This window comes from Flavihumibacter sp. UBA7668, from assembly GCF_002483205.1.
Lineage (GTDB): Bacteria > Bacteroidota > Bacteroidia > Chitinophagales > Chitinophagaceae > Flavihumibacter.
Window position 1 is genome coordinate 115343 of record NZ_DLHM01000007.1, and the last position, 57671, is coordinate 173013.

At 43.1% G+C, this 57671-nt stretch carries 54 protein-coding genes and 1 riboswitch (1 of these 55 cut by a window edge); of the genes, 23 read left to right on the plus strand and 31 right to left on the minus strand.

Features of this window, described 5'->3' with window-relative positions; genetic code table 11:
• Positions 1-90: 90 nt before the first annotated feature.
• Positions 91-396: a hypothetical protein gene (locus B2746_RS18260; protein ID WP_290797060.1), complete on the plus strand. Its 306-nt coding sequence runs from the start codon at positions 91-93 to the stop codon at positions 394-396.
• 92 nt (positions 397-488) lie between these two features.
• Here B2746_RS18260 and B2746_RS18265 read toward each other — a convergent pair whose 3' ends face one another.
• A complete protein-coding gene (locus tag B2746_RS18265) occupies positions 489-1283 on the minus strand; it encodes a M57 family metalloprotease (protein ID WP_290797063.1) in 795 nt (264 codons plus the stop codon).
• Positions 1284-1410: 127 nt separating this feature from the next.
• Here B2746_RS18265 and B2746_RS18270 point away from each other — a divergent pair, with 127 nt between their 5' ends.
• From B2746_RS18270 to B2746_RS18285, 4 genes are all read left to right on the plus strand, one after another.
• Positions 1411-4221: a S8 family serine peptidase gene (locus tag B2746_RS18270; RefSeq protein ID WP_290797066.1), complete on the plus strand. Its 2811-nt coding sequence runs from the start codon at positions 1411-1413 to the stop codon at positions 4219-4221.
• A gap of 237 nt (positions 4222-4458) precedes the next feature.
• Positions 4459-5580, plus strand: a complete 1122-nt coding sequence (locus B2746_RS18275; RefSeq protein WP_290797069.1) for an AAA family ATPase — start codon at positions 4459-4461, stop codon at positions 5578-5580.
• 5 nt (positions 5581-5585) lie between these two features.
• Positions 5586-6788: an RtcB family protein gene (locus tag B2746_RS18280; RefSeq protein ID WP_290797071.1), complete on the plus strand. Its 1203-nt coding sequence runs from the start codon at positions 5586-5588 to the stop codon at positions 6786-6788.
• A 2-nt stretch (positions 6789-6790) separates the two neighbouring features.
• Positions 6791-7687 (plus strand): aldo/keto reductase, encoded by an 897-nt coding sequence (locus tag B2746_RS18285; protein ID WP_290797074.1) that lies wholly within the window; start codon positions 6791-6793, stop codon positions 7685-7687.
• 10 nt (positions 7688-7697) lie between these two features.
• Here B2746_RS18285 and B2746_RS18290 read toward each other — a convergent pair whose 3' ends face one another.
• Positions 7698-8084: an SRPBCC domain-containing protein gene (locus B2746_RS18290; protein ID WP_290797078.1), complete on the minus strand. Its 387-nt coding sequence runs from the start codon at positions 8082-8084 to the stop codon at positions 7698-7700.
• A 26-nt stretch (positions 8085-8110) separates the two neighbouring features.
• Positions 8111-8587, minus strand: a complete 477-nt coding sequence (locus B2746_RS18295; RefSeq protein ID WP_290797081.1) for a hypothetical protein — start codon at positions 8585-8587, stop codon at positions 8111-8113.
• A gap of 65 nt (positions 8588-8652) precedes the next feature.
• Here B2746_RS18295 and B2746_RS18300 point away from each other — a divergent pair, with 65 nt between their 5' ends.
• The 3 genes from B2746_RS18300 (at position 8653) to B2746_RS18310 (ending at position 10914) form a co-directional block, all read left to right on the plus strand.
• Positions 8653-9975 (plus strand): DEAD/DEAH box helicase, encoded by a 1323-nt coding sequence (locus tag B2746_RS18300; RefSeq protein ID WP_290797085.1) that lies wholly within the window; start codon positions 8653-8655, stop codon positions 9973-9975.
• A gap of 283 nt (positions 9976-10258) precedes the next feature.
• Positions 10259-10450, plus strand: coding sequence for a hypothetical protein (locus B2746_RS18305; RefSeq protein WP_290797088.1), 192 nt, complete (start codon positions 10259-10261; stop codon positions 10448-10450).
• Positions 10451-10470: 20 nt separating this feature from the next.
• The gene (locus B2746_RS18310) at positions 10471-10914 is read left to right on the plus strand and encodes a hypothetical protein (protein WP_290797094.1); all 444 of its coding nucleotides are present in this window, start codon (positions 10471-10473) and stop codon (positions 10912-10914) included.
• Between the two features lie 34 nt (positions 10915-10948).
• Here B2746_RS18310 and B2746_RS18315 read toward each other — a convergent pair whose 3' ends face one another.
• The 4 genes from B2746_RS18315 to B2746_RS18330 all read right to left on the minus strand — a co-directional run bounded on the left by B2746_RS18315 (position 10949) and on the right by B2746_RS18330 (position 15055).
• Positions 10949-11077 (minus strand): hypothetical protein, encoded by a 129-nt coding sequence (locus B2746_RS18315; RefSeq protein ID WP_290797097.1) that lies wholly within the window; start codon positions 11075-11077, stop codon positions 10949-10951.
• A gap of 71 nt (positions 11078-11148) precedes the next feature.
• Positions 11149-13503 (minus strand): ribonucleoside-diphosphate reductase subunit alpha, encoded by a 2355-nt coding sequence (locus tag B2746_RS18320; protein WP_290797100.1) that lies wholly within the window; start codon positions 13501-13503, stop codon positions 11149-11151.
• A 21-nt stretch (positions 13504-13524) separates the two neighbouring features.
• Positions 13525-14490, minus strand: a complete 966-nt coding sequence (locus B2746_RS18325) for a ribonucleoside-diphosphate reductase small subunit (protein ID WP_290797105.1) — start codon at positions 14488-14490, stop codon at positions 13525-13527.
• A 121-nt stretch (positions 14491-14611) separates the two neighbouring features.
• Positions 14612-14749, minus strand: a riboswitch (cobalamin riboswitch).
• Between the two features lie 78 nt (positions 14750-14827).
• On the minus strand, positions 14828-15055 hold the full coding sequence (locus B2746_RS18330; protein ID WP_290797108.1) for a hypothetical protein: 228 nt from the start codon (positions 15053-15055) through the stop codon (positions 14828-14830).
• Between the two features lie 250 nt (positions 15056-15305).
• Here B2746_RS18330 and B2746_RS18335 point away from each other — a divergent pair, with 250 nt between their 5' ends.
• Both B2746_RS18335 and B2746_RS18340 read left to right on the plus strand, forming a co-directional pair.
• Positions 15306-16595 carry a DUF5690 family protein gene (locus tag B2746_RS18335; RefSeq protein WP_290797111.1) on the plus strand — a complete coding sequence of 430 codons (1290 nt, stop codon included), beginning with the start codon at positions 15306-15308 and terminating at the stop codon, positions 16593-16595.
• A 2-nt stretch (positions 16596-16597) separates the two neighbouring features.
• Positions 16598-17755 (plus strand): TIGR03364 family FAD-dependent oxidoreductase, encoded by a 1158-nt coding sequence (locus B2746_RS18340; protein WP_290797113.1) that lies wholly within the window; start codon positions 16598-16600, stop codon positions 17753-17755.
• Here B2746_RS18340 and B2746_RS18345 read toward each other — a convergent pair.
• From B2746_RS18345 to B2746_RS18370, 6 genes are all read right to left on the minus strand, one after another.
• On the minus strand, positions 17748-18326 hold the full coding sequence (locus tag B2746_RS18345) for a phosphonate degradation HD-domain oxygenase (protein WP_290797116.1): 579 nt from the start codon (positions 18324-18326) through the stop codon (positions 17748-17750). The two genes, B2746_RS18340 and B2746_RS18345, sit on opposite strands and share 8 nt — an antisense overlap.
• A gap of 135 nt (positions 18327-18461) precedes the next feature.
• A complete protein-coding gene (locus B2746_RS18350; RefSeq protein ID WP_290797119.1) occupies positions 18462-19988 on the minus strand; it encodes a SusD/RagB family nutrient-binding outer membrane lipoprotein in 1527 nt (508 codons plus the stop codon).
• 25 nt (positions 19989-20013) lie between these two features.
• Positions 20014-23304 carry a SusC/RagA family TonB-linked outer membrane protein gene (locus B2746_RS18355; protein ID WP_290797122.1) on the minus strand — a complete coding sequence of 1097 codons (3291 nt, stop codon included), beginning with the start codon at positions 23302-23304 and terminating at the stop codon, positions 20014-20016.
• Positions 23305-23491: 187 nt separating this feature from the next.
• Positions 23492-24061 carry a helix-turn-helix domain-containing protein gene (locus tag B2746_RS18360; protein WP_290797125.1) on the minus strand — a complete coding sequence of 190 codons (570 nt, stop codon included), beginning with the start codon at positions 24059-24061 and terminating at the stop codon, positions 23492-23494.
• 35 nt (positions 24062-24096) lie between these two features.
• Positions 24097-26262 carry a xanthine dehydrogenase family protein molybdopterin-binding subunit gene (locus B2746_RS18365; RefSeq protein ID WP_290797128.1) on the minus strand — a complete coding sequence of 722 codons (2166 nt, stop codon included), beginning with the start codon at positions 26260-26262 and terminating at the stop codon, positions 24097-24099.
• A gap of 21 nt (positions 26263-26283) precedes the next feature.
• Positions 26284-26757 carry a (2Fe-2S)-binding protein gene (locus B2746_RS18370; RefSeq protein WP_290797131.1) on the minus strand — a complete coding sequence of 158 codons (474 nt, stop codon included), beginning with the start codon at positions 26755-26757 and terminating at the stop codon, positions 26284-26286.
• A gap of 133 nt (positions 26758-26890) precedes the next feature.
• On the opposite strand from B2746_RS18370, the gene B2746_RS18375 reads away from it, so the two are divergent.
• Together B2746_RS18375 and B2746_RS18380 are read left to right on the plus strand one after the other, a co-directional pair.
• Entirely contained in the window at positions 26891-27481 is a 591-nt protein-coding gene (locus B2746_RS18375; protein WP_290797134.1) for a peptidylprolyl isomerase, read from the plus strand.
• Between the two features lie 9 nt (positions 27482-27490).
• Positions 27491-28294, plus strand: a complete 804-nt coding sequence (locus B2746_RS18380) for an ion transporter (protein ID WP_290797137.1) — start codon at positions 27491-27493, stop codon at positions 28292-28294.
• 5 nt (positions 28295-28299) lie between these two features.
• Here B2746_RS18380 and B2746_RS18385 read toward each other — a convergent pair whose 3' ends face one another.
• From B2746_RS18385 to B2746_RS18425, 9 genes are all read right to left on the minus strand, one after another.
• Entirely contained in the window at positions 28300-28989 is a 690-nt protein-coding gene (locus tag B2746_RS18385; RefSeq protein ID WP_290797139.1) for an NUDIX hydrolase, read from the minus strand.
• 14 nt (positions 28990-29003) lie between these two features.
• Positions 29004-30689, minus strand: a complete 1686-nt coding sequence (locus B2746_RS18390; protein WP_290797142.1) for a sodium/sugar symporter — start codon at positions 30687-30689, stop codon at positions 29004-29006.
• A 23-nt stretch (positions 30690-30712) separates the two neighbouring features.
• Complete coding sequence (gene araA, locus B2746_RS18395) at positions 30713-32206, minus strand: L-arabinose isomerase (RefSeq protein ID WP_290797144.1); 1494 nt, start codon at positions 32204-32206, stop codon at positions 30713-30715.
• Positions 32207-32293: 87 nt separating this feature from the next.
• Positions 32294-32998, minus strand: a complete 705-nt coding sequence (locus tag B2746_RS18400) for an L-ribulose-5-phosphate 4-epimerase (RefSeq protein ID WP_290797147.1) — start codon at positions 32996-32998, stop codon at positions 32294-32296.
• A gap of 24 nt (positions 32999-33022) precedes the next feature.
• Complete coding sequence (locus tag B2746_RS18405; RefSeq protein ID WP_290797150.1) at positions 33023-34666, minus strand: ribulokinase; 1644 nt, start codon at positions 34664-34666, stop codon at positions 33023-33025.
• A 93-nt stretch (positions 34667-34759) separates the two neighbouring features.
• A complete protein-coding gene (locus B2746_RS18410; protein ID WP_290797152.1) occupies positions 34760-35416 on the minus strand; it encodes an HAD family hydrolase in 657 nt (218 codons plus the stop codon).
• Positions 35417-35421: 5 nt separating this feature from the next.
• Positions 35422-36558 (minus strand): aldose epimerase family protein, encoded by a 1137-nt coding sequence (locus B2746_RS18415; RefSeq protein WP_290797154.1) that lies wholly within the window; start codon positions 36556-36558, stop codon positions 35422-35424.
• Positions 36559-36593: 35 nt separating this feature from the next.
• A complete protein-coding gene (locus tag B2746_RS18420; RefSeq protein ID WP_290797156.1) occupies positions 36594-38561 on the minus strand; it encodes an alpha-L-arabinofuranosidase C-terminal domain-containing protein in 1968 nt (655 codons plus the stop codon).
• Between the two features lie 13 nt (positions 38562-38574).
• Complete coding sequence (locus tag B2746_RS18425) at positions 38575-40137, minus strand: alpha-N-arabinofuranosidase (RefSeq protein WP_290797158.1); 1563 nt, start codon at positions 40135-40137, stop codon at positions 38575-38577.
• A gap of 432 nt (positions 40138-40569) precedes the next feature.
• On the opposite strand from B2746_RS18425, the gene xseA reads away from it, so the two are divergent.
• Both xseA and xseB read left to right on the plus strand, forming a co-directional pair.
• Positions 40570-41961: an exodeoxyribonuclease VII large subunit gene (gene xseA, locus B2746_RS18430; RefSeq protein WP_290797161.1), complete on the plus strand. Its 1392-nt coding sequence runs from the start codon at positions 40570-40572 to the stop codon at positions 41959-41961.
• A complete protein-coding gene (gene xseB, locus B2746_RS18435) occupies positions 41939-42133 on the plus strand; it encodes an exodeoxyribonuclease VII small subunit (RefSeq protein ID WP_290797163.1) in 195 nt (64 codons plus the stop codon). The genes xseA and xseB overlap by 23 nt, the downstream gene beginning before the upstream one ends.
• Positions 42134-42153: 20 nt before the next feature.
• Here the strand turns inward: xseB and B2746_RS18440 are convergent, their stop codons facing one another.
• Positions 42154-42489, minus strand: a complete 336-nt coding sequence (locus B2746_RS18440) for an L-rhamnose mutarotase (RefSeq protein WP_290797166.1) — start codon at positions 42487-42489, stop codon at positions 42154-42156.
• 44 nt (positions 42490-42533) lie between these two features.
• Between B2746_RS18440 and B2746_RS18445 the strand changes: the two genes are divergently transcribed.
• Genes B2746_RS18445 through B2746_RS18455 form a run of 3 tightly spaced genes read left to right on the plus strand, consistent with a single transcriptional unit; the run spans position 42534 to position 45185 of the window.
• A complete protein-coding gene (locus B2746_RS18445) occupies positions 42534-42974 on the plus strand; it encodes a RidA family protein (protein ID WP_290797169.1) in 441 nt (146 codons plus the stop codon).
• 24 nt (positions 42975-42998) lie between these two features.
• The gene (locus B2746_RS18450) at positions 42999-44582 is read left to right on the plus strand and encodes an N-acyl-D-amino-acid deacylase family protein (RefSeq protein ID WP_290797172.1); all 1584 of its coding nucleotides are present in this window, start codon (positions 42999-43001) and stop codon (positions 44580-44582) included.
• A gap of 3 nt (positions 44583-44585) precedes the next feature.
• Positions 44586-45185, plus strand: coding sequence for an alpha-ketoglutarate-dependent dioxygenase AlkB family protein (locus B2746_RS18455; protein ID WP_290797174.1), 600 nt, complete (start codon positions 44586-44588; stop codon positions 45183-45185).
• Here the strand turns inward: B2746_RS18455 and B2746_RS18460 are convergent.
• On the minus strand, positions 45182-45613 hold the full coding sequence (locus tag B2746_RS18460; RefSeq protein ID WP_290797177.1) for a VOC family protein: 432 nt from the start codon (positions 45611-45613) through the stop codon (positions 45182-45184). The two genes, B2746_RS18455 and B2746_RS18460, sit on opposite strands and share 4 nt — an antisense overlap.
• Positions 45614-45710: 97 nt before the next feature.
• Between B2746_RS18460 and B2746_RS18465 the strand changes: the two genes are divergently transcribed.
• Positions 45711-46697, plus strand: coding sequence for a GlxA family transcriptional regulator (locus B2746_RS18465; RefSeq protein ID WP_290797181.1), 987 nt, complete (start codon positions 45711-45713; stop codon positions 46695-46697).
• Here B2746_RS18465 and B2746_RS18470 read toward each other — a convergent pair whose 3' ends face one another.
• The 4 genes from B2746_RS18470 to B2746_RS18485 all read right to left on the minus strand — a co-directional run bounded on the left by B2746_RS18470 (position 46698) and on the right by B2746_RS18485 (position 52151).
• Positions 46698-49187 carry an alpha-L-rhamnosidase C-terminal domain-containing protein gene (locus B2746_RS18470; RefSeq protein ID WP_290797183.1) on the minus strand — a complete coding sequence of 830 codons (2490 nt, stop codon included), beginning with the start codon at positions 49185-49187 and terminating at the stop codon, positions 46698-46700.
• 65 nt (positions 49188-49252) lie between these two features.
• Positions 49253-50506: a C4-dicarboxylate transporter DctA gene (gene dctA / locus B2746_RS18475; RefSeq protein WP_290797186.1), complete on the minus strand. Its 1254-nt coding sequence runs from the start codon at positions 50504-50506 to the stop codon at positions 49253-49255.
• Between the two features lie 9 nt (positions 50507-50515).
• Positions 50516-51643 carry an ATP-binding protein gene (locus B2746_RS18480; RefSeq protein ID WP_290797189.1) on the minus strand — a complete coding sequence of 376 codons (1128 nt, stop codon included), beginning with the start codon at positions 51641-51643 and terminating at the stop codon, positions 50516-50518.
• Between the two features lie 97 nt (positions 51644-51740).
• The gene (locus tag B2746_RS18485; protein WP_290797192.1) at positions 51741-52151 is read right to left on the minus strand and encodes a hypothetical protein; all 411 of its coding nucleotides are present in this window, start codon (positions 52149-52151) and stop codon (positions 51741-51743) included.
• 117 nt (positions 52152-52268) lie between these two features.
• On the opposite strand from B2746_RS18485, the gene B2746_RS18490 reads away from it, so the two are divergent.
• The 3 genes from B2746_RS18490 (at position 52269) to B2746_RS18500 (ending at position 54013) form a co-directional block, all read left to right on the plus strand.
• Entirely contained in the window at positions 52269-52760 is a 492-nt protein-coding gene (locus B2746_RS18490; RefSeq protein ID WP_290797196.1) for an RNA polymerase sigma factor, read from the plus strand.
• Positions 52750-53364, plus strand: coding sequence for a hypothetical protein (locus B2746_RS18495; RefSeq protein WP_290797199.1), 615 nt, complete (start codon positions 52750-52752; stop codon positions 53362-53364). Before B2746_RS18490 ends, B2746_RS18495 begins: the two co-directional genes overlap by 11 nt.
• Positions 53365-53455: 91 nt before the next feature.
• Positions 53456-54013, plus strand: coding sequence for a ferritin-like domain-containing protein (locus B2746_RS18500; RefSeq protein WP_290797202.1), 558 nt, complete (start codon positions 53456-53458; stop codon positions 54011-54013).
• A gap of 77 nt (positions 54014-54090) precedes the next feature.
• On the opposite strand, the gene B2746_RS18505 is transcribed toward B2746_RS18500, so the two are convergent.
• The 3 genes from B2746_RS18505 to B2746_RS18515 all read right to left on the minus strand — a co-directional run bounded on the left by B2746_RS18505 (position 54091) and on the right by B2746_RS18515 (position 56326).
• Positions 54091-54483 carry a hypothetical protein gene (locus B2746_RS18505; protein ID WP_290797204.1) on the minus strand — a complete coding sequence of 131 codons (393 nt, stop codon included), beginning with the start codon at positions 54481-54483 and terminating at the stop codon, positions 54091-54093.
• 108 nt (positions 54484-54591) lie between these two features.
• On the minus strand, positions 54592-55314 hold the full coding sequence (locus B2746_RS18510) for a LytR/AlgR family response regulator transcription factor (RefSeq protein ID WP_290797207.1): 723 nt from the start codon (positions 55312-55314) through the stop codon (positions 54592-54594).
• Positions 55301-56326: a sensor histidine kinase gene (locus B2746_RS18515; RefSeq protein ID WP_290797210.1), complete on the minus strand. Its 1026-nt coding sequence runs from the start codon at positions 56324-56326 to the stop codon at positions 55301-55303. The genes B2746_RS18510 and B2746_RS18515 overlap by 14 nt, the downstream gene beginning before the upstream one ends.
• Before the next feature lie 246 nt (positions 56327-56572).
• Here B2746_RS18515 and B2746_RS18520 point away from each other — a divergent pair, with 246 nt between their 5' ends.
• Together B2746_RS18520 and B2746_RS18525 are read left to right on the plus strand one after the other, a co-directional pair.
• Positions 56573-56968, plus strand: a complete 396-nt coding sequence (locus tag B2746_RS18520; protein WP_290797213.1) for a DoxX family protein — start codon at positions 56573-56575, stop codon at positions 56966-56968.
• Between the two features lie 48 nt (positions 56969-57016).
• Positions 57017-57671, plus strand: the 5' portion of a protein-coding gene (locus tag B2746_RS18525; RefSeq protein ID WP_290797215.1) for an iron-containing alcohol dehydrogenase. It continues 512 nt past the right edge of the window; only the first 655 of its 1167 coding nucleotides appear in the window; the start codon lies at positions 57017-57019; its stop codon lies beyond the right edge, outside the window.

Sequence of the window (57671 nt, forward strand, 5' to 3'; positions counted from 1 at the left end):
ACTATTTACTCCTCTCTGCTTTTCAGAACCTGATTCAATGGTTCTGACCAAACTTGTACCCCTAATTCGTAAACATATAAATCATCTAGTATGAAAAAGAATATTTTAACTCTTTTAATAGCCGCTTTTACGTTAACCGTAAGCACCAGTATTGCTCAGGATAAAAAACCTGTAAAAACCGCATCAAAAGGCTTTTATTCAATGAAAAATAAGGCTGCACAGTTACCAGCCAATCAGCAAGCAGTTACGGAAACAGCCATCAGCCGGAAAGCTCCAACAGTTACAAAAGGATATTATTCCATTGGCCGTAACAACGAAAAATTACCGGCTCCAACAACCGTAATTGCAATTGGTGATATTTCACCGGTAAGAAAAGGTTATTACAGTATCCAATAAGTTCAAAAAGGGTTAAGTGCTATCCATATACAGGCTAAAAATAAAGGCCGTTCGCGAAAAACGAACGGCCTTTTTCAGGAAAGAGTGGAGTGTTAGTATAAGTAAGCAAGTGCGGTTTTATCGTTATTGTTAAAGGGCCGGTTCTGACCGCTGCCAATACAGGCCAGCATCCATGAATTGGGATCGGGACCTGTTGGTGTACCAGGAATATGAATGGCCCCAACGGTAGAAGCACCTTCATTCGCCGTTCCACCTCCGCAACTATAAGAACGGTCCATATAATCGGTATGACGGAAACCAATACAATGCCCGATTTCATGAGCCAGAATGCTGGCTACCGTTGCCAAAGGCTGGTTCCCGATCTGACGGGTTGCTACCAATACCTGTCCATATGGATTGCCATTACTTGTTGGGAAACCTGCGGAAGCCAGGTACCGGGCATTTTTTGGTGCCGCTTTAATTGCGATACTCGCTCCGGAACTAACCCGCTGAAAACTTAATTGCAGATTTTGTGCATTAAAGCGGGCAATCGCTTCATCTGTTGCGGCAACATAAGAACTGGGTAATTTGGAATCTACAGAAATACTGATCACCCTCGGTAATCCCGTAACCAGATTGGTGGTTCGGTACTGTTCAGATTCTCCCACCCTCAAAATGGTTCCATTATGCGACCGGGTCAGCTCGCCTTCAGGAAGGAAGATATCCCCCTCTACAATAAATCCTCCCTCCGTCGCCATCATGTTTTGCGTTGAAAAACCAAGGGCTTTTACACTGTTAATAACATCATTGGTGATTGGATCAACCTGGTCAGGTGCATCCGTTTTCTGGCAGGAACTTAGGCCTACCGCCAGCAGAATTGCAGCTGCTGCATAGAATTTGTTCAACATAGGTGTGTGCTTTTTAGGACTATTAAAATAATGTTAAATAACTAGATAAGTTAAAGAATATTTGCAGCATGGTTGCAGCTGGTTTGGCCAGTCAGGTTTTTCCTATTTTAGACAGACCAAACAGCTTATGAGAAAAAAATGCTGCTTTCTATTTACAGTTGGATTGAGCTGCGTCATGTCGGTTCAGGCACAAAAACAACCTGTCCGCTTACCCGAGCCGGAAACTTTTCTCCAAAAAGTTGGGGATTCCGACAGTACTACCAGGCACTTTTTTTTACTGGAAGCTGATCAGGTGCCATTGGAACTAAACGTCCATCGAAAAATATCTCCAGGCCAGTACATCGTTTCTTATCGGGAAAATCACAACCCTGGTAATTTTCTGCAGTTGAAATTACGACCTGCCAATACCTTGTGGAAATTATCGCCAGATTTATTGGTACGCTATAAAAGCTCCACGCCATCCTCCGCAGAAATGAACCTGATCATTCAAAGTTTTGGAAACAGCACACTCAGTGCATTGGAGAATAAAGGCCAAATCCGAATCCTCGCACAGCACTTAAACAGCAACACGTATCTTATAACTGCGCCAACATCACTGCTATCCATATTAATGGAAGATACTTCCATCCATTATATCGGAAATAAAACTCGGCCTGAAGTTGAACGTGAATTAACCGGCTTTGATCTAAGTGCCAATAAAGTGAACGCCGCCCATTCCTGGTTCCCTCAACTAAAAGGAACAGATCTGGTGATCTCTATAAAAGAAAACAAACCCGATACTGCTGATATTGATTTTGCAGGACGATACCTTAGCTCCTCCAACGCCTCCCCACTGATAGAAACACATGCAACCAATATGGCTACCATTGCAGCCGGTGCAGGAAACACCTTCTTTACTGGTACCGGTGTGGCAAGAGGGGCTGGCATCCGTTCATCCAATTTTGCCAGCTTATTGCCGGATGAAAACCAATTGCTTAAAGACCAGGGGGTCAGTGTCCAAAATCATTCCTATGGTGTTGGAATTGAAAATTATTATGGTGCAGATGCTGCAGCTTACGATCAGCAAATGAATGAAGACACAAGCTTATTACATGTTTTCTCAGCTGGTAACAGAGGCCCCGAAACAAGTAACACCGGTCCCTATGCCGGTATAACGGGATGGGCTAACCTGACTGGTAGTTTCAAAATGAGTAAAAACAGTCTGGTTGCAGGAGCAATGGACTCCACCGGAAATATAGTATCGATAAGCTCAAGAGGGCCTGCACATGATGGACGCATCAAACCCGAATTAATCGCTTATGGTGAAGATGGCACATCAGGTGCCGCTGCCCTGGTATCCGGATCAGCAATCCTGCTTCAGGAACTTTACCGGAAACAAACCGGCAACCCTGCTCCTTCTTCCCTATTAAGAGCAGTTCTTTGCAATAGTGCAGATGAAACCGGATTAAAGGGCCCTGATTTTGAATCGGGATTTGGTGTATTGAATCTGCCCAAATCGATTGAAACAATTCAACAAAATAAGTTTGAAATTGGACGTATCAACTCTAATGCAAGGATTCAATTTCCATTGGTTGTAAAAGAAAACATGCATCAACTTAAAATCACCCTTGCGTGGAATGATCCGGCTGCATTAAGCAATAGTTTTCCCACATTGCAAAACGATTTGGATTTGAACATCCTGGATCCACTTGGGAACCGGATTTTACCCTGGGTCTTAAACCACCAACCCGATGCGCTTTCTACTGAATCAACTGCAATACGAGGAAAAGACAGTCTAAATAATATTGAACAGATTACATTGGATAATCCGATAGCAGGCAATTATACAATTGAAATAAATGCCGGACAATTAACAGCAGGCACACAAAATTTTTCGATTGCAATTCAGCAGGACACAATAGATGCCTTCCGATTTACTTATCCCCTTAAAAATGATGTATTAAAGCCCGCCTCCGCCAATCTCATCCGATGGGAATCAACTGATACAACAACCGGCAGCCTGTATTATCGTATACCCGGAAAGGAATGGGAATTAATTGAGTCCGACATTGATTTAAGGATCCCCTATTTCCGTTGGTTAGTGCCACCCTCGTTACCTCAATTGCAATTCCGTATGCAAAGAAACAAGAGCGAAGAAATTTCCGATACAATCGCCGCATCAATTGAAACCAGACTCTTTACAGGATTCAATTGTCCCGACTCCTTTCTTCTTTATTGGAATCCGGTACCCTCCGCCAATTCCTATCAGGTATATCGATTAGGCTCCTCCTATCTCGAGCCTTTTATCAATACGGCTGACACTGCTTTAATCCAGTCAAAAAAAGACAATCCATTTACACATTTTACGGTGGCGCCTGTTTTTGAATCGAATCTGGAAGGCAGAAAAGCATATGCCTTTGCCTACAAGAATCAATTGATTGATTGTTATATTCAGAATTTTCTCGCTGATGCAGCAGGACCGGAATTAGCCAAATTACAAGTAGAATTAGGCAGTACCTACCAGGTAGCTTCCCTTCGTTTTGAACGACAGCTGAATAACGGTGTAATAGTATTGGAAAATATAACAGCAATCAATAGTCGTACATACGAATTGACAACACCCGCATCCGATGGATTAAATCTCTACCGTGCAGTTATCCAACTTCGAAACGGACAGGAATATACAACCCGATGGGAAGCTGTATACCAGTTTACCAATAATAGCTACTTTTTATTCCCTTCTCCTGTACGACAAGGTATGCCTTTGACACTCCTGTCAAAAGATCCGGATGAAACGATTTTACTGATTTCAGATATGGCTGGCCGAACTTTAATAAAAACAATTGTAAACGAAACCGTTCAAGCTATTCCAACCAGTCAATTATCCACCGGTATCTATATCTATTCCATTTATCAGAATAAGCAGCGGGTAAAAACAGGACGTATCATAATTCAATAAAAATTATTCTCAACTATTTTGAAATACAAAAAATTATCACATCTTTGCATTCTCAATTTTAAAAAACAACAAAATGCCCCGCTTTAACAAACATAGTAATCAACCTGCTGGAAGCCTTACTGGCTGTGTATTTCAGCGCGGGGTATTGTTTGTTCAGAATAGTTAACAAGAACATTTAACATACATTAACCCCGCTTATCCAGGCGGGGTTTTTTATTTCCCAACAATCAATTTTTTATGAACACGTATATGCTTTCTGCCATCAGGCAGCTACAGGAATTCTTATATAATCTACTGAACAATCCCGAAAAAATAACAGGGTCCGATTTGTTCTATGGCAACTATGCAGATGTAAAAGAACTCTACGTAAAAAAATTCAGGCGGTTGCCTTCCGTGAAATTTATCAATCATATTGATCCGGAAAAAGCCTATGAATTCTTTCAAAATAAGAATGCCGGAAAAATACGCCGCACGTATCGACGAGCGTATTATAACTGGCAGGAAAACAAACAGGAATTCAGTATTTCAATTATTGAGTTATCCGGACAATTCCTTATTGAATTGGGGAAGGAGTATGCCGAATTTCTTTTCCATCAACGGGATACTGAAAGAGCCGATCAACTGGTGGAGGCACTGCTTGCATTCCGAACAGAAAAAGAAGAAGGCGAGCATCAGATCAACATCATTAACCAGACAACCCAGGGACTGGAGTTAAAAGAACTGACCATCAAGCCAAGTGAACTGGATGTTGAGCGATATTACAATGATGATTTCATGGAAGTGGATGCATTGATTCGGGAGCGTCTTAAAAAAGAACAGGACAAGGGCATCGTATTATTGCATGGCTTACCGGGAACGGGCAAAACAACCTATCTGCGGTACCTGATTGGACAGGTAAAAAAGAAAGTCTTGTTTTTATCCCCTTCTGTTGCAGGCAATCTGATGAATCCGGATTTTATAGATCTGCTAATCGAAAATCCCAATTCCATCCTGGTGATTGAGGATGCAGAGAATATAATTCTGGACCGAACCTATCGATCGAATCATTCAGTCAGCAATCTGCTGAACATAAGTGATGGTTTACTCAGCGACTGCCTCAATGTACAAATCATCTGCACTTTCAATAGTGCATTGAACCTGGTGGACAAAGCCTTACTCAGAAAAGGCAGACTGATAGCCCAGTATGAATTTGGAAAATTGTCTGTAGAAAAGGCAAAACAACTGGCCATTGATCTTAACCTGGATGTTTCTGTTGAAGCACCCATGACACTGGCCGAATTAACGAACCCTGCCACTACAAATTACGAGACCCCTAAAACAGAAATTATCGGGTTCCGAAGAGTAGTAGCAAACAATTAAAAGCAATGGAAAATAATTCACCATTTGAACGATCTCAAAATACACAGGGAATTCCGTTCAATATTTATGGCCGAAAACATATTGAAGAATCGGCCCTTCACCAAATGTACCAGGCTGCGCGTCTTCCGGTTAGTGTGGCAGGCGCTTTAATGCCCGATGCGCACAGCGGGTATGGATTACCGATAGGTGGTGTGCTAGCTACCAGAAATGCAGTGATTCCATATGGCGTAGGCGTGGATATCGGTTGCCGCATGGCGCTTAGTATTTTCGATATCAACGCGAAAGAACTCAATCAGAAAATAGGTTTTTTTGAACGCATACTGGAAGAGCAAACTCTGTTTGGCAGCAGTAAACAATTTGATCGCTCTCCAGATCATGAAGTGATGGATAACCGGCTGTTTTTTGAGCTGCCGCTGCTGAAGCACCTGCATACCCGTGCCTGGAAACAGCTGGGCTCTTCCGGAAGTGGCAATCACTTTGTTGAATTCGGCATTGTTCAGATCAATGAAACCGATCCCGTACTGGGAATGCCACCCGGAGAATGGCTGGGTGTTTTATCCCACTCAGGTTCCAGGGCATTAGGGGCCAATATCGCGCAGCATTTTACCAAAATTGCGATATCGACCCGCCGGATCAATGATAACACCAAACACCTGTCCTGGCTTTATCTCGAAGAGGAAGCCGGTGCCGCTTATTGGGCAGCTATGAACCTGGCGGGCGATTATTCCGCTGCCTGTCATGAAGTAATCCATAAAAAAATTGCCAAACAGTTGGGCAGAAAACCGGTGGTCTCGGTCCAAAACCACCACAATTTTGCCTGGAAAGAGCAATTGAATGGAGAGGAGCTGATTGTTCATCGGAAAGGAGCCACTCCTGCTGGCAAGGGAGTTCTCGGTATTATTCCGGGTTCCATGACAGCGAAAGGCTATATTATAAAGGGACAGGGTGTAGCAACTGCCATCCATTCAGCGTCGCATGGTGCTGGCAGGGCCATGAGCAGATCGGTTGCCAACCAGTCGATCACCCGGTCTTCCATGAAGCTCCTGCTGAAACAAGCCAAAGTAACTTTGATTGGCGGCGGCATTGACGAGGCACCGCAGGCATACAAAGACCTGGAAGAAGTAATGGCCTGTCAGACGGATCTTGTTTCAATTTTAGGTAGTTTTCAACCCAGAATTGTGCGCATGGACGGACATAAAATTGTATAATCATGGAATATCAATTTTTTGGAAAGACAACGGATAAAATCAGCCGGATTGGATTTGGGTGTATGTCGCTCAAAGCCGGACAGTCAACCGCCGCTTCAATAATTGATGCCGCCCTGGATGGTGGCATCAATTATTTTGATACAGCAGACCTTTATGAACAGGGTGCTAATGAAGAAATGATCGGAACCCTGCTGGCACCGCATCGAAACAGGGTGTTCATTGCTACCAAGGTCGGCAACCAATGGCGAAAGGATGGAAGCGGTTGGGATTGGAACCCCCGTAAGGATTATATTCTCCAGGCAGTAGACGCATCACTAAAGCGATTAAAAACGGATACTATAGACCTCTACCAGTTACATGGTGGAACAATAGCAGACCCAATTGATGAAACTATTGAAGCCTTTGAAACATTGAAAGCTGCTGGCAAAATCAGGTACTACGGAATTTCGTCCATTCGTCCGAATGTGATTCGGGAATATGTTTCAAAAAGCAACATTTCCAGTGTAATGATGCAATACAGTTTGCTGGACCGCCGCCCAGAGGAAGAGTGCCTTCCCTTATTGGAAAACCATTCCATCACTGTATTGGCAAGAGGTACACTGGCCAGTGGATTACTACTTGATAAAACTCCAAAAGACTACCTGGGACATTCCATTGCAGATATCCGCGAGATCCGCACGAAATTGGGTGAAATTGCTAAGCAATATCAGGTACACCCCGCTACGGTTGCCATTCGTTTTGCTTTGCATAATGCTGCAGTTGGAGCTGCGGTTGTTGGCATCCGTACTATGGAACAATTAGCCGAAGCAATTCAGGCCATTCAGGAGCAGGTTCCGGAAGAAACATTGATTCAATTGTCCAAATACACAAACGCAGGGTTTTATTCAGATCACCGGTAATTAAAGCTGCTTACTCTCCTGAATAAAACTCCAGCAATGAACCGACATATACATCATCCCATCCCTCTGCAATTTCTTCAAAAGCTTCATCGGGAATATTGCTTTGGCGCACTTCCAGTGATGTACCCTGTTTATGTTCATGGAATTTAATGGTTACAATGGAAGCTGCTTCCTGCTCATCGCCAAAATACCATTCCTGCACAATCTTTTTACCTTTCTCAAATTCAAGGTTTTTGCCTACAATACTATCATCCCATAAAGAGAATTCAGAACCCGGCTCTTCCGACATAATTGCTTTTTCGCCTGTCCATAATTCAATAGTAGCCGGATTGATTAGTGCATTGTATAGTTGTTCAGGTTCAACCGGAATAGTGTAGTATTTTTTAAAGTCCTTCATGCAGTAAAAATAAAGAACCTGCCGCATCAGGCCGCCAGTTTATTCCAAAGGCGCTGGTATTCATATTGAAGATCTTCGTGCAGGGATTCAATCAGTTTTTTGGCTTTTTTCAACTGGCCAAGGTATAGATTCATCAAAACCGGAGTTTTGGAAACTGGCAGGCCGGAATCCTTTAAAAGGCGCAGGTAATGCAATAAGAGTTCCACTTCAGCCGCCTTATCCGTCATGTACCTTGCCTGTTTATTAATGTTCCGAAGAATTTTACGCAGGGTCTTTTTCGCAAAATAGACATGCGATACATTCATGCCGGCAAATTCGGTATCCATCTCATTTTTTAACTCTCCTACATACCGGCTGGTATCATCCGATTCAAATAACAGATAACTAAGCAGTTCCTTGTTTTCCTTCTTGAATTTAGCCAGCCGGAGGGTTGTTTCCAGGAGTTTACCCGGGGGAAGGTTTTGCAAAGCCTCTTTGATTTCGTGTACTGTCGCCGCTTTCATCCTGATTTTACTGCTTAGTTTGGGGCAATTTACCCCCTTCCAACAAACTAAAGTAGCTTTGCGACATGTCTACACCTTTTTATTCGCTTGAAAATATTCTTGCTGCCCTTAAGATCAAATCGCTCAATGCTATGCAGGAAGCCTCCATAGCAGCCAATCAGGAGCATGAAAATATTATCCTCTTGTCCGCTACGGGTTCCGGTAAAACCCTTGCCTTCCTGCTGCCCATCCTGAACCAGATCGATCCGCAGGCCAAAGGAACCCAGGTGCTGATTATTGCCCCTTCCCGGGAGCTGGCCCTTCAGATAGAGGATGTGACCAAAAAAATGGGAACCGGACTGAAAATAACAGCCTGTTATGGCGGACATAAGCGCGAAATCGAAGAGAATAACCTGCTGGAAGCACCCACCATCATTGTTGGCACCCCGGGTCGTTTGGGTGATCATATAAGAAGAGAAAATATCAATACGGCCACCATTCATACCCTCGTGCTGGATGAATTTGATAAATCGGTGGAGTTTGGTTTTGAGGAAGAAATGTCTTTTGTGGTAGGCAGCATTCCGGCATTAAAAAAACGCATCCTGGTTTCTGCAACAGAAGCCATGGAATTGCCCCGTTTTTTAAAGATGGCCAAACCGCATACCCTCAACTTTCTGACGGGGGAGCCTTCTGAAGCGCTTGCGTTGAAACTGGTCAAAGCGCAGGAGGCAGATAAACTGGAATCGCTGTTCCGCCTGATTTGCGCTTTGGGTAATCGATCTACGATTGTTTTTCTTAATCACCGCGATGCCGTGCAACGTACCAGTGAATACCTGAAAGACAAGGGGCTGATGAACGTATTTTACCATGGTGCCCTGGAACAGCCTGAACGGGATGCCGCTTTATGCAAATTCAGAAACGGTACTTCCAATATATTGGTAACAACAGATCTGGCTTCACGCGGATTGGATATACCCAATATTCGCTACATCATCCACTACCATTTACCCTTAAGTGAAGAATCCTTTATTCACCGGAATGGTCGTACCGCACGGATGGAAGCCAGCGGAACTGCTATTTTACTGATGGGTCCGGGTGAATCCATCCCCGACTATATTGACCCTGCTACCGAATGGATGGAGCTGCCAACTACTGTGGAAGTTCCGGAAAAACCACAATGGGTGACCCTTCATATTGCCGGCGGCAAAAAGAATAAAATCAATAAAATTGATATTGTTGGATTCCTTGCCCAGCAGGGCGAACTAAAAAAAGAAGATATCGGCCTGATTGAAGTGAAAGATTATTTTTCATTTGTAGCAATCAGAAAATCCAAAATGAGCCGCACCCTGCCCCTGATTGAAAAACAAAAAATTAAAGGACAGCGGGTTAAGATTGAAATTGCGAAATAGGGGTACTCATTCCGTAAAATCCTTCTTATTGCATTTAACAGTTTTAATATACGAATAACTTCTTTCTGCATTTGTCCAGAAGTCCATTTGTCGCCTACAGCTTCAGTGCAATAAATGCACCTTTTCGTCCTCGTTATCAATCAATAATAACTATTTATAACAGGTCCAGCTGAATTGCGTTCGCAGACCAAGCATCAGTTTATTTAAGAAATCTGATAAATAGAATTAAGGCTAAAATTAATCAAGAAAAAACTACCCATATTAACGAACTCATTTTCTAACTATGAACTATTTTAAACTTGGCTACTCCATTCAGAAAAAAGAGATTGGCACATTTCCACAAGTAAGCGAAGGTGAACTCTCCGTGGATACGGAAGATCCCATGTTCATTGACAGATTTATTCACAAAAAAGCACCAACTGATGTGGTAGTTCCAACACTTAAATTAAATGCTCGTGCAAAAAAAAAGATTTGATATCTGCAAGTTTCCACGGTATGGCATTAAATCAATTAGTTAGTGCTCAAACATCTGATATTTTATTTTCCGGAAATACAGTTGGAATACAAAGCTTTGCAACCAGGCTGATTACAAAGAGTGACGAATATGTTTATCATATTATCCACCCCTATGAACCCGCATGGGATATAGTAGACGTTAATAAATCTGAGTTAATCCTTCAGGATATCCCTTTCGGAACAACCGATGAACGAGTGTACCTCCCTACAATAGAAGCATTGATTGACGAGAGTGAAAAACTGAAGTATTTGCCCGAACCCAAAAAGATAGTTTTTAGAAAAATCGAATTAAAACCATCTGTGCTTGATTTTTTTTATCTGCGATTTATCGAAAACAGAGGGCTAACTTTTTTTGTTTCTGAACAAATAAGGGATAAAATGGTTGCAGCCGGGCTAACCGGATTTTCGATTACAGATGTCTGAGGTTTTCGGTATCATAGTAGTACTAATCTCCAATTTACCATTCATTCTCCATTGATCCTCCATTGATCTTCCATTCACGGATCGTTCTAAAACGGTAGATGAATGGTATATGAATGGTAAATAAACGATAAGTAAGACCAGGAAACCACAGGGATGGAGCCATAAAAAACGGCCCGAACTAGTCGGGCCGTTGCTTTGTTGGGTTGGTTTTTCGAGTGTCCGGTACTAATCAACTTATGAGCCGCAACTGATGCAGCCATCCTGCATCGTGCACACCGCACCCTCCTCAATAACTGTCTGTTCTACCACCGGTGTCATATTTTCGCCACCCTGCTTCTCTACAGTAAACTGAACCGCCTGTGCGGCAGCCTGCGTACGCAGGTAATACATACCGGTTTTTAAGCCTTTTTTCCAGCCATAAAAATGCATGGAAGTCAGTTTGGACGCAGTTGGATTGCTTACAAATAAATTCAGGCTCTGACTCTGGCAGATATAAGCCCCGCGATCTGCCGCCATATCAATCAGGGTTCGTTGTTTGATTTCCCAAACCGTTTTATACAGCTCGCGGATCTCTTCCGGAATGCTGGTAATCTGCTGAATGGATCCATTAGCTGCAATGATCCGGTTCTTCATCTCATTATCCCACAAACCAAGTGCTACCAGATCCTTTAACAGGTGTTTATTTACAATTACAAACTCACCACTCAATACCCGGCGACTGTAAATATTAGAGGTATAGGGCTCAAAACACTCATTGTTTCCGAGGATTTGAGACGTGGAAGCGGTTGGCATGGGAGCAACCAGCAAAGAATTGCGCACACCAAATTCCATTACTTCATTTCTCAGTGTCTCCCAGTCGTGTCTGCCAGACGGTTCTACCTTCCATAAGTCGAACTGGAATTTACCTTTCGATAAGGGCGATCCTGCAAAGGTTTCATAGGCACCCTGGGATTTTGCCAGGTCCTTACTTGCCGTCATGGCAGCGAAATAAATGGTCTCGAAAATATTCCGGTTAAGGATGCCTGCCAGCTCAGATTCAAAGGGTAAACGCAGGAGGATGAATACATCCGCCAAACCCTGTACACCCAATCCAATGGGACGATGACGAAGGTTGGAACGCTCCGCTTCTTCAACCGGATAATAGTTAACATCGATTACCTTATTCAGGTTGAGGGTCACCTGATAGGTAACTTCATATAATTTCTCGAAATCAAATTTGCCTTCGTTTACAAATCTTGGTAATGCAAGGGAAGCCAGGTTACATACCGCTACCTCATTGGCATCGGTATATTCCATGATCTCCGTACACAGGTTGGAACTCTTAATGGTACCCAGGTTTTGCTGATTGGATTTGCCATTCGCTGCATCCTTATACAACAGATAAGGGGTTCCAGTTTCAATTTGTGCATCCAATACCGCAAACCAAAGCTCCTGCGCCTTGATTGTTTTACGACCCCGGCCCTCTTTCTCATAGCGTTCATACAGAGCCACAAATTCATCTCCAAAACAATCCTGCAAACCAGGAGCTTCATTTGGACAGAACAGGGTCCAGTCGCCGTTGTCTTCCACTCTTTTCATGAAAAGATCCGGAATCCATAAGGCATAAAACAAATCGCGGGCTCTTAGTTCTTCCTTACCATGGTTTTTCCGAAGATCCAGAAAACCGAATACATCTGCATGCCAGGGTTCCAGATAGATAGCGAATGCTCCTTTTCTTTTTCCTCCACCCTGATCTACATAACGGGCAGTATCGTTGAAGACCCGTAACATGGGAATAATTCCATTGCTGGTTCCGTTGGTACCGCCAATATAACTACCGGTAGCACGAATATTATGAATAGCCAGGCCAATTCCACCGGCACTCTGTGAAATTTTAGCTGTTTGTTTTAAGGTATCATAGATGCCGTCGATACTGTCATCTTTCATGGTCAGTAGGAAGCAGCTTGATAATTGTGGCTTTGGTGTACCGGCATTAAACAAGGTAGGCGTTGCATGTGTAAACCAGCGCTCGCTCATCAGGTGATAGGTTTTAATCACCTGCTCCATATCGCCCTTATGAATCCCGATTGCCACCCGCATATATAAATGCTGCGGACGCTCGGCAATCTTACCATTGATGCGCAACAGATAGGATTTCTCCAGGGTTTTGAATCCGAAATAATCGAATCCGAAATCGCGATCATAAATTATGGTACTATCCAGCAACTCAGCATTTTCGTCAATTACAGCCATTACATCATCAGCAATCAATGGCAGAATTTTTCCGGTTGCTGCATCTTTATAGTTATACAGTGCACGCATGGTGTCACTGAAGGATTTCTTCGTGTTTTTGTGAAGGTTACTCACCGCAATCCGGGAAGCAAGCAGGGCGTAATCCGGGTGGCGGGTGGTAAGCGAAGCAGCCGTTTCAGCAGCCAGACTATCCAGCTCGGTGGTACTAACACCATCATAAATTCCTTCAATCGTTTTTTTCGCGATATCGTGCACATCCACCAGCGAACTCAGTCCATAGGAGAGTTTTTGAATTCTGGCAGTGATTTTATCAAACTTTACCGATTCTTTCCGGCCATTTCTTTTTATAACAAACATGGTTAAACGCTTTAATCAATTTTAAAAATCTTCATCCAGGGAGAAGGTTTGTCCGGCTGATCCGCCCATTACACCCGATTTCTGGTAATCGCCCACTCTTTTTTCAAAGAAATTGGTTTTACCCTGCAGGGAAATCATCTCCATAAAATCAAAGGGATTGGCCGTATTGAACATTTTAGGATAGCCCAGTTCTGCCAGCCAGCGGTCTGCAACAAATTCAATGTACTGCTGCATCAGGCGCGAATTCATCCCAATAAGGTCAACCGGCAGGGCATCGGTAATAAATTCCTTCTCAATTTTAACCGCATCTCCGATAATGGCATAGACTTCTTCCTGGCTTAGTTTCTCAGAAAGCATGCTGTACAAAAGACAGGCAAATTCGCAGTGCAGGCCTTCATCGCGACTGATCAGTTCATTGCTGAAGGTGAGTCCGGGCATAAGTCCGCGTTTTTTCAACCAGAATATGGAGCAGAAACTACCACTGAAGAAAATACCTTCCACTGCAGCGAAAGCTACCAGGCGCTCGGCAAAGTTTCCGCTTTCAATCCAGCGAAGGGCCCATTCAGCTTTCTTGGTAACTGCAGGAACCGTATCGATGGCATGAAAGAGGCGGTCTTTTTCAGCCGGATCTTTCACATAGGTATCAATCAGCAGGGCATAGGTTTCGGAATGGATATTTTCCATCATTATCTGGAACCCATAAAAGCAACGGGCTTCCGGCAATTGCACTTCACTCATGAAGTTGACTGCCAGGTTTTCATTTACGATACCATCACTGGCGGCGAAAAAAGCCAGTACATGAGAAATAAAGTGACGCTCTCCGTCGTTTAAGTTAGACCAGTCGGCCAGGTCAGCACTCAGATCAATCTCCTCTGCTGTCCAAAAGCTGGCTTCGTGCTTTTTATACATTTCCCAGATCTGGGGGTATTTTATCGGCAGGATCACAAACCGATCCTTGTTTTCCTTCAGCAACACTTCGTTTTGCATGGTAGTATATTTAGATAGACGTATCAGTTTTCCGCGGTGCAAGGGCTGATACATCCAGGGCCTGCTTTAAAAAGCATTCCCGATGCGTGTTGCCAATGCTGGTACCTTACGCGGGAAGGTCCAAACAATACAGTTTACGGCAGGTATCTGGCTTTTCGCCCGAGGCGAATTACAGTTGCCCGTCAGCCCGCGATTTACACGCGGTTCCCTATTAAGCAGCAAAAGCTGGCTTTTACTGCACCGAAAATGTACTGGAAAGAACTGGACACGAAAGTAGGCCCTGTGTACTAAGATGGGACTGAATGTTTTTCACAGGGTGTGGAAACTATGCTGAAACTCAGATGGAATGCAGGGTTAGCCAACTAATAACCCATCGGTACAACAAAGTGGAGATGATAAAGCCCAGCACTACGGTTAATGAACCCATCCAGTCCAGAATTTTTGCATATACAACCATTGCCAGCATCAGGAAGGAGAGGAAATAAAGTGCAGAAATTACATGTTTACCGTATTCTATATGCTGCGGGCCACCAAATGGCCAGCTAAAGAGCGCTAAAATGGGCACCAGATGAATTATGAATATTTTTTATATGGAAACAACTTTAGAATCATACAATTGACCCAGGGTAGCGAGATCGATGCTTTTACTCTTAGCAATGGCCGCCGACTGCTCCTTTATGTCTATCCCAAAATTGGGTCCTGTGAAAAGCCCGCCGGCAGGAATCTGAAAGATATCATAGGATGGTAGCTTAACAATAAAGTAATGCCGTTCACTTACCCTTGCTTCCAGCTGCTTTGTGTAAATTGATGGCAGTATGACAAATCGGCTTTTTCCGAAACAGGCAGGAAACCAGGGACAGCTGGCTGGTATCGTATTGGCTTCATTCGCCGCCTTTACCACTTATTTCTGCATGTATGGCTTTCGGAAATCGATCAGTGCCGGCACATTTGAAGGACTGACGGCTTTCGGGATCAGCTTTAAATCAGCCATCGTAATTGCTCAGGTGCTGGGCTATATGACTTCTAAATTTATCGGCATTCGATTTATTTCAGAAATCAATCCGGCCAAACGGGGATTTTATATATTGAGCCTGATAGGCGGAGCGCATTTTTGTTTGTTATTGATGGGATTGATTCCACTGCCTTATAATGTTTTCTTTTTATTTCTGAATGGCATGTGTTTGGGTTTAATATGGGGATTGGTTTTCAGTTTTATTGAAGGCAGAAAATACACGGATTTAATCGCCCTTATATTAAGCATCAATTTTATTTTCAGTTCAGGCGTTGTGAAAACAGTTGGTCGAATCAGTATAGAATCCTGGAAGGTAGATGAATTGTATATGCCTTTTGTTACGGGATGCCTGTTTTTACCCTTATTATTTCTGGCCGTTTACCTGTTGAAAAAAATACCCGCACCCGGGGTGGAAGAAAAATTGGAACGGGGAGAGCGGACCCAACTAAACAAAGAGCAGCGACGTGAATTATTCAATTTGTTCCGACCGGGACTGATAGCCGTAATACTGATCAATTTGTTGCTAACTATATTACGAGATATCAAAGATAATTATGCAGTTGAAATGTTGCAGGTACTGGATCCAGGTGCGCCCCCCGGCATTTTTGCGCAAATGGAAACCATTGCCTCCATTGCCGTGTTTTTTTTATTACTGACCCTAACCGGTATCCATAACCATTTTAAAAGTTTATATCGCCAGCATCTGGTAATTGGCCTGGGTTTTATAACTATTTTGCTTTGTGCTTTTGGCATAATGTATCAACTGGGTTCTCCCATTTTCTGGCTGGTTAGTTTTACGATCGGATTGTATTTAAGTTACAATGCACTCCAATGTCTTTTTCTGGAACGCTTTATTGCAGCATTTAAAATCAGAGGCAATATTGGTTTCTTTTTTTACCTGATGGATTCAGTGGGATACCTGGGTAGTTGTTTCCTCATTTTACACAAAGAATTATTTAGTGCAGACACCAACTGGCTGCCCTATTTTATCCGGATTAGTTGGTTTTTTGGAATCAGTGGAGCAATACTGGTAGCTTATAGCTGGTATTATTTTGGCAAAAAATACAAATCACAACCTGTACTTACACTATAATTATGCAAGCAACACAGTATGATCTGATCGTGATAGGTGCCGGTGCGCTGGGAACCTTCCATGCTTACCATGCAGCCAAAAGAGGCTGGAAGGTATTGCTGTTGGAAAAGGACGAAAAACCCTCCGATGCAACGGTTCGGAATTTTGGCATGGTGATTCCATCCGGTATGAGTCAGGGTAAATGGAAAGAACACGGACGGAGAAGCATGGAGATTTATAAATCCATTCAGGCAGAATTTGATATCACTGTGCGATCCTACGGCTCCGTTTATCTGGCGTCCAACCAAACGGAATGCATTCTAACAGAAGAGCTCGCAACGCTAAATGAGCAGGAGGGATATCCCTGTGAGATGTTATCGAAAGAGGATTGTCTGGTAAAGTATCCTGGTTTGCGAGCCTCCTATTGCCAGGGCGGATTATTCTTTCCGGGAGAATTAACCGTGGAACCCAGACGCATGATTCATCACTTAATTGCCTACCTGCGCGAACAATATAAGCTCTCCTATAAACCCAATACGCTGGTTAAAAGTATTGAGTATAAAACTGACCGTTGTTGGGTAGAAACAAGTGGACTCGAAAAATACAGCAGCACGCATGTTATCCTCTGTTCAGGCCGGGAGTTTAAATTATTGTATCCGCATCTCTTTGCCAAAAGTGCTATTGAAGTTTCGAAATTACAAATGCTGCAAACAACGCCGATGCAGGAGTATGTTTTGAATGGTGCGGTATTGGGCGGACTCAGTATCCGCCGTTATGAAAGTTTTCGCGAATGTCCTTCATATGAGCCTTTACAGGCAGGAGAGATAGATACGGTATTTAAAAAATGGGGTATTCATGTTTTATTCAAGCAGGCGCAGGACGGCAGTATAATTATTGGCGATTCACATGAATATGCCGATGTCAACAGTACCGATGCATTAGGGTATGAATACAAACAGGTAATTGAAGATATTATTCTGCAGGAAGCACAGCGGATGTTCCGATTCCCCCACTGGAATATTGCCCGGCAGTGGAATGGATTTTATGCACAATGTAAAGAGAAAGATATCTTTCATCATCAGGCTGATACCAATGTACAAATCATCACAGCCATTGGCGGAAAGGGCATGACGGCAAGTGCATCACTGGCAGAATCAACAATTCAAAAACTGTTTAATTAGCCTGGTTTCTGGCGATGATATAATTGGTCAGTTTTTCCTTCAGGGTATTCATGTCCGGCAGAGGTTTACCTTCAATTTTGGCAGCTTCATCCCAGGTCCGCATCCGGATATACAAATCAAAAAGGGGATCTGATTCAAAGGCTTTGGCCTCTTCTTCTTCCATTCTCCCACCCTGGTATTCCAGTGTTTTTTTACTGGCTTCAGAAAGTTGTTCGTAATAAGAGGGGTATTTCCAGGTCAGGTACCGTTTTGCATTAACATGGGAAGCGATGAGTTTACACATTCTCTCCCCCATGCCTAAACGAAGTAGCCAATCCGCTCCCACTTTTTCATGATCCATTACGCCGTAACCGTCCATGGTTTCAGAAACATCATGCACGGGCAGCAGATGGCCCACATCATGCAGAAAGGCAGCCAGTACCACTTCATCGTCGTAGCCTTCTTCCATGGCAAGCTGGGCGGCCTGTACCATATGTTCCAATTGGGATACTTTTTCACCGGCATATTCTTCTGCACCAAATTGTTCGTACAGAGAAAAAATTTCGTTGGTTAATGTTTGGGGAGCATTCATAACACCAAATTTAATCTGAATAATAAAAACCTGAACGGTAATTAACGCAATTGAGCAACCAAAAAACGCAGAATTGAAATAAAAAAGCAAGGCGACCCGGTGAAGGAATCGCCTTGAGGGGTTGGTTGTTTCTGGTTATTTATTGATCCAGGTAGCGGTATTCTGTGTATCCTCTCCCTGTCTTGCAACCGCTTCGTTCCGGTTGGTAGCGTTCAGCGATTGTTCAGATTGAGGATAGATATAACGGATGGGCACTTTGTTATCGTTCAGGTTAGCCGGACCGGGGATAACTTCCGGCATTCTTGTGCGGCGCCATTCGAACCATCCTTCCAGTCCGTTGAAATAAAGGGATACCCATTTTTGCAGGGCGATTTTTCCCAGTTTTTCTGAAGAGGTGCCAGTATATGCAACACCTGTCTGCGTCAGGTAATTCGCCGGCATGGTTAAATCGATACCATATTGAGAAGGAACTACTGATCTCCAATAGTCGAAATTGGCATTGATACCATTCAGGTAATAGGTTTCTGCAGTACCGGTGCTAATGAGATCTTTCTCACGAGCTTCAGCCAGGAGAAATTGTAATTCAGCGTAAGTCATGAGCAAGGCCTGTGGTGCGTTGGGAACCGGAACGGCCTGACCATTGTCATTACAAACCAGACAGGCAAACGTGTAACCAACACGGCTAACGCCTTGCGGACCGCCATTGTAGTTAAGCGCATCCACATCACCCAAGCCGTTGGGAATGCCTTCAATTCTTGGGGTACCAGCTCCAACGGATGCCTGAGAAGGGCGGCCGAAAATGTTTAACCGCGGATCAGCCAATGCAGTTAGCCTGTCATCGAGTGTTTTACTTACACGGAACTCATCAAATGAACCCACACGGGCGCCATATAATGGCCATTGATTGGGGGCCTGTGCTTCGTACTTAAGTACAGCGTTGTCGGCATTTCCAGTAAAAATTGGATTGTTGGCGGGGTCCCCAATGATTGACTGCATTTCAGCTTTCACATCTTTTTTAGCTGAAATTCTGAGCAGGTATCTCAAGCGTAAAGAATTGGCGAGTTTTCTCCATTTAGCCAAAGATGAAGGACCGCCGCCATACATGATATCGCCGGCAATACTGGTTGTACTAACTGCCAGAATTTCATTAGCAGTTTTCAGATCCGCGAGTATCCCATTGTAAATAGATTCCTGCGTATCATATTTAGGCGTATAAATGGCATCTGTTTTAGCTTTTCCAGCTTCAGAATACGGAATATCGCCATAGGCTTCCGTTGCCTGCGCAAAGATCCAGGATTTGAGGATTAAGGCAACAGCATTGTATGCATTGGTATTATCGGAACCAACTTTGGCAAATATTGCCTGGAGGTTTCGATAGTTTCCGTAGGTCATATTCCAGATACCATTTTGCTCATTCCACAAGTAACGATCTTCATTTACAAACTGAATTTTTGCGTGGTATTGAACAACAATATTACCAATTCCCCATGCCTCATTTACCTGTTGGTTCATGGTGTTACGAATTACACCACCCAACAAAAGATCCGGAGTAACATCGATCGGCACATTTCCACTTGTATTGGCTTCTTCAAAATCTTTCGTACATCCCGTCATGAGTATCCCGGCAAAAAGCAAGGGCATGACTGTATTTAACAACTTCATATAGTAGAGTTAATGGATTAGATAATTATAATTTAAAGCTCAGGTTGATCCCATAGCTGCGGGTAGAAGGAATACTCATATACTCAATTCCGGGAAGCGCTGTTCCGCCGCTGTAACTCATGGTTTCGGGATCCACATGCGGTACATTATCCCAAAGGAAAAGGTTACGACCTACCAGTGTCACGGAAGCATTACGGAAAGGAAGTTTACCCCAAACTTTGTCAGGTATATTAAACCCTAGCTGAAGCTCACGCAATTTGATAAAGCTGGCATCATACATTACACCTTCTGCGATGTTACGTCCGCCAGTCCAGGCAGTATGCCATTCACGAGCAGTAACCTTGGTAGTATTTGGAGAAAAACTTCCATCTGTATTTTGAACCACACCTTCACCAATTACTCCGTTTCCAGGTTTGGATAAATCATACCCGTCTGCACGTCCTTCCAGTGTTTCTGTAATAATTCCACCTTCACGACCAACCACCTGAGTCAAAGAATACAATTCCCCGCCGCTGCGGATATCAAACAGGAAACCCAATCTGAAATTTTTATACGTAAAGCTGTTTCTGAATCCCATTAACCAGTCGGGGTTATAATTACCCATAAAAATTCTGTCGGTTGTACGTAAAGGACGACCGTTTGTCCCAAACACCATTTGTCCTGCGTATTGACCGGATGCATCATAATAGGGAGCGTCCGGATCTTTGCTTTGAACGCGGGCAAATCCGATTCCATATAAATTACCCATTCTTTCTCCCACACGGGCTTCCACGCTTACACCGCGACTTGCCTGAACATAGGTGGTTAATCCATCACTTAACTCTTCTACTTTGCTTCTGTTGGCAGACCAGTTTACATCCACTTCCCAGGTAAGTTTTTCATTTCTCACCGGAACCAGGTTCAACATTGCTTCAAAGCCCCAGTTTTTAATTAACCCTGCATTAATAGCTCTGGACTCAAATCCACTTGTATTGGAAAGCGGAATACTAAGAATCTGGTTAATGGTTCTGCTGTGATAATAGGTCAAATCCAATCCTACCCGGTTATTAAAGAAACGCATATCAGCTCCAAACTCAAGTGCTGAACTGATTTCAGGCTTCAAACTCAGGTTAGCCAGGGCACTGGTTTCACCATAAATCTGCGATGAACCAAAGGGTGTACTTGGATTGTAGGATTGAGTAAATCGTAAGGGATCTGTATCATTACCCACCTGCGCAAAGCTTCCTCTGAGTTTTAAGAAACTGATAAATTCCGGCAACTTGGCAGTTTCACTAATTACAGCACTTAATGCAATGGAATAATAATTATAGGCATTGTCCTCCGTACCAAATTCCTTTAATAATTCAGGAAGGGTTAAGCTGGTACTCCAATCGTTCCGATTGGTAAGATCCAGAAAAAGCCAATCTTTATATCCAACCGATAAGGATCCATAAAGGCTATTAATTCTTTTTTCTCCAAAATAATCATCCGACACCAGGGGGATTCTGCTATTCGTTAATCTGTAAATACCAGGGATATTTAATTGTCCGGCAACATTCTCCAGGATTCTGGAAGATTGTTTCATCTGGTTGCCTCCAAAAGTTCCTGTAAAAGCAAAATCACCATATTTTTTATTGGCAGTAAGGAGGAAGTCGGTGTTACGTTCTTCATTGGTAATATTTACCAGACGATATTGTCCAAATGGAAAGCGTTGCGTACTGAATGCACGTTTATACTCCCTTCTTTCCTGACTCCAGTCAGTGGCTGAACGAACCTGTAAATTCAACCAGTTCGTAAACTCATATTTCAAGCTAACGTTTCCAATAATCCGATCATAGTATTGACCATTGGTATTTTCCATTACTGTCAGGTATGGGTTATCGTGGTAGTTATAGTTCCAACTGAATTGACGTAAGCCATCCGCTCCACGCATATAAAGTCGCTTCATATCTTCCACCCGAACAGAAGCCGGCAACCAGCAATTGAACAGATACATCAGACTTTCTGTTCCATAACTGATAGAAGGACGGTTATCGCTTTCACTCTTAATATAACTAACAAAAGCCCTTGCGCTGAGTTTATCGTTAAAGTTGTATCCTCCTGTGAGAGAAATTGTATTTCGACGAAGGTCTGTATTTGGCACAATGCCGGTTTGATCGAGATTGGTATAACTCAGACGGAAATCTCCGTTTTTATTTCCGCCCACCATTGCGACGTTGTTGGTAATAGCCCGACCGGTTTGAAGAAAGTCTTTAAGATTATCGTTATCAGGCAACCAGGCAGTTGGTGTAATTACCGATCCGGCCGGTGCGTTCAGATCACCTCCCAAAAATTCAGTTGGCTGTCCGTTTAATGTTCTTGGAGAATTATATTGCGGATAGGATTGTCCGCGGAAAGCAGGTCCCCAACCCTCATCCGTACCATCTGTTAGTCCGGCTCCTCCGCCATTAACAAACGCGAAGTCTCCGCCATTTCCATTTCCCTGTCCATATACTTTCTGATATTCTGGTAATTTGAGTGCGGATTCAGCGGTTATATTGCTATTGACCTCAATACCAATCCCTTTCTGTGCACGACCTGATTTTGTTTTAATAAGGATTACACCATTGTTGGCCCTTGATCCATACAATGCTGATGCAGCGGGTCCTTTTAAAACGGACATGGATTCTATATCATCGGGATTAAGAAAAGATGCTCCGTTTCCGAAATCCACTTCCAGGTTGCCTCTGCCGGAACCGCCTGAAATGGCATTGCTTACCGGAACCCCGTCAATAACATACAAAGGTTGATTTGCATTTAAATTAAGCGATCGCTCACCTCTTATAGTAACTCTTGCTGATCCACCAATTCCTGAGTTGCTTCCCACCACTGTAACTCCTGCAACTTTACCTGCGAGTTGGTTAACAATATTACTTTCCCGGGCCACAGTCAGGTCTTCTCCTTTTACTTCCTGAATGGCATATCCGAGTTTCTTTTTCTCTCTACGAATACCCAGTGCGGTTACCACAACTTCATTAAGAGAATTGCTGTTGGTTACGGCATTGATGATAATTTCTCCGGTGCCACTGACGGTCACCTCCTGTGTGGTGATACCAACTCCGCTGATCACCAGCACATCACCCTGTTTGGCGGCAATACGAAATCGTCCGTCTACATCCGTTGCAACACCTTTGGTACTGCCCTTGACCAGAACGGAAATGCTGCTGAGCGGAGTATTATCCTTTTTGGAAAAAACTCTCCCACTGATTTGATCCTGTGCGAGAAGGAAAAGGGGCGAGATCAGGAGCATAAGAAGCCCCATCAGGCCCAAGGCTCGATGAAGAAATGGTTTTCTCATAAACAAGTAGTTAAATTTTTTGAGGACCCAAAACTATTCGCCCAATATGAAGCCTATGTTATTACCATTTTACTAAAATGTAAAGGTTTAGGCTAAATAAACGGCGGTTTAGGTTAACTAAACTTAACAAAAAATTCACATTGTACAAAAACTAAATAAGAGAAAACCGTATATGCTGAACAAGACTTTAAAAGAGGTAAATTACAAGGAGAAGTGCATTAGTTTTTCCTATATTCTTAACCCGGTGTGGATGCCGTCCATCAAAGGCAAGCGAATCCCCTTCCTGCATTTCAAATTTTTCTTTATCCACCTGGTATTCAATTTGCCCCTGAATCAGGAATTTCAGTTCATAGGCTTCCGTGCTTACCATTTGGCGACGGGCAGCTCCAGGTTTCATTTCCAGCAGTTCCATATCAAAAGCAGAACTATTAACTGCCCGGGAAAAAATTCGTTTATAGGAGAACCCCTTTACCGGCTCCCGGCTGACTTCTTTTGCCTCCCCTTTCCGGATCACAAAATATTTCTGGTCCACCATCTTTGCCTGAAGCCCTTCAAAAAAGCCTTTCATGTTTTCGTCCAGGCAATGGACAATACTTAATAAAACCGGCAGGGATGGTACGGTCCGGTTGTTTTCAATCTGGGAAATCAATCCTTTTGTAACACCTGCTTTATTGGCTAACTGCTCAAGGGTAATATTCTTTTCCTGCCTTCTGGCACGGATTCGCTCCCCAATCAGTAAGAGAATCTCTTCTGTCATATGGCAATATTAAGACGGACTCGTTTTCCCTAGTATTAAATCTTGTTAATATCAAAAGGGAGTCGTCTGATTCGTTTTCCTGTTGCTGCAAAGATGGCATTACATAAGGCAGGCGCCAGTGGTGGCAGACCGGGTTCACCCACACCTTTAATTTTTTCACCACCTTCCGCCAGAATATGCACTTCAATCGGTGGCACTTCCGGCATCCGGAGAATCTGGTTATTATGATAGTTGGACTGCACTGTTCTGCCTTTTTCGATCTGGATGCCCCCTTTGATAGCAGCTGTAATGGCCATCACCACCGCGCCTTCCACCTGGGCTTCCACCGTATCCGGATTCACGACGGTTCCCAAATCAATAACTGCATACACTTTCTCAATTTTGATACCCTCTCCCTTTTTCGAAACCTCTACCACATTGCCCCCCAGTCCGGCAAAAAACTCCCACTGTGCAACTCCTCTTCCCCATCCGGCGGGCAGGGGTTTATCCCAATTCGATATTTGTTTCAATTTTTGCAGCAGCCGTTTGGTATCTGATTGCTTCCCATCCAGCATGGATAACCGAAAACTCATCGGATCAACCCCTGCCTTCACCGCCATTTCGTCTATAAATGATTCGTGTGAAAAGGCCAGTGTGGTAGATGTTACCGCCCTCCAGGCCGCCAATGGTACATGCATGTCAGCATGTACATAGAGGTTCTTCATATTCGGAATCTCATAGGCCTGTTCGCTGATACCTTCCGTCATACCGCCATCCGACTTTGTTTTATCATAGTTGGCGTTGGACGATGCGCTTATGGAGGGCGATATCACTTTATGCTGAAAGGCGATCGGTTTATTATTGGCATCCAAAGCACCTTTAAATGCAGAAAATGTCATCGGGCGAAAAGGACCCTGTTGCGTGTCGTCCTCCCGGGTCCAGATCGATTTCACCGGCTTTCCCGCTTTCCTGGCTAACTGCACGGCCTCATGTACATAATCGGGATATAATCTCCGCCCAAATCCACCACCATTAAATTGCACATGCACTTTTATATTTTCCGGTTTCAACCCATATTCTTTGGCAAAACTGTTTTTGATACTGAAGGGCACCTGGGTCGATGTCCAGATTTCCAACTGACCGCCTTCTTTCCAATGGGCCAGACAATTCATTGGTTCAATGGGTGAATGGGATACCATGGGCGTTTCATAAAACGCTTCGAGTTGTATAGGCGCATCGCTCCAGGCATTTTCAAAATCCCCCTTAGCATGATCTACAACCCCATCTTTTTTAGCGAGCTCCCTCAATTGCTGCTCGTAGGCTTTCAATGAGAAATTTTCATTGCCCTGATAATCCCATTTTATTTGCAGTGCCTTTCTTCCCTGAACTGCTGCCCAGTAATTATCTGCCAGCACGGCCACTCCCTCAAACCGGTATTTTCCGATCAGTCGTTCACAGGTTATGACCTGCTGCACTCCTTTTACTTTTTTGGCAGCTGCAGCATCAAAACTCAACAGCTTTCCCCCAAAAACCGGACAACGTTCAATGCTGGAAAACAACATTCCGGGCACCTCTACATCAATGCCGAAAACCGCTTTGCCGTTGGATTTTAGCGGAACATCCGGGCGCTTCACCGCTTTTCCCAGTAACTTGAATTGAGCAGGATCTTTTAATTTGGGATCCTTCGGAACCTCCAGTTTACCTGCTGCCTCCGCCAATTCCTGATAAGTTGCAGAACGATTACTTGCTTTATGATGAACTTTCCCGTTTTCTGTTGAACATTCCGCAACTGGAACAGCCCAAGTCTGACTGGCTGCCGTTACCAGCATCTCCCTGGCTGCAGCACCTACTTTTCGATATTTTGTATAACTGGTTCGAATGGAAGCAGATCCACCTGCAAACTGATCCGCTCCCAATTCTTTTTCACCTCCCGACTGGCGAATAGTGATCTGATCAAGGGTCAGATCCAGTTCCTCGGCTATGAGCGATGGAATCGATTGAAAAGTGCCCTGCCCGATTTCTGGTTTGGTATTATAAATGGTAATTGCACCTTGCGGATCAATCAATACAAAAGGCGTTACACCAATAGGATTGGCCAGATTACTCAGGTTCACCAATTGGTTTACTACCTTGCCTTCAGCACCACCCAATCCAATAATAAAACCTGCACCGGTAAGTGATGACAATTGCAAAAACCGCCGACGGGAGACTGTCGTACGCATGGGAATTAGTTTATGTATGTATTAGAATGGTTTGGACTTCATCAGCTCGGCTGCCCGATGTACCGCCTTTCTGATCCGGGGATAGGTGCCGCATCTGCAGAGATTTCCCTGTAAAGCTGAATCAATCTGCTCGTCTGTGGGGTCGGGGTTCTTTTTCAGCAAGGCTACGGTTGTCATGATCTGGCCAGACTGGCAATAGCCGCATTGTGGTACCTGTAACTCAATCCAGGCCTGCTGCACCGGGTGTTCCACATTCTCCGACAGCCCTTCAATGGTGGAGATTTTTTTATTGGCAGCCACACTCACCTGCGTTGAGCAACTGCGGATAGGGTTGCCATCCATTAATACTGTACAAGCCCCGCACTGTGCCATGCCGCACCCAAACTTGGTTCCCTTCAAGCCCACAAAATCACGGATTGCCCATAGGAGTGGCATTTGAGGGTCCACATCAATCTTAAATTGCTTATTATTAACGGTAAGGGTTATGGCAGCCATAAATTTCTATTTGTAAAGCCTAATTTACCACTATTTTCCGATCTCCACTCACCCGCCGGGTGCCACCGGTCGGGTGCCACCCGGCGGGTGAGAGAAATGATGCACCTTTGGGGAGAGGAGCATAATGAATCGTATGATGAAACAGATTTTAACCCTGATGGTGCTTGGAATGATGACGGCCTGCAATGAGGGCGGCAAAAACGGAAACAATATTGAAGTTGAAATCAAAACGGTGGAGGGTACAATCATCGCTGAGCTATACCCGGATAAAGCACCGGAATCGGTGAAGGCATTTCTGGCTATTGCAGATAAGGGACTTTATAAACGCACGCATTTTTATCGGATCCTTAGCGGTGATAATCAACCCTCCAATGCACCCAAGGCTGAACTGATACAAGGCGGACTCTGGAGCCGGACTAAAGCAAGGCCCGATCTGCCCAGAATCCCGCATGAAACCACCCAACAAACGGGTCTCACCCATGCTGAAGGCACCCTTTCACTCGCCCGTGAAGAACCCGGAAGCGCCAGCTCCGAATTTTTCATCACCCTCAGTGATTTACCCGGATTCGATTTCGGTGGTGAAAACAATGCAGACGGACAGGGTTATGCCGCCTTCGGGAAAGTGACCAGGGGTATGGATATTGTTCGCAAAATTTACCGAAAACCAGAAACCGATCAATATTTTGATCCTCCCGTTATGATTGTCGATATTCAACGCCGATAAGACTAACCCATGAGTTGGAAAACCCGATTATTTGAAATCATATTCGAAGCGGAAACCAAAGCCGGGCGAAGATTCGACCTGGCTTTACTGATCCTGATTATAATCAGTCTGGCTGTTGTTATGCTGGAAAGCATGCCCACAGTTGCAGCACAATACGGCCAGGAATTAATTATATCCGAATGGATAATAACCGGACTCTTCACCATTGAATATATGCTACGGTTACTGGTGGTAAAAAAACCTGCGCGTTATGCCCGAAGTTTCTATGGGATCGTTGATCTCCTATCTATTCTCCCAACGTATTTAAGCCTTCTATTCCCCGCCTCCCATTTCTTATTATCTATTCGTGCCCTGCGGCTAATGCGCGTATTTCGCATACTCAAGCTGACCCATTTTGTTTCAGAAGGAACCGGCATCGTGTTGGCAATGAAAGCCAGTGCCCGCAGAATTGGCATCTTTCTCAGCTTTGTGCTGTTACTTAGCACAATCCTGGGCACTATCATTTATGTTGTCGAGAATACAGCCAATCCGGATTTCAGCAGTATCCCTCAAAGTATTTACTGGGCAATAGTAACCATTACAACGGTAGGTTACGGGGATATTTCCCCCGTGACAGCAATCGGTAAAATGGTTGCCTCCGTGGTGATGCTCCTTGGTTACGCCATCATCGCCGTACCTACCGGAATCGTTACCGTTGAACTTTCCAAACAATTCGGACGGAAAGATAAACTAACAGAATCCTGTCCGGCCTGTGGGCACGAAGGCCATGATCCGGATGCAAAATTTTGCAAATTCTGCGGACACGCTTTATAGCTAACCTAAATCAGTTGGATACCTTCACTCTCTAATTGTTTGTATTTCTTCTTATCAAACACATAATAGAAGGCGCCTTTTTTTGAAGAAGCTTTTTCTTTTTCATCCAGCCGCTGCAAAATTCCAAGTGATAAAATCTTTCGTGTAAAATTGCGCTTGTCAAAACTTCTTTCAAAAATCGCTTCATACAATGCCTGCAATTGTTGCAGGGTAAATTTGTGTGGCAATAATTCAAATCCGATCGGATGATTGGAAACCTTTTGCTGTAATCGCTCTTTGGCCAGTTTGATCATTCTTTTATGATCAAAAACCAGGGGTGGCAGTTTTTTCAAATCAAACCATTTGGCCTGGTGAGATTCCAGCTTTTCACTGTCTGATTCATCTATCTTGATGAGGGCAAAATAGGCAATGGAAACCACCCGTCCGCCCGGATCACGATCCACATCTCCGAAACAATGCAATTGTTCCATATAGATTTTATCCAGACCGGTCAGGTTTAACAAAATCCGGGCGGCTGCATCGTTTACACTTTCCTGTTGCTCAGCAAATCCGCCCATCAAAGACCACTTCCCGGCTTCCGGTTCAAGTCCGCGTTTGATCAGCAGCGCCTTCAATCCGGATCCATCAAATCCAAAGATGATGCAGTCTACTGCCAGAAGAAACCGATCGTATTGTTTGTATTCTATTCTTGCCATAACTGGTTGCAAATTTACCAGAATTTAATGTACAGAGCCATCAAAATCAGCAGCGTGATTACAATTTGTACCACTGTGGCAGGTTTAACACTGAACATTCCTTTTTCATGAATAAAGGCTTTGGGGTTGATTTTCGGTCCGGCCAAACTCATCGCTACCATAACAGCAACAGTGAAAAAGAATGCCAGTCCCATACAGATCAGGAAGGGAATTTCGTATCCGCCTTTACCATTTGGATAGGCTGTATAAAGCAGGGTTTCATTTCCAAAAATTGCGGGAGCAGCTTCGTTGAAAAATACAGAAAGGATAAAGCCTACCAGTATCCCTGCGATGGCTGCCGCACCGGTAGTTCTTTTCCAGAACATACCGAGGGTGAATACAGCGAAAACACCCGGACTGATAAACCCTGTATATTTCTGAATAAAGGTAAACCCGCCTTCGCCACCGATGCCCAATAGGTCTTCCCAGGTGAAAATCAGTGCCACCAGCATGGAAAGTACTACCGTTAGTCTTCCGGTCCAAACCATTTTGGTTTCGTCTGCGTCCTTCCTGATGTATTTTTTATAAATATCGAGTGTGAAAATAGTGGAGATACTATTTGCTTTCCCCGCCAATGACGCCACAATTGCAGCAGTCAAAGCCGCCACGGATAAGCCTTTCAGGCCGGATGGCAGAAAACTCAAAATTGCCGAATAGGCGCCGTCCATACCCCCTACCAATTCGGGGAGATGGCCGTTTTTATACAAAACATACGCAGCAATACCAGGTAACATTACAATGATTGGCATCATCAGTTTCAGAAATCCTGCAAACAGAATTCCGGTGCGGGCGGTATGCAAATCCGCTCCCAGCGCACGTTGTGTGATATACTGATTACATCCCCAATAATTCAGGTTGACAATCCACTGACCCGCTGCATACATTAATATGCCTGGCAGAATGAGGTATTTATCAATATACTCCTGGGGCGATTCACTGGTTGGCTTATCGAGAATCATATGAAAATGATCTGGCGCATCTTTCATCAGCACCTTAAATCCGGCTATAGCATCGGTGCCTAATCCAAACCGTTCACTCACAATGGTGAGTGCCATATACGTTGTTGCCAAGCCGCCAACTATCAGAACAGCAACCTGAATCACATCGGTATAACCGATTACTTTCATTCCACCCAAAGTAATGATGATGGCCGCCATAGCAAGTCCTATCATGATAACATGGAGGTATTGTCCACCCAGCAATCCATCAATAGCAATGGCGCCCAGGTATAAAATGGAGGTCAGGTTTACAAATACATACAGGAATAACCAGAATACTGCCATAATCAATGCCACTGTTTCATTGTAGCGCATGGTCAGAAACTGGGGCATCGTATAGATCTTGTTCTTCAGGTAAATCGGAATAAACCAAACAGCGATGATGATCAGGCCAAGAGCTGCAATCCATTCATAAGCTGCTACAGCAATACCAACGAAAAAACCATTGCCGCTCATGCCGATAAACTGTTCGGCTGAAATATTGGAAGCAATAAGAGATGCTCCGATAGCCCACCAGGTCAGCGATCCTTCCGCCAGGAAGAAATCCTTGGTATCTGTTACTGCTTTTTTCTTTTTGTTGTAAATCCAGAATCCATAGGTTCCTACGATAACGATATAGGCGAGGAATACCAGGATATCCGCCGTTGAAAGTGAATTATTCATGACAAGCTGCTCGTTCGGTTTGGTTAAGAATTGATTTGGTAATATACATCACTCCAGCGCAAATCATTCTTGAATTGGTAGAGATTTGTTTTTTTCCCAATCAGTACAAATTCAATTTCGGCCATATCGGCAAAATCTTCCAGTTGTTCGGATGTCAGGTTTTGACTGTAACAGGTATGATGTGCTCCTCCTGCCAGGATCCAGGCTGTGCAACCGGTTTGCATATCGGGATAGGGTTTCCATAATACCCGGGCAACAGGAAGTTTAGGAAGATCGTGAACCGGAGTTACCGCCTCTACTTCATTTACCAGCAGACGGAAACGATTTCCCAGATCCACAATGGATGCATTCAGAGCGGAACCTCCGTCAACGTTGAACACGAGGCGAACCGGATCTGCTTTTCCACCAATTCCCAGCGGATGTACTTCACAACTCGGTTGTCCATGAGTGATAGACGGACAAATCTCCAGCATATGCGCGCCTAAAACCATCTGGTTTGCCGGATCAAAATGATAGGTATAATCTTCCATAAAGGAATTACCTCCTTTTAAACCATGTCCCATTACTTTCATTGCCCGAACCAGCGCAGCAGTTTTCCAATCTCCTTCTCCACCAAATCCGTACCCGTCGGCCATGAGTCGCTGTGTAGCAATACCTGGCAATTGGGCCATTCCGTGTAAGTCTTCAAATGTATCCGTGAATCCTTTAAATCCACCCTGTACAAGGAATTGCCGCATCCCTAATTCAATTCTTGCCGCTTCGGTTAAGGATGCCCGCTGCGCGCCGTCTTTAGCCAAAAGTGCCGACAGCTTGTAGGTATCTTCATATTCTTTGCACAGGGTTTCCACTTCTGAATCGGTGATTTCATTGATAACTTTTACCAGATCCCCCACACCATGGGTATTGACGGAGTACCCAAATTTCAGTTGCGCTTCCACCTTATCTCCCTCTGTTACGGCTACTTCCCGCATATTGTCTCCGAAACGAACGAAGCGGGCTCCCTGCCAGTCAGCCCATCCTGCAGCAGCTCTTGTCCAATGATTGATTTGTTGCTGTACGGAAGAATCTGCCCAATATCCGGTTACCACTTTTCGACGCATCCGCATCCTGCTCATCATAAAACCGAATTCACGATCACCATGCGCGCTTTGATTCAGGTTCATGAAATCCATATCTATTTTCGACCAGGGGATATCCCGGTTGAATTGTGTATGCAGATGCAATAATGGTTTTTGTAAAATTTTTAATCCGCCGATCCACATTTTTGCCGGCGAAAAAGTATGCATCCAGGCAATCACACCAATACAGTTACGGGAGGTATTCACTTCCTGACAGATGGAATAAATTTCATCGGGCGATTTCAGCACCGGCTTATAGACTACCTGAACTGGTATATTCCCCGAGGCATTTAATGCCTGCACAATTGCCTGTGAATGTTCCGCGACTTCGAGCAGTGTTTGCTCTCCGTACAAATGCTGACTACCTGTGAGAAACCAAACTTCGAAAGAAGAAAACATGATAGATAAGTTAAAAGTTAGAAGTAAAAAGTCAAAAGTTCAAACAACCTGATATATGCAACAGTCAATGGAAAATCAACAAAAAAATCAACAGCCTTCCTGCCCGTAATAGGCATCGGAGCCGTGCTTTCGCTGCCAGTGTTTTTGGATAAGGGATGGTTTTAACCGGGGTGCGGATGGATTGATCTGTTCAGTTAGCACCGCCATTTTAGCAATGGCTTCCAATACAGCACTATTATAAACAGCTTTCGCTGCAGTTTTGCCCCAGGTAAATGGAGCATGGTTTCCAACCAGCATCATTTCCACTTCCCGATAATCCAGCTTTTTGGCAGCAAAACAATCCATGATCTGAAAACCTGTCTGGTATTCATAATTACCTTCTATTCTTGCATCTTCCATAGGAGGTGCACAGGGTATATCCACCGTGTTATGGTCTGCGTGTGTAGTTCCAAAGATGGGTATATCACGAACTGCCTGTGCCCATGCTGTTGCATAGGTAGAATGCGTATGTACAATACCCCCAATTTCTGTCCAGTGTTTATATAAAACAGCATGTGTTTGTGTATCAGAAGAGGGGCGCAATCCACCATCAACAAGGTTACCATCAAAATCAACAATCACCATGGAAGAAGGTGTCAATTCTTCATATGGCACACCACTTGGTTTAATCGCAAAAATACCTTGTCCCCGGTCGGCCGCACTTACATTTCCAAATGTAAACAGCACCAGCCCCAGCTTCGGTAACTGCATGTTGGCTTCATAAGCCTGCTCCCTAATCTCTTTATATTTCATACAATATCTTTCACCTTTCACTTCTCACATTCTCCTGTATCTCTCATACCGCCTTGCATAGTACTCCGCCTTTGATTTATCCGGTTGATATTCCGCATCAAATCCCTGTCCCATTTTTTGCATGGCTATTTCCACATTGGGATAAATCCCTGCCACTGTTGCAGCAAACATAGCCGCACCGGCTGCACAGGTTTGATCACTTCGATGAATCCGAATCGGCATCTGCATCACATCTGCCATTACCTGCATGATATAGGGTGATTTTTTGGCAACCCCACCCAACCCGATCAGGCCCTTTACAGGAACTCCTTCCTGTTCAAACCGTTCTACAATGGCTTTTGCCCCAAAACAGGTGGCTTCCACCAGGGCTTTCAGGATTCTGGGGGCATCCGTTCCAAGATGAAGTCCGGTTATGGTTGCTTTTAAGCGCTGGTCTGCATCCGGGGTTCTTCTTCCATTGAGCCAGTCTACTGCCAGTTCATCGGAATCATGTAAGGGTAAAGCTGCCGCCGCAACAGTGATTTCCCGAATAAACCGATCATTCAACTCCTGCTCCAACTGCGATGCCAATTGCACATCAATCAAAGCAGAATTCCTCAATAATTGCCCAACAGGTTGTGTTATTAATTTTCGAAACCAGGCGTATACATCCCCAAATGCCGACTGCCCTGCTTCTAATCCCATTAATCCAGGTATAATGGATCCGGGGACCTGCCCGCATATTCCACGAACCAGGGTATCCTTTATTTCTTCCATTGGTGCTACCAGCATGTCACAGGTGGAAGTACCCATCACTTTTGATAAATGATAGGGTTCAATTTGTCCGCCTACTGCTCCCATATGTGCATCAAAAGCACCAATTCCAATTTTGACATCTGTTGATAAGCCCAGTCGCGCTGCCCATTTCTCACTCAATTGTCCGGCTTCCTGATCCGCTGTATAAGTTTCTTTAAATAATCGGGCGACTGCCCCATCCAGCAATGGATCGAGTGTTGAAAAAAAATCATTTGGAGGTAACCCACCCCATTCGGCTGACCAAAGCGCCTTATGTCCGGCTGAACAAACGCCTCTGCGCATTTTCATTACATCCGTTCCGCCGGTTAACAAAAATGGAATCCAGTCGCAGTGCTCTACCCACGAATAGCAGGCCGCCCGAACTGCTGGATCTGAACGCAGCATATGCAACCACTTCGCCCAAAACCATTCAGACGAATAAATACCTCCTACAAACTTTAAATAATTGATATCGAAACTGGTTGCATGCCGATTGATTTCCTCCGCTTCCGACACGGCTGTATGATCTTTCCACAATACAAACATGGCATTCGGGTTCTGTTCAAATTCAGGCAGGAGGGCCAGCGGTAAACCTGCTTCATTTACAGCAACCGGAGTAGAACCTGTTGTATCTATTGAAATTGCTTTTACCAGAGCAGCACTGCCGGCACCGGCTTTTTGAATACATTCCCGAATGGTAAATTCCAAGCCTTCTATATAATCCAGGGGATGCTGGCGAAACCGGCTGATGGCTGCATCGCAATACAGTCCATCTTTCCAGCGGGGATAATAAAAAACCGAAGAAACAAGTTCTTCTCCATTGGCTGTATCCACCAATACCGATCGCACCGAATCGGTTCCATAATCTACCCCAATCACGAATGATTTCGACATAGTCTCTTTTTATGACAAGCTTATTGGCACAATATACAATTTAAATTGTTTTAAGTGTACGATCTACATTTATTTTTTTAGAGTGGCTACTACCTATAATAATACTGTATAATCCTTCATAAAACCTATGGCATTTGGGTAGGAAACAAAGTCCTGTTTTTCATGCAGGGTGGTTAAAACAATGCAGTCCATTCCGGCCCTCCATGCGGCCTCCACTCCTTTTGGCGCATCTTCGAAAACCAGACAGCGCGCAGGATTCACACCCAGGGCGAACGCACACTTTAGATAAGTATCCGGATCCGGTTTACTTATTTCGACATCATCTGCACTTATGATTGCATCGAAAACAGCGTGTAATTCAAGGTTATCCAGCACAAAATTTATATTAAACATATTGGCGGCAGATCCAATAGCCATTGGGATACGGGCATTTTTTGCCATCGTAAGCACCTCACCGAGCCCATCAATCAGACGAAGTTGAGGAAGGAAGGCCGCCTGGTAGCGGCGCTCCTTCTCCATTGAGTATTTCAACATTTCTTCTTTTGTAAATCGATCGGGGCCAAAAACCCTTACCAGGAGTTCTTCATTCTTACCATACATCTGTGCCTTCACTTCTTCATAACTGAGTCCTGCCCCCAGCACATTGTTCAGCATATCTGACCAGGCTACGACATGATATTGCATATCATCAATCATGGTCCCATTCAGATCAAATAAAAACGCTTCATACGAAAGAAGTTTCTGCGGCATGAATTCTATTTAATAAATCCGGTCTTGTAGATAGTTTCGGTTCTATATTTTTTCCCTGGCTCCAGAATGGTGGAGGGAAACTCCTTCTTATTAGGTGAATCAGGAAAATGCTGTGTTTCCAAACAAAGCGCTGTACGTAACTGAACAGGCGTTCCGCTATGATTGATGAATTTTCCGTCCAGAAAATTTCCGCTATAAAACTGAATGCCTGGTTCTGTTGTCCATACTTCTAAAAATCTACCGCTGGTAGATTCAGATAGGGTTGCCACTTTCTGCAGTGATCCGGTTACATTATTGATAACATAATTGTGATCATACCCCCCTTCTACCGAATCTATTCTGCTGCCAATGGCAGTTGGATTCCGGAAATCGAAAAGAGTTCCTGCAACAGCGCGGATTTCACCTGTTGGTATCAGCCCCTTATCAACGGGCGTATAAGCATCTGCGTTAAGCTGTAACTGATGCTCCAGAATGGTTTGCTTTGTATCTCCGGTGAGGTTGAAATAACTGTGATTCGTTAGATTAACCGGCGTTGGTTGATCTGTGGTTGCTTCATATTGAATCTTTAATCCATCTTCATCCGTAAGACTATAGGTTACTGTAACCTGAAGATTGCCAGGGTATCCTTCTTCACCGTCTTTACTCAGGTAAGATAATTGAAGAACGGGAATACTGTCTGTTATTGGTGCAGCTGTCCAGATTACCTTATCAAATCCAACCACACCTCCATGCAGATGATTGACGCCATTATTGGTTGCCAATGTATAATTCTTATCGCCGATACTGAATTTTCCCGCCCCAATCCGGTTGCCATACCTTCCAATCAATGCACCAAAATAAGGAGGTGATTGCAGGTAGGGACCAATACTATCAAATCCAACTACGATACTGGCAATTGAATCATTTTTGTCTTTGGTTAAAAAGGAAGTAACGATACCTCCATAATTGGTAATGGTAACAACCGTTCCATTCGCATTTCGCAGCGTATAAAGATCAACCGGCTGACCATTGGCCTCACCCCATGCTTTTTTAGTTATGCCTGCAGAAGCCTGAGTGGTTTCAGCTTCTTTAGTATCATTATTACAGGCGGCTCCGCCAATGGCAAGAACCCCCGCTGCAGCAAATAATTTCATCCATTTCATATGACTCGTTCTAAATTTTAACTGGTAAAATAGGCTTATTTCATGGGAATTCTATACACCACAAAACTATGCGGTGGCAAATTCGCTTTCAGGTCTTTTTTGGATACAGGCATACTGGATACTATGGGTGCAACCAAACGGGGACTCGTCAAAGAATTGGATGCTGTCAAAGAATCTGAGTGCAGGGTATAAACCTGGATGTGACCTTTTTGTTTTGGTTTTCCTTTGAATACAATAGGAAGCTGTACAGCCACTGGTCCCGCATTTACCATTTTTACAATTACCTCTTTGCTTGTTTCATCCCATACGGAAGAGACATAGAGACTGTCTTTGCCTGCCAGTGGCTGACCTGCCTGTACTGCTGTTAAAATATTGGTTCCCCTGTTGGTTGAAAACAGCTTTTGTACATAATAACTGGGCGATCCAACCGATTGGAGGTTATCTACCCAGATCAGATCCGGATTCCATTGCCATCCTTCGATATGCGCAAAAAGTGGTGCGTAAGATGCCATGCGAACAATATCGGCATTCCTTTCCAGCCCCGTCATAAAGGCAGCTTCCGAGAGAGCGGCATGCCAGTTATTACGTTTGTCTGCCTGCAGATTGCCTTCTACATGGGAAGCATATTCTCCTGCAAAAATCTTAGGGCCTTTCCGATCATAGGTATCGTATCGCCGGGCATTCTGTAAAAACCATTCCGGCTTCCGATAGTAATGCTCATCTATCAAATCTGCCGGAAGCGCACGAAGTTCTTTATTCAGATAATCAAATAATTCACCATTTGAAAAAGGACCGGCGCTACTGATGATTTCAATTTCCGGATGTTTTGCTTTAAGTGCGGTTGTGAAAAGCTTCAGGCGCTCTACGTATTGAGGACCCCAGTTTTCATTCCCCACACCCATGTATTTCAGGTTAAAGGGCAGGGGATGTCCCATCTCAGCACGTAACTTTCCCCATTGCGTACTAATATCGCCGTTAGCGAACTCAATCAGATCCAGCGCATCCTGAATATAGGTGTCCAGTTGATCCAGCGGTGCGAGTTCGGCCGTATTAAACTGGCAGGCCATTCCGCAATTCAAAATAGGGAGCGGAGCAGCGCCAATATCTTCAGCCATCTGGAAATATTCAAAAAAACCCAACCCGAAGGATTGAAAATAATCCGGAGCAGAACGATGCGCGAATTCGGTATTCCATCTGTTCACAATAACCTGTCGCTCTTCTACCGGTCCCACTGTTTTTTTCCACTGATACCGGGTGTCCAGCTCATGCCCTTCAACTATGCAGCCTCCGGGGAATCGCACGAAACCCGGTTTTAAATCAGCCAGCATTTGCACCATATCCGCCCTTAGTCCGCCTTTTCTTCCTTTCCAGGTATCGGTTGGAAAAAGTGAAATCATATCAAGATCTAGCTGCCCATCCCCTTCTATCCAGATCCGTATTTTTCCTTTTGGACTGGTGGTCTGGCTAACCAGACTAGTTTCCAATTTTCGCCAGTCTGAAGATGCTGGAAGCTGCAGGCTGGATTTACCAATTACCTGATCGGTTTCATCCAGCAATTCCAGTTGAAGTATCGCGGCTTTACCTTCAAGTTGGTACCAACAGGAAAAATTATAGGGTAATTTTTCTTTTAGCCCCATTCCCCGAAAACCTTCATTTTCCAATCCAAGTGTTCCGGCACCTGCATTATTCAGTTGTATCCTTAAGAACCGGGGATTCTTTTCAGCAGCCAGTCCGCGGTTAATTACAAGAAAACTGCCTTCTTTTTTTTGGGTTCCCAGGGTTTTCCAACCCATCAGGGGTTTATAAAATTCAAAGGAACGATTCTTGATGAGCTCGGCATAAATACCACCATCCGCACCCAAATTGATATCTTCAAAAAACACCCCCCACATGGTTGAAGCGATTGGTGCTCCTTTAGCTGTCAGATCGATTGTAACAGGTTGTTGATCCTGTGCCTGTGCAACGGTGGCCGTTAACAAAGCAGCAAAAAGTACTGATTTCACTATTAAAAAGAATTTATTGTAATTCAAGAACTATCACAGAAGCTGGCGGGGCCTGCACACTCAACTGATTCCCATTCAATTTAGCCTCTTTGAAGGACTGGGGCTTTAATTTTTCCGGCTGGTCAAAACTGTTATGGTCCTGTAGTTTGGCAGAAGTCAGGATCCGACCGCTCACCATTTTCTTTCCTGAGCCAAGCTCCAATTGCAGCAGGTGTTTTTTGGAAGGGTCAATATTGACGATCGAAATATGTGTTTTTCCATTTTTATCCATGGATGCAGAAACAGATACTGCATCCAACGTGTCTTTCCCTTTTATAAACTTTGGGGAGCTGAATTGAACCGGGATCAACTTTGCATCCTTGTGTACATTGTACATCTCCATCACATGGAATGTTGGAGTCAACAGCATTTTTTCTTTATCAGTAAGTATAACCGCTTGCAATACATTGATAGTTTGTGCCAGGTTTGCCATCCTTACACGATCTGCATGATTATTGAAAATATTGAGTGTAACTCCGGCTACCATGGCATCACGAAGGGTATTTTGCTGCTGTAAAAAACCCGGATTAGAACCGGGTAAGGGATCATACCAGGCACCCCACTCATCCACCACCAGTGCAACTTTCTTGTTAGGATCATACTTATCCATGATTTTACTATGCTCCCGGATCAGTTCTTCCATTTTAAGGGTAACCCGCATATTGGCAGCATAATCATCTTCTGTAAAATCCAGAGAAGAGCCTTTTTTACTCCAGTTCACTACTGCATAATGGTGTAGGGCGATCCCTTCCAACATTTGCAACGGTATATTTTTCATCAATACTTCGGTCCAGTTCAGATCGCCGGAATTGGCTCCGGAAGCAATCCGGAAGATTTTGGAACTGTTGTTCCAATCTGCCATGAAGGTGGCATATTTCCGGTATTCATTGGCATAGTATTCAGGCGTCATATTGCCACCGCATCCCCAGGCCTCATTGCCTACTCCCCAATAACGGACGGACCAGGGCTTTTCTCTGCCATTTTCTTTTCTCCAATTGCTCATAGGGCTTACACCGCCGAAATTCACATATTGTACCCAGTCTGCGAGCTCCTGGACGGTACCACTTCCAATATTTCCCGCCAGATAAGGCTCGGCCCCGATGGTTTCACATAGATTCAGAAAATCATGGGTTCCGAAACTATTGTCTTCCGTAACCCCACCCCACCACTGGTTAACTATGGTTGGTCGTTTTTCTTTGGGCCCCACCCCGTCTTTCCAATGATAGGTATCGGCAAAACAACCGCCGGGCCAGCGCAGGTTGGGAACTTTTAATTTTTTTAAGGCAGCTATTACATCATTCCGAACACCTTCCGTATGTGGCACCAGTGTAGATTTTTCGCCCACATAAAATCCGCCATAAATGCAGGTGCCCAAATGCTCTGCAAAATGACCATAGATATTTTTATCTATGATGGGAGCGGTTTCTGATGGTTTTAGCTGAATAGCTACTGTTTGTGCAGTTAGCAAACTGGAGTAAAAAAGAAAAAAAGTCGCGATGATAAGCCGCTGGCTTTTCCCAGTAAGAAAAATTGACATGGCAAACAAGTATTTATTAAATGTACAATATACACTTTTAAATAAACTCGGCAAATAAATTCTGTCTGAATTTGCAATTGTTTTAATTTAAACCCTGAATGAAAACACCCTTTTTATATAAAAAATAATGCTGGAAAAAATTCCGGGTAAGGGCGGATGGACCTATGCTCCATTACCGGAAATCCCTCCGATGGGAAATGGTCAACATTTTCTGCCAGTAAAGGCAGCTATTCGAAAAAAATAATAAAGAACGCAGGGGAATGGGTAGAAATAAGATGAGCCACTGGCCTGGAAACGTTTCTCCATACTTTCTCTAAACGAATAAATCCGTTGGGTTAAATGGATCGAAGCTCCTTGGGGTGAGAACACCCGAATTAGTCGGATTTCCCATCTGATGGAACAACTCGTAAAAGCCTGATGTATCTTTGAAGGATGATAGCTCCCATCCGATTATCTCATTTATGTGAACTTATTCAGCTTACGCTGCAGGATCAGTTCGTCCAGCAGCAATTCTGGGTGATGGCAGATATAAGCAATCATAGTTATTATTCACAGCGGGGATTTCACTATTTTGATCTGGTTGAAACAGAAGAGAAAACCAACCGGAGCCGCGGCAGTATTATTGCCAAACTCTCCGGTGTTGCTTGGAGAGAGGGGGCAACCCGAATAAGAGCTTTCGAACGTGAAACCGGTCAGGTTTTCGGAAATGATCTGCAGGTATTGGTCCAGGTATCAGTTGATTTTCATTCAGTTTATGGATTGAAACTGACCTTACTTGATATTGACGCCCGCTTTACATTGGGTTTACTGGAACAGAAAAAACAGGCGACCATCCGGACATTGATGAAGGAATACCCGGACTATGTATGGGAACTGGATGGTCAGCTTCAGAGTTTCAATCAGGAGCTTTACCTTCCGCCTGTTGTACAACGAATTGCTGTTATCAGCTCCAAAACTGCTGCCGGGTATGAAGACTTTTTGCATAGCCTGGAGAATAATCCATTTGGATACGGTTTTGAAATACATCCTTTCTATGCTAGTGTTCAGGGGGAAAATAATGCCACTGAACTTGCAACGGCCATTGATTTAATTAAGAAAAGAGCAAGTGCTCAGGAACAGGATTACGATGCAGTGATATTAATAAGAGGTGGCGGGGCAGCAACCGACCTCCTTATTTTTGACCAACTGGAGGTTGCCGCAGCCATTGCTGCCTGCCCCTTTCCGGTATTTACAGGAATTGGGCACCAGAAAAACGAAACCATTGCCGATTTGGTAGCTCATACTTCTTTTAAAACACCTACCAAGGTTGCAGAATTTATTATTGAACGGAATCGTGGTTTTGAAACTGGGTTACTACAGGCCCATCAGTTGGTAAAGCAATTGGCCAAACAGGTATTATCTGATGAATCCGCCTTATTACAGCAGGCAAGATTGACCATCAGTACACAGGCAAAAGATCTTCTTTACCAGCAAAAGCAGACGCTGCGGAATGCAGCAATAGTGGTCAGGAAGCAACCGATGGTATATATTGAGAACAGCTTGCTTTTACTAAAACAGATCGAAACCAAATTAGCCGGTTCCACCAGACAGTTACTGAAAACAAAGGAAAAAGACCTGGAGCACCTGCTTCGTTTGTTCCGTCTTGCATCACCGGAAAAAATGCTTGCACGGGGTTTTGCTCTAGTAAAATTAAATGGCCAGACAGTTGCTGATGCCACTGGTATTAAAGTGGGAGATGAACTGCAGATCCTCTTTGCCGGCACAACCATCAATGCCCTTGTACAACAAAAAACACCCTATCATGGAGATCCCTTTAACATATGAATCAGCGTATGCAGAACTGCAGGAAATAGTGGCCACGCTGGAAAATGAAACAATTTCAGTGGATGAACTGGCACTAAAGGTAAAACGGGCTACACAATTGGTGGAGTTCTGCCAATCCAAACTGAAATCCGCCGAAACCGAAGTCAGCAAAATTATCAAAAACCTCGATTAAGCTCCCACCCGACGGGTAAACTATCCTTGCAGCGAGAAAATCAGGTTCATGGGCACCCATTTTTGTCCGGGTGCCGCCCAGGGCAGACGTTGTTGAAAGGAATCCATCAGCGTTTCCCATTCCTGCACTTTTGAATTCAAAGCATCCGCAGCAGCTTTAGCATGTGCATCAAAAGCTTCACTCACCTCCATAATCATAAACAGCCGGTTACCGGTGCGGTAAATCTGCATATCCAGAATACCGGAATCCCTGATGGAGTCCAGGATTTCCGGCCAAACTGCCTGATGATATTCCTCATAGCGGGCAATCAATTCAGGCTCATTTTTTAAATCAAGTGCCAGGCAATATCGAATCATGGTAAAAAAGTTAAATGCTAATTTGCATTATTAAACCATTCCACATGAAGTTTTACACTACCTTATTTTTATCCATTTTTCTGTTTAATGCAGGATTCTCGCAACAGGGATCAATCCAAAAGAAGAAATTTCATTTTGGACAGCCCGATGATCAGGATAGCACTGCCGGTTATGCCCAGGCCGTATTGGTCGACAATATTCTCTACATTTCCGGTACAGTTGCAGCAAACATTGATCCGGCATCTATAGAGAGACTCTATACCACCATTGAAAAAACCTTACAACACTATGGTGCAGGATTTCAGCATGTAGTCAAAGAGAATCTTTATACCACCGATATTGAAGCAATGAAAGCAAACAATCAAATCCGTAAACATTTTTACAGGAATGATTTTCCAGCCGCCACCTGGGTCCAAATTACAAGGCTCTATATGCCGGGCTATCAATTGGAGGTAGAAGTGATCGCACACCTGCCTAAAAAGTAGTATTTTTTAATATAAATAGCTGGTATGCATAACCGAAAATTTTGTCCGCTTTTTTTGACGCTTCTTATTACGTGCTGCTGTAATCCCCAATTATATGCGCAGGACTACGATATTCTTCTGATCAACGGAAAAATAATTAATGGAACAGGGAATGCCTGGTTTTATGGTGATTTGGCTATTAAAAATGGTAAGATTGCTGCCATTGGTCAGCTCCATTCAAAAACAGCAAAAAAAACCATCGATGTAAAACAACAGGTAATTGCGCCGGGATTTATTGATGTACATGGACATATAGAAGGAAGTATTTTCCGCCGGCCTACCGCAGATAATTTTATTTATGATGGAGTAACAACAGTTATAACCGGAAATTGCGGATCAGCTTCTGATGATTTACAGGATTTCTTCAGGAAGGTGGACAGTACCCGCACTTCGATAAATATTGCATCGCTGGCCGGACATAATACAATCCGCCGGCAGGCCGTCGGTCTCGAGAACATTCCTATAACAAACACCCATCAGCGCAAAATGGACAGCCTGATGAGCAAAGCCATGCAGGATGGAGCAGTCGGACTTTCAACCGGCTTAATTTATCTGCCCGGCATGTATGCCAAAACAGAAGAAGTGGTTGGTATGGCAAAAGTAACAGCAGCCCATGGAGGAATTTATGCATCCCATATCCGTAGTGAAGGAGGAAAAGTGGCAGAAGCAATTGATGAAGCCATTGAAATAGGCAGACAGGCCAAACTACCTGTTCAAATTTCACATTTCAAAGTAGCGGGAAGGGCCAATTGGGGCCGATCCAAAGAAACCCTCGATTATATAAAAAAAGCCAGAGTGGAAGGATACGATGTTACAATTGATCAATATCCTTACACGGCAAGCAGTACAAATCTGAATACACAATTACCAGACTGGGCACAATCAGGGGGACTTGATTCTATCCGAAAGCGTTTAGGAGATGCTGCTATCAAAGCGCGCATTGAAAAAGAAATGCTGGAGTCATTAAAGAAAAATAAGTACCCTGATTACAGCCATGCTGTTGTTGCCCGGCATGAAGCAGACAGCAGTTACAATGGCAAATCTATTCCGGAGATTAATCTTATAAAAGGAAGAAAGAAGAAAATTAAAGAAGAAATAAAGACAGTCCTGGATCTTATTCAGGCAGGTGGGGCACAAATGGTATATCACAGTATGAGTGAAGATGATATCCGTTATTTAATGGCCTTTCCGCATAATATGGTTGGAGCAGATGCAGGAGTATCAGATGGAACCGGAATGCCTCATCCCCGAGGATATGGGAGCAATGCCCGGGTATTGGGTAAATATGTTCGTGAAGAAAAAATTATTTCACTTGAAGAAGCCATTCGGCGTATGACATCTCTTGCAGCGCAAAAATTCAATCTTCCATCACGCGGAATATTACTGGAAGGAAGGGCCGCCGATATTGTAGTATTTGATCCATCCATCGTTTCTGATAAAGCCAGCTTCTCAAATCCGCATCAGTTCTCTGTAGGATTCGAATACATTCTGGTAAATGGAAAACTGGTACTTGAAAATGGAAAACATACCGGTTTACGAACTGGTCAGGTTTTACGCAAAGGAGATTAATTCATGGAGAATTTATTACCAAAGGAGGGAGAGGTATATTATTATCCCGATTTTTTCTCCAAAGATGAAAGCGATCAACTATTCCGTCAGCTTCAGGAGGAAGTGAATTGGAAACAGGAGCCAATCAAACTCTTTGGAAAAGAAATCATGCAACCCCGTTTAACTGCGTGGTACGGAGAAGAAAATAAACCTTACTCTTACTCAGGAATCACCATGACTCCTGAGATCTGGACTCATCCACTATTGATCATTAAAAAAAGAATTGAAAGCATTTCCGGCATCCAATTCACCAGTGCACTTTTAAACTACTATCGCAATCAACAGGATAGTATGGGCTGGCACCGGGACAATGAAAAGGAATTGGGTCCAAATCCAATAATTGGATCTGTTTCATTTGGAGAAAACAGAGAGTTTCAATTCCGCCATTACCGGGACAAACAACTTAAAAAAACTCTGCTCTTAACACACGGGAGTTTTCTACTGATGAAAGGCAGTACCCAACATTTTTGGGAGCATTCATTGCCCAAGCGAAGCAGGACCATGAGTGGAAGAATTAATCTTACATTTAGAAAAATCCTCAATCAAAACAACAGTTCTGTTTAGTCTGTTTCATAATCCGCATATTTTAGTAACCACTGATTCCCAAATCGATCGGTCAGGCCTCCAAATAAAGCTCCCCAATAGGTTCGCTCAATATCCTGCGTGGATTTTCCGCCCCGTACCAGGTTTTCAAAACATCGGCGCATTTCTTCTTCAGTATTGCATTCCAATAAAATGGATACAGTATTCCCTCTTATCAATCCCTCATCAGCAACCATATCGGTACCCATCAATATCCAGTCATCCTTCATAAGGCTTGCATTAAGAATATAGTTTTGAACTGAAGCAGGTAACTTTTTAGCCACCGGAGTTTCGCCAATTGTTTGCCAGCTAAGCTCTCCTCCCAGACATTGTTGGTAAAACAGCATTGCTTCACGGCAATTGCCATTAAAGCTTAGATAGGTAATCATCTGGTGCATCAGCGAAATCATTTGGTGTAAAATTGTCCTTTAAATTTTAGAGGAGGAGTTGCCAATTGCGACTGATTAGAGGGGAGTTTCCGTCATAGTTTTACCTTAATTTCATGGCATGAAATCAATTTCTATCCTGGTTCCGGAGGGTGCCGTAATGGAAGCTGTTGCTGATCCACGCTATTTATTTACAACCGCCAATCAATTTTTGGAAGCAGCGGGAAAAGACCCATTATTTGACGTTCAGTTGGTTGGCTTAAAAAAGCAGACTCAATTATTAGGGGGAGTCTTTTCCATTCAGGCTGACTTATTAATTGATGAAGTTCAAAAAACAGATCTGATTATCATTCCAGCCATTTCAAGTCCCGTTGCTCATTCAATTGCTTCAAATCTTGATTATCTACCCTGGCTTGTAAAGCAACGTCAAAATGGAGCAGAAATAGCTTCGCTTTGTCTTGGTGCATTTATACTGGCCGAAACCGGATTATTGGATGGGAAAAAATGTTCAACTCACTGGGCATTTTACCAGGAATTCAGAGAGCGTTATCCGGAAATAACCATAATGGATGGTCATATTATAACGGAAGAGCAGGGAATTTACTCAAGTGGCGGGGCGAATTCGTATTGGAATCTGTTAATCTATCTTCTTGAGAAATATACCAACCGGGAAACTGCCATTCTTGCTTCAAAATATTTTGCCATAGATATAGACAGAAACAGCCAGTCTGTTTTTGCCATATTTAACGGCCAAAAGGATCATGCAGATGAGGAAATAAAAAAAGTACAGGATCATATAGAAAAAAAATATACAGAAAAATTATCGGTTGATGAATTAGCCGGATTGGTAGCTATCAGTCGCAGAAGTCTGGAGCGCCGCTTCCGGCATGCCACCAATAATACAGTTGCAGAATACATCCAGCGGGTGAAAGTGGAAGCAGCCAAAAGAAGCTTTGAAGCTACCCGTAAAAATATTAATGAAGTCATGTATGATGTTGGTTATACCGACACCAAGGCATTTCGCTCACTATTTAAAAAGATTACAGGACTTAATCCAATCGCCTACCGTAACAAATACAATAAACAATTGGCAACAGCTGAAAACTAATTATTGTACCTCAATAAAGATGGTTGAGGAAGAACAGGTCATTTCCTTCTGGTAATTAACTTTCTTACCATTAATATATATCTGCTTGTTTCGCCAGCTTTCCGGCATACGCAATATGCCAGTCCGGTTGGACGGCAGATTGTATTTCCACCTGGATTTTACCTTTTCCTTACTCCAATCAACTTCAACCACTTCATTATTGCCTATCGGCACTTTTCCATTCGCCCAATTAATTTTATTTCCTTCATATGGATGGATGGTAATTTGGCGATACCCTGAACTATAAGGAGTAACTCCTAAAAGATTAGTTGATAAAAACAATAAAGGAGCACCACCCCAGGCATGACTGTAATCGCCCCGATAACCGGTAGCACTTATCTCCTGCCAGTTTTCTTTAAGTGTATAGGTACTGGTGTCAATTCCGAACTTCCATTTATCCACCTGCTCCAACCCTTCGTCTGTTTTTCCGAGTTTGGTAAGTGAAGCAAGAACATAGGACATGAAATACGGCTGAAGTTCATATTCATTTTGAGTAACTACATAATCTATCAGTGAAAGTTCCCGTTCTTTTGGAGCGATTCCATATAATACAGCCAGTGTATTCATATGTGCACTGTAGGTTATGATGGCTGTGTCTGCCGGCAGCCAGAAGGAAGGTTGGGAAGTGGTCATACCCGCTATACCATCACGGTATAATTTTCTTCCCGAATCCCATAACATGGATTCAATTCCCCATTTGATACTGTCTGCTAACCGATTATATTGTTGAGCTGTCTGGATGGATGCTTCTTTAACTGAATGTCGGCTTCCCCATTCCTGTAACCAAACAAGGTCTTTCAGTGCTTTAAAATAAAAAGCGGTCATATAACCGGTACCGATCATTGCCGGCGGGTGGTGCGCATTAAAACGATCGATCTTTATCCAGTCCATGAACATATAATTAGGTGCATTTGCAATCAGATAATCTTTATTCAGATAGGACCGAAACAATGTCATCAACTGATGAGCTGCCGGCAATACTTCGGACAGAATAGTGGAATCTCCCGTAAAATGAACATATTTTTGAAGCATCTGGACCCAGATTAGCGAATAACTCGTATGAAACATACGATAACTATTTTTCTCCAGCATCTGTGCTGTCTGGACCAGGTTCTGCCGGGTTAACCAGCTTTCACCAAATGCATAAAAAGCATTAAGTGATTCAATAAAATAATCACCAGTACAGGCATTCGGCTCCTGGTGCATGGGTGAATCATAAAACATATCTCCCATACAAAGTTGGGTGGTATACCTGGCAATTGACCAAAGCTGATTATAAAAATTATCGGAGCAGGAAAAGCTACCCTGATAAGCAACCGGATAGGTTGTAAATATTGCTTCGAAAGAATGAATTTGAACGGGTGCACTGGCTGCTATACGAACTTTGAGATAGCGGAATGCCGCAAGGTTAGGACTCCTGAATTCCGTTTTTCCTTCTTTAGCGATTAGTCTAATAGCCCGGGAGGGACTTGCAACATATTCTTTTTTCTCAAATGGAATTATCTCGATGGTGTCTCCGGCTTTTGCAGTAAAACTGCATTGGATGCGGGCAACACGGTTTTTTGAAAAATCAAGCAGGTAATGGTCTTCGGATACCTTACTATTCCGTAGCAAGTTTTTAGGCTGAAGAGGAGTCTGCATCAATTCAGGAATTGAACTGCGAATCAACCTGGTAGCAGAAGCATTTATCTGAATAGCTGCTTTCGGCCATGCAGCATCATCAAATTCGACCGATTTCCATTCCGGAATTTCTTTCGCTACCTGCCATTCCAGCCAGTCAGCTTTCCGTTGGAGGCTGGTATCGGTGGCTGCTTTCCAATTTGTATCTGACCGAAGCAGGGTTTGTTTACCCGATTTAATCTCGGCAATAAAACGTCCGTATGTACTCGTAATTTCGGACCATTCCAGCGCCCAGCTGAATACTTCTACCGCAATTGTATTCTTACCTTTAGTCAGGAAAGTACTGATATCATAAACACTATAGTACCAATAACCGGGAGGGTTTGAATCATTGTAATCACCGCCAGTATTGACGGGCCCTTCCGCAGTAAGTTTACCATTGATGTATAGCCGAAACCGAACATCCGCAGTACAATAGAGATAAACCGGTTCATTACCAGACTTATACTCCAATTCTCGTCTGAAAAAAACACGGTAAGGATAATTATTTTCCTGAGGGCCAAGCCAGGTTGTTTTGGTGCGTTGCAACTGTGGATATTGAGAAGGGTTTAACCATATCCAGTCGGCTGTCCAATTGATTTCAGGTACCAGGCCGGATGGATTAAACGTATACGCTCGAACATTTGGGCTTCTATCCACTTCGGTAATTTGAAGAGGAATAGTATTAGCGCCTGGCAGGGAGCCAAGTTTCAACTGAGCAATGAGACAGCCAGAACTTAGCACCACTGCCATTGCTATCAATAAAACCCGGAATGAAAATAAAACGATCATGGATGTTTTTTAATACTATTCATCTGGTGTCGCTTTTCCATTTTCTGTAACAGGTTCCAAAAAAATCAGGAAGGTACCTGTCCCTGATTCACAACAGTCTGATAGGTAGGGAGGTCAATAGCATCTTCTGTTTTCGCAATTACAACAGTAGCTACTGAATTTCCGATAAAATTTACAACAGCCCTGCCTTCGCTCATAAAACGGTCCACTCCAATCAGGAGTGCCAAACCCTCCAATGGTATTATCTTCAGTGCAGTTAAAGTGGAAGTGAGTACAATAAATCCACTACCGGTTACTCCAGCAGCTCCTTTACTGGTTATTAACAGAATACCAATAACCGTTAGTTGCTGACCCAGACTCAGATTAATATCAAAAACCTGCGCGAGAAAAATTACCGCCATACTCAGATAAATGGTGGTTCCATCCAGATTAAAAGAATAGCCGGTCGGCACTACCAATCCTACTACTTCTTTTTCGCAACCTGCTTTGGTTAACTTTTCCATAAGGGATGGAAGTGCTGCTTCGCTACTACTTGACCCGATTACAACAAAAATTTCTTCTTTAATATAAACCAGCAATTTCCACAAATTAATGCGGTAGTAAAGGCAAATCAGGTTAAGTACCACAAATATGAAAAGGAAACCGGTCAGGTAAAAAGTCATCATAAGTTTTCCCAGTACTGCCAGTGTTCCAAATCCGTATTGTCCAATTGTATATGCCATCCCTCCAAATGCACCAAGCGGACTAAGGCGCATCACAATATGAAGAATATTAAAAAGGACTTTATTGATTTTTTCAAAACTAAGCAACAGGCTGTTTCCGGCATTACCAGTCATTTTTAAACCAATGGCAAATAATACCGAAAAGAAAAGTATCTGTAAAATATCACCTTTGGCAAAAGCATCTACCGCATTAGACGGAACGATATGAGTAAAAAATGCGGCCCAGTCCATTTCATTTGCCTGCTCTGCAATTTTCTCAACCTGCTGATTGGGACCTCCGGTAAAATGAACACCTTCGCCCGGCTTTACCAGATTGGCCGTCACCAATCCTATGATCAGGGCCAGTGTTGTTACAACTTCAAAGTAGATGAACGCCTTTAATCCAACCCTGCCCACTTTTTTCAGATCACCTGCACCTGCAATACCTGCTACTACTGTAAAAAATATGACAGGCGCAATCACCATCTTGATCATATTGATAAAAGTGTCACTGATCAATTTTGCACCTGGAGCAAAAGAAGGAAACAGTGCGCCAGCCAGTATACCAAGCAGGATACCGAGAACCACCTGCACATAAAGAGGACGTAGAAATTTCATAATGGCAATTTAACTGCGAAGGATTTCATCAAAATTTTTCTGATGCACCCTGATCAATTCTTTAACTGAATAGTTATCTGTAAATGTAGTGGAGAATTTCATTTTTGCTGATGGATTCCATTTTATTTCAAATGCTGTCATTTCATTTCCCTGCTCTTCAATCAGATCGATTTCCTGCTGCTGGGTTGTTCTCCAGAAGTAAAAAGATTTTTTCTCATTCCTGTTATGTATGAATTTATACCGCTCACTAATTATAAAATTTTCCCATAAAGCACCAATATCTGTTCGGTTATGCAACGGTTTGAAATCATTCAGAATCGCATTTCGGATACCACAATCAAAAAAATAAATTTTCTTCCCTTTTTTTATTTCATTTCTGACATTCCGGTTCAATGCGGGCAGCTTAAATACAACAAATGCTTTCTCCAGTAAATCAAGGTACTTTTCCACTGTTTTGGGATCACTCGCTACGAGCTGCGCCAGTTCAGCATAATTCACTTCCGACCCTACCTGAAGTGCCAATGCCCGTAAAAGCTTTTCCAGCAACACTGGTTTCTTAACCTGTTCCAGCAACAAAATATCTTTGTATAAATAACTATCAGCCAGCAATTTTATCCGCTCTTCTGCTTCCTCAGGATAGTTAATTACTTCCGGATAATAGCCATATACCAGTCTTCGCTCCAATTGTCTTTTTTCTTCCAGCAAACCATGATGCCCCACCATTTCATCAAAACTGATAGGGAATAAGGTGAATTCAAATTTTCTTCCCGTCAGTGTTTCAGCAGATTTATTATTGATATCCAGCGCAGAGGATCCTGTGGCAATCACCTGTACATCCTTTAACTGATCTGTAATCAATTTCAGCGTTAATCCAATCTCTGGTATCCGTTGGGCCTCGTCTATAAAAATCAGCTTGTTTTTGCCAAGGATTGATTTTAGTCTGGTTGAACCCGGATTGGATAAAAGCTCACGCACATCCGCCTCATCCCCATTAAGGTAAACAGGGTCGAGCCCGTGCTGTTTCAGGAGTTCTTCCACCAGCGTGGATTTCCCAATTTGCCGGGCACCCAGTAAAATAATGGCTTTCCCCTGGTGAAACCGCTTATACAAACCCTCCGCAATAGAACGCTTTATCATCTTTCACCTCTTATTATATGCAAAATAACATAATAATTCCGGATTTTAATCCTTTTTTATTATGTTTATTTAGGATTTAAATCCATAATAAACATAATTATTCGGGATTTGACAAATCGATCCGGTAAACATCTGTTTGATTTCGCGCGATGTTCAGGATTATAAAACCACCTGGTTCCGGGATGATTTCAGCAAAATCGAAGGAACTGCAGTTTTTTGGCAGCGACTCAAAAACCAGGGTAAACCGGATCGTTTGTCCCTGTACAATTGGCGTCCAATTCGGGGCAAGTGAAATATTGCTGGCGTGTAATAACTGACTCCTGTGGCCCGCACTCCGGTCAATCAAATAGGTTGTTTTCCAGATCCGAACCAGCTCCCACCAGGCCTTGCAGGTTATGCTTGCATGAATTATTACCTGACCTGCTTCCTCAATGGAACAAAGCAACTCCTGTTCAACGGAAGGCTGTGGCTTAACTGCCGGTAAATCTGTATTTGTGAAAACGGGCATATAACTGAATAATTAAGTTACAATAAAATTTTACCACAAATTGTAACGAATGGGGAAATTGAGCGACCAACTATAAGAATCATAGGAAGTATTACAACAGTGGCCACACAAGCGGAAATGGAATTTTTAGACCGGATAGATAGGAACCGGGGCATCCTGATTAAGGTGTCCAGAATGTATATGGATACAAGTGAAGACAGGGAGGACCTTATGCAGGAAATCATTTTGCGCCTTTGGACTAACTATCAGCGTTTTGAAGGTAAAAGCAGTTTTTCCACCTGGATGTACCGGGTTGCTGTAAATACGGCCATCACTTTCCTGCGAAAGGATAAACGGCGCCCACAGACATCTACCGAACTGGATCAGCTTCCAGAAATAAAAGCAGAGGAAACTGCATCCGGACAGATGGAACAAATGAAGATTTTTTATAAAGCAGTACATTATCTGAATTCAATTGAAAAAGCCCTGATTTTCTATTTTATGGAAGGACTATCCCACCGTGAAATCAGTGCACACCTGGGAATTTCGGAAAACAATGCCAGAGTAAAACTCAGCCGGACAAAAGAAAAATTACAAGAAATTATAAAACAATTAGGCTATGAATCTTGATGAACTACAGGAAGCCTGGAAACAGGAAGGAAAGGACAGCGATTCGTTGAATCCTACCTTAGAGAAATTGAAACAGGTCAACCAGCCTCTTGATAAGATCCGCTTCAATATGAAAAAAGAATTGATCTTTCAGAGTCTGGCCATTGTATTAATGGGTTTTTGGCCAATTCAATTCAGATTCAATCAGCAATTCAGTATGGCATATTATAGCATTTACCTTCTTTTACTGATTGTATCACTGTATTATTTTTATCGTTTCTATGGCTTCTTTAAAATGATGCACAATTATTCCGGAAACTCAAAGGACAGTTTATATGAGTTGTACTACGAAATCCGTATTAATATGGAAGCCTACAAATCTTTTTCCTTTTTATTGGTTCCCTTTGCAATGATAGCGGCACTTTTGATTGTATTCAATTCAAGAATGCTGAAAAATCCTGAAAAACCTTTACTTACAGACGCAGACTGGATCTTCATCCCAATTGTTTTGGTTTGCATGACAATCTTTATAATCTGGGCTACTAACAGGTGGGTAGATAGTTTTTATGGGAAACATGCAAAAAAGATCAAAAACCTGCTCGATGAATTGAAGGAATCCGAATAAAATTTATAGAGAAATCAGGATGTTGAGTGATGGCATGATTATTTTATATTATTTGTGGAATTCAAATCCATTAACCAATAAACCTTTTTGTATGCCAACAAAAAAAGTTACAAGTAAAAAAACTGCTCTAAAAAAAACTGCAAAAATACCCGCTAAAAAAGATGCAGCAAAAGATCTTTCATCCTTATTTGAAGATGGACTGAAAGATCTTTACTGGGCAGAAAAAGCACTGGTAAAAGCACTTCCAAAAATGCAGAAAAATGCTTCAGATACAAAATTGAAAAAAGCAATTGGCGACCATCTGGAACAAACAAAGAACCACGTAAGCAGACTGGAAACCTGCTTCAGTGAACTGGGCAAAAAGCCACAGGCTAAAAAATGTGATGCCATGCAGGGTTTGCTGGATGAAGGCAAATCTATTATGGAGGAAACCCAGGCAGGTTCCGTGCGCGACGCTGGAATTATAGCAGCATCTCAAAAAGTGGAGCATTATGAAATTGCAAGCTATGGAACATTAGCAGCATTTGCTAAAGTTTTGGGTCACAAATCCGCCCTTCAACAGTTATTGAAAACACTGACGGAAGAAAAGAAATGTGATGAATTGCTGACGGGTATTGCTGACACTAACCTGAATACAAAAGCAATATAAAATCGGGAATAATCTTCCCCAATTAAAAAGGTCCTGCAATTACAGGACCTTTTTAATTGCTACCAAAAAATAGGCTTTTATTGTATTACATAGGCAATTGTTCCAAAAGTTACCATATAACCCATGGCATCGGCAGTTCCGCTTAAAGTTTCCTTCACTTTACCACCAGCCGATAACCGCATTGTCATGGCTTGTCCGGCCACACCGGGTTTCGCCACCACAGGAGAGAAAGAAAATCCAACTCCTGCCACAGATGATGAAAGTTTTATTTCCTTTTTCCAGGGTAAACTATTTACCAGTTCACTAACTGTGGATCCATTTGCATTGGTATAGGCAGCTGTTATAGAACCTGTATAAGTCCCGGTGAATTCATAAACCAAATCACGACTATTTGCGGGTTTGTCATCAGATTTACTGCAGGAAGCGATCAGGAATAAAGCTGCGAAAAGAAGCGAGGAAGGAATCTTCATATAGGAGGGCATTGTTTAAACCGGAAATTAAATACAAAAAAAACATGCAGGAAAGCTCGTCAACAAACAACCGGCAACTACCCACATACAGCTAGTTTACGTCAACAATCATCCCAGTGGATCTCCCAGCATAGATAAAACCAATTCTTTGTAACTGCGCCCAATGGGAATCTGTTCACCACCAACTTCTACTTCAGCAGAATTAAAAGCCCTGATTTTTTCTCTGGCTACTATAAACGAACGATGAATCCGAATGAAACGACCTTTGTCCAGTTGCTGATCTATTTCACCCAGGGGGTATTTGGTAAGGTAGGATTGCTGTATGGTTACAATATTTATGTACTCTTTTTTACTTTCTATATAGAGTATATCTGATAAATATATTCTGACGCGTTTTTTATTTACATTCACTAAAAGATAGGGCGACTCCAATTGTCCAACTGTTTGCCTGGAAATTTGGACCGGTTCCTGCTCCACCTGTTTGCGAACTTTGTTTATTGCAGTAAGGAATCGATTAAAACTTATCGGCTTTAATAAATAATCCACCACATTTAAATCATATCCTTCCAGTGCATAATCTCTGTAAGCCGTTGTAATTATAATCTGCGGACGGTTCTTTAGCGTTCTTATAAAATCATACCCTTTTAATTTCGGCAGGTGAATATCCAGAAAGATTAAATCAATTGTATGATGCTGCAAAAACTCCAATGCGTAAATAGCATCGGAACAAACTGCTACCTGTTCTAAAAAAGGAGTTTGTTTTACATAGTCTGCAAGCACTTCTGCAGCCAATGGTTCATCTTCCACGATTATACAACTAAATTTTTCCATAGCTCATCAGGTTAAGATCTAAATTTAATTTAAATGAATGCTGATTTGATTCGCGATCCAGCCTATACTCCTTATATGTCAGTTCCAATTGTCTTTGTGTATTATACAAGCCGATATTTCCTACCTGCACTTCCTGTTCTTTTTTTTCTACCGAATTTTCAATAGTGAAAAGTAATTTTCCTTTTTTTAACCGTAAATCAATATGTACAAAGGAATCAAACCTACTTTCACTGATTCCATGTTTAAATGCATTTTCAACAAGTGGTAGAAATACTAATGGAATAATACGCTGCGAAGGGTCATCAATTACTCTGGTAAACCGAATGGAAAGTCGCTGGTCATACCTGATTTTCTCAAGCTCAATATAATCCTCCAGAACGCGCACCTCTTCCTGTATCGTAATTGTATCTACGCTGGATTTATACAACATAAAACTGAGGAGCTCTGATAATTTCATCACTACTTCAGGAGCTTTGTCAGATTTTTTTCTGGTAAGGGCATAGATATTATTAAGCGTATTGAATAAAAAATGTGGATTGATTTGGTTTCGCAGCAATTGTAATTCCGCACTAAGTTTTTCCCTGATCAATTCCTTTTCTCTTTCCTTAAACTCCAGCTGCCTCCTGGTGAACTCAATTGCCAGTAAAACTCCGCTTGCAAAAATTATATCAACGAGTAATAATAAAATTCGTTGTCCCCCCAGAACAGGCGCCAATGGCAACTGATTTTGGTAAGCATAAGGTGCAACCAGATTGTGTGCAAGAATTCTCATGCAATAAATCGTGACCGATAATACCAGTACTATTTCAAGGAAATAAAAAAACCGATATTGGCTTTTCTTCAAAACCCGATCCAATCCAAAACAGAGAAGATAATATGAAAACATAATTTCTGGTATCAGATAAATCAAAGATGCCAGGAAAGAGCCCCTCATCAGTTCAACTGGTTGCAATTCGGTTATTACCCCCTTCACCCATAGGAATTCAATCAGAACCCGTAATAAAAGGTACATGATCCAATAGGTAATGTGAATAGCTGAACGTTTCATATTGGGCAAAAATCGATAAAAAAGAAAGAATCCGGAAAATCAGCGCCAAACGACAGGAATCTACCTACCAACGACCAGGAAACAGCTTAAACGTAGAGAAAAACTTCAGTCTTTTTTAACTGACACGAACAAATAAACCAAGCTGACCTACAGAAAACCCTTTTTAGAATATGGCTTGGAATTACTTTCAATTTCTCTAAACTATACAATATGAATCTATTCGAAACAAAACAGCATTTCGGAATATTTATCTACCGGATCTTTATCAGCCTTCAGATTCTTTATGGCGTTCAGGACAATATTCTTAGCTGGAGCAGGATGCTGGCTTTCCGAGATTATCTGCTGTCCCAGGGATTTCCAATTCCACTTACCAGTGCTCTTGTATCTGTTTATTCCCAATTGATCGCCTGTTTTCTACTTTTAATCGGTTATAAAACAAGACCTGCTGCTGCTGTCTTAGTTTTTCATTTTATAATTGCTGTCGGGGTTCATGTCCTTTCTGGCGATGCTTTTCCTGCCATGATTCCCGCTCTTAACATATTATTCGGATGCCTGCTTTTTCTTTTTCATGGCTCCGGGAGGCCAGCTGTTGAGCCAACAAATTAATAGCAGTATCAAACAACTCGGTTCTATCTTTGTTAAAAGAAAAAAACAATGAACAGTTTTGAATACCGAAACCCCACCAAAATCCTGTTTGGCAAGGGGAAGATCCAGAAATTAAAAGACAATATTCCTGAAAATGCTACCATATTGTTTGCATATGGAGGCGGAAGCATTAAAAAAAACGGGATTTATGACCAGGCAATGGCTGAAATCGGAACCTATAAGGTGATTGAGTTCAGCGGCATCGAAGCCAACCCCAGATATGAAACTCTCATGAAAGCGGTGGAGCTGGGCCGGAAAGAAAAAATCGATTTTATCCTTGCAGTGGGGGGCGGGTCCGTATTGGATGCAGCCAAATTCATTGCTCTGGCAATACCCTATGAAGGTGGAGATCCCTGGGAAATATTGGTAAATCGTACCGCAGCAAAACAAAAGATGGCAGTTCCAATCGGAGCAATTCTCACACTTCCTGCTACAGGATCAGAAATGAATGGCAACTCCGTAATTAGCCGGGAATCATCCCGCGAAAAACTTTCCTTTGGTTCTCCATTGGTTTTCCCTGCCTTTTCCATTCTGGACCCAGCGGTTGTAAGCAGCTTGCCTAAAATACAGATAGCGAATGGCGTAATTGATGCATTCAGCCATGTTTTAGAACAATACATGACCTATCCTGCCGATGCACCAATTCAGGATAATTTTGCAGAAG

Excerpts from the sequence above, each read along its gene's own strand:
- B2746_RS18400 (WP_290797147.1), bottom strand. The coding sequence starts at position 32,998 with ATGAAATATAAAGAGATTAGGGAGCAGGCTTATGAAGCCAACATGCAG.
- B2746_RS18305 (WP_290797088.1), top strand. The coding sequence starts at position 10,259 with ATGAACTATTTTAAACTTGGCTACTCCATTCAGAAAAAAGAGATTGGC.
- B2746_RS18360 (WP_290797125.1), bottom strand. The coding sequence starts at position 24,061 with ATGACAGAAGAGATTCTCTTACTGATTGGGGAGCGAATCCGTGCCAGA.
- B2746_RS18265 (WP_290797063.1), bottom strand. The coding sequence starts at position 1,283 with ATGTTGAACAAATTCTATGCAGCAGCTGCAATTCTGCTGGCGGTAGGC.
- B2746_RS18355 (WP_290797122.1), bottom strand. The coding sequence starts at position 23,304 with ATGAGAAAACCATTTCTTCATCGAGCCTTGGGCCTGATGGGGCTTCTT.
- B2746_RS18280 (WP_290797071.1), top strand. The coding sequence starts at position 5,586 with ATGGAAAATAATTCACCATTTGAACGATCTCAAAATACACAGGGAATT.
- B2746_RS18315 (WP_290797097.1), bottom strand. The coding sequence starts at position 11,077 with ATGGCTCCATCCCTGTGGTTTCCTGGTCTTACTTATCGTTTATTTACC.
- B2746_RS18290 (WP_290797078.1), bottom strand. The coding sequence starts at position 8,084 with ATGAAGGACTTTAAAAAATACTACACTATTCCGGTTGAACCTGAACAA.
- B2746_RS18455 (WP_290797174.1), top strand. The coding sequence starts at position 44,586 with ATGGAGAATTTATTACCAAAGGAGGGAGAGGTATATTATTATCCCGAT.
- araA (WP_290797144.1), bottom strand. The coding sequence starts at position 32,206 with ATGTTTTCTTCTTTCGAAGTTTGGTTTCTCACAGGTAGTCAGCATTTG.
- B2746_RS18485 (WP_290797192.1), bottom strand. The coding sequence starts at position 52,151 with ATGCCCGTTTTCACAAATACAGATTTACCGGCAGTTAAGCCACAGCCT.
- B2746_RS18310 (WP_290797094.1), top strand. The coding sequence starts at position 10,471 with ATGGCATTAAATCAATTAGTTAGTGCTCAAACATCTGATATTTTATTT.
- B2746_RS18480 (WP_290797189.1), bottom strand. The coding sequence starts at position 51,643 with ATGATAAAGCGTTCTATTGCGGAGGGTTTGTATAAGCGGTTTCACCAG.
- B2746_RS18505 (WP_290797204.1), bottom strand. The coding sequence starts at position 54,483 with ATGAAGATTCCTTCCTCGCTTCTTTTCGCAGCTTTATTCCTGATCGCT.
- B2746_RS18515 (WP_290797210.1), bottom strand. The coding sequence starts at position 56,326 with ATGTACCTTTTATTACGGGTTCTGATTGAATTCCTATGGGTGAAGGGG.
- B2746_RS18415 (WP_290797154.1), bottom strand. The coding sequence starts at position 36,558 with ATGAAATGGATGAAATTATTTGCTGCAGCGGGGGTTCTTGCCATTGGC.
- B2746_RS18495 (WP_290797199.1), top strand. The coding sequence starts at position 52,750 with ATGAATCTTGATGAACTACAGGAAGCCTGGAAACAGGAAGGAAAGGAC.
- dctA (WP_290797186.1), bottom strand. The coding sequence starts at position 50,506 with ATGAAATTTCTACGTCCTCTTTATGTGCAGGTGGTTCTCGGTATCCTG.
- B2746_RS18465 (WP_290797181.1), top strand. The coding sequence starts at position 45,711 with ATGAAATCAATTTCTATCCTGGTTCCGGAGGGTGCCGTAATGGAAGCT.
- B2746_RS18300 (WP_290797085.1), top strand. The coding sequence starts at position 8,653 with ATGTCTACACCTTTTTATTCGCTTGAAAATATTCTTGCTGCCCTTAAG.
- B2746_RS18295 (WP_290797081.1), bottom strand. The coding sequence starts at position 8,587 with ATGAAAGCGGCGACAGTACACGAAATCAAAGAGGCTTTGCAAAACCTT.
- B2746_RS18275 (WP_290797069.1), top strand. The coding sequence starts at position 4,459 with ATGAACACGTATATGCTTTCTGCCATCAGGCAGCTACAGGAATTCTTA.
- B2746_RS18340 (WP_290797113.1), top strand. The coding sequence starts at position 16,598 with ATGCAAGCAACACAGTATGATCTGATCGTGATAGGTGCCGGTGCGCTG.
- B2746_RS18320 (WP_290797100.1), bottom strand. The coding sequence starts at position 13,503 with ATGTTTGTTATAAAAAGAAATGGCCGGAAAGAATCGGTAAAGTTTGAT.
- B2746_RS18345 (WP_290797116.1), bottom strand. The coding sequence starts at position 18,326 with ATGAATGCTCCCCAAACATTAACCAACGAAATTTTTTCTCTGTACGAA.
- xseA (WP_290797161.1), top strand. The coding sequence starts at position 40,570 with ATGATAGCTCCCATCCGATTATCTCATTTATGTGAACTTATTCAGCTT.
- B2746_RS18445 (WP_290797169.1), top strand. The coding sequence starts at position 42,534 with ATGAAGTTTTACACTACCTTATTTTTATCCATTTTTCTGTTTAATGCA.
- B2746_RS18285 (WP_290797074.1), top strand. The coding sequence starts at position 6,791 with ATGGAATATCAATTTTTTGGAAAGACAACGGATAAAATCAGCCGGATT.
- B2746_RS18350 (WP_290797119.1), bottom strand. The coding sequence starts at position 19,988 with ATGAAGTTGTTAAATACAGTCATGCCCTTGCTTTTTGCCGGGATACTC.
- B2746_RS18335 (WP_290797111.1), top strand. The coding sequence starts at position 15,306 with ATGACAAATCGGCTTTTTCCGAAACAGGCAGGAAACCAGGGACAGCTG.
- B2746_RS18270 (WP_290797066.1), top strand. The coding sequence starts at position 1,411 with ATGAGAAAAAAATGCTGCTTTCTATTTACAGTTGGATTGAGCTGCGTC.
- B2746_RS18260 (WP_290797060.1), top strand. The coding sequence starts at position 91 with ATGAAAAAGAATATTTTAACTCTTTTAATAGCCGCTTTTACGTTAACC.
- B2746_RS18365 (WP_290797128.1), bottom strand. The coding sequence starts at position 26,262 with ATGCGTACGACAGTCTCCCGTCGGCGGTTTTTGCAATTGTCATCACTT.
- B2746_RS18390 (WP_290797142.1), bottom strand. The coding sequence starts at position 30,689 with ATGAATAATTCACTTTCAACGGCGGATATCCTGGTATTCCTCGCCTAT.
- B2746_RS18375 (WP_290797134.1), top strand. The coding sequence starts at position 26,891 with ATGATGAAACAGATTTTAACCCTGATGGTGCTTGGAATGATGACGGCC.
- B2746_RS18385 (WP_290797139.1), bottom strand. The coding sequence starts at position 28,989 with ATGGCAAGAATAGAATACAAACAATACGATCGGTTTCTTCTGGCAGTA.
- B2746_RS18520 (WP_290797213.1), top strand. The coding sequence starts at position 56,573 with ATGAATCTATTCGAAACAAAACAGCATTTCGGAATATTTATCTACCGG.
- B2746_RS18450 (WP_290797172.1), top strand. The coding sequence starts at position 42,999 with ATGCATAACCGAAAATTTTGTCCGCTTTTTTTGACGCTTCTTATTACG.
- B2746_RS18490 (WP_290797196.1), top strand. The coding sequence starts at position 52,269 with ATGGAATTTTTAGACCGGATAGATAGGAACCGGGGCATCCTGATTAAG.
- B2746_RS18380 (WP_290797137.1), top strand. The coding sequence starts at position 27,491 with ATGAGTTGGAAAACCCGATTATTTGAAATCATATTCGAAGCGGAAACC.
- xseB (WP_290797163.1), top strand. The coding sequence starts at position 41,939 with ATGGAGATCCCTTTAACATATGAATCAGCGTATGCAGAACTGCAGGAA.
- B2746_RS18460 (WP_290797177.1), bottom strand. The coding sequence starts at position 45,613 with ATGATTTCGCTGATGCACCAGATGATTACCTATCTAAGCTTTAATGGC.
- B2746_RS18440 (WP_290797166.1), bottom strand. The coding sequence starts at position 42,489 with ATGATTCGATATTGCCTGGCACTTGATTTAAAAAATGAGCCTGAATTG.
- B2746_RS18325 (WP_290797105.1), bottom strand. The coding sequence starts at position 14,490 with ATGCAAAACGAAGTGTTGCTGAAGGAAAACAAGGATCGGTTTGTGATC.
- B2746_RS18510 (WP_290797207.1), bottom strand. The coding sequence starts at position 55,314 with ATGGAAAAATTTAGTTGTATAATCGTGGAAGATGAACCATTGGCTGCA.
- B2746_RS18470 (WP_290797183.1), bottom strand. The coding sequence starts at position 49,187 with ATGATCGTTTTATTTTCATTCCGGGTTTTATTGATAGCAATGGCAGTG.
- B2746_RS18410 (WP_290797152.1), bottom strand. The coding sequence starts at position 35,416 with ATGCCGCAGAAACTTCTTTCGTATGAAGCGTTTTTATTTGATCTGAAT.
- B2746_RS18405 (WP_290797150.1), bottom strand. The coding sequence starts at position 34,666 with ATGTCGAAATCATTCGTGATTGGGGTAGATTATGGAACCGATTCGGTG.
- B2746_RS18370 (WP_290797131.1), bottom strand. The coding sequence starts at position 26,757 with ATGGCTGCCATAACCCTTACCGTTAATAATAAGCAATTTAAGATTGAT.
- B2746_RS18425 (WP_290797158.1), bottom strand. The coding sequence starts at position 40,137 with ATGTCAATTTTTCTTACTGGGAAAAGCCAGCGGCTTATCATCGCGACT.
- B2746_RS18500 (WP_290797202.1), top strand. The coding sequence starts at position 53,456 with ATGCCAACAAAAAAAGTTACAAGTAAAAAAACTGCTCTAAAAAAAACT.